The organism is Paenibacillus paridis, assembly GCF_006345825.1.
Taxonomy (GTDB): Bacteria; Bacillota; Bacilli; order Paenibacillales; family Paenibacillaceae; genus Pristimantibacillus; species Pristimantibacillus paridis.
The window spans coordinates 1-57,671 of the sequence record NZ_VCIX01000069.1; the positions used below are offsets into that span (position 1 = coordinate 1).

The window sequence follows — 57,671 nt, forward strand, 5'->3', positions numbered from 1 at the left end:
GAAACTTGAAAGTTTGTGAATTATTGAACAAACTTAGATACCTACAAGACTAGGACAGGTTTAATGCAACGCTAGTGGAGGAATTCCATCTAATTTGTAACAATTCAAATGGATTTCCAGAAAATCACCACACTTGTCCTTACCAGCTATCAGCCTGTCATTACTAACAACACAAAAAAGGCAGCGATTATTCGCTGCCCTTCCTCATTCCCTTGCTGCCTTTACCCTGATCTTGCTTTTATACAGAAGCCGGTAAGGTGGGCTCCATAGTGTCGTTTTTCATTTTGCGATGAGATAGAGTGAAGTAAATATAGGACAAGAATGCGAACAATAGCGCAATTCCCGCCAGAGTTGCGTAATAACCGCCCATCGAGCTGTAATCGCCGCTTGAAATAATGTCCCTGAAGCCAGCCACCGAGTAAGTCATCGGCATAAATGGCGATATTTTTTGCATCCAGCCTGGGACAAGCTCAATCGGGAACGTACCTGCGGAGCTCGTAAGCTGCAGAATCAATAGAATGATCGCTATAAAGCGGCCAGGGTTGTTCAGCGTCGCCACAAGAAACTGAATGATCATCATAAAGGTGATGCTCGTAAGAATCGTAAAGGTGATAAACAAGCCCATGCTCTGAACTTCAAGTTTGAGCAAGAATAACAACGCCGCATCGGCGATTAGCGCTTGAATTGTACCGATCATCACCAGCGTTAGCGCCTTGCTCCAGAACCAGCTCCAGCCATTCACCGGGCGTACCGCCGGCTCGCGCACAGAGTACACGATAGTCAGCATCATCGCGCCGACATATAGGCCCAGTGACAGGAAGTACGGCGCAAGTCCCGTTCCGTAATTCGTTACCTCAGACACCTTCTCCACGTCAAGCTTGACCGGATCGGCGAACATATCCACCATGCTATCCGTCAGCTTAAGGTCAGCCGTTTTGTCCGAAGCGTCACTCAGCTTGCCAGACAGTTCCTGCGTGCCATCCTCCAGCTTCAATAGCCCGGAAGCAACCTGTTGCGCGCCATCCTCCAACTTAACTGAACCATCTACAAAAGGCGTTACGCTGGACGAAAGCTGCGAAAGACCCGCAGTGAGCGTTGCTGCGCCGTTATTGAGCTGCTTCGCTCCTGTTGCCAGCTTTGCCCCGCCTGTACTTGCCTCGGCCAGCTTCTTGCCAAACTCGGACATGCCGTTAGTGAATTTCTCCGCGCCCGCTACAACTTGAGCCCCGCCAGCGCCAAGCTCTTTGCCGCCAGCCGCCGCTTCCTCAACCTTCTTATCGAAGGTGCCCAGACCATCAGCAACTTTAACAAGGCCTTCGTTCAGCTTCGTCGCCCCTTCACTCAGCTGCGTCTGCCCAGCCGATGACTTCTCCAAACCAGCCGCCAACTCGCGGCTTGCGCTCAGCAGTGCTGCAAAGTCCTCGCTCTCCGCCAGCTGCGGATTCGCCTGGCCCAGCTTCGCCAGCCCGTTCGCCAGCTGCGCGGCTCCTGCTTTCAGCTGCTCTTCGCCTGCAGCTGACTCCTTAAGACCGCCCGCAAGCTGCCCCGCAGCCTGCTGCGCGTCAGAGGCGCCTTCCGCCAGCTGTCCGCTCGCTCCGGCCAATTGCCCCAAGCCGTCGCTCAGCTTCACCGCTCCGGCTCCAAGCGAGCCCGCGCCTTTGCCTAGCGATGCGGCTCCCGCGCCAAGCTGCTGCTGCGCCGCCTGAAGCTGCGCCAGGCCGCTGGCCAAGCTTGACGTGCCTGCGCTAAGCTCGGCACTGCCTTTTCCAAGCTCCGCTCCGCCATTGCTAAGCTTCGTAACGCCTTCCTGCAGCGTCATCGATCCGCTAACGAGCTTCGCCAAATTTTGCTCGATGAGCACCGCTCCATCCTTAGCCTTCGTCGTGCCGTCGGCAATTTCGCCGGCACCGTCGCTGGCTTGGCCGATGCCGTCAACAAGCTCCTCCATCTGTTCGAAAACGGTGCGAGTATACGCTGCCGTCACCTCTTTATTCAGCTCCATCTTCATCGTATCGACAGCTTTGCTGCCGATTTGGGAAGCCAGAAAGTTGTAGCTTTCATTCGCCAAATACGTCAGCTGGGCCGGCGTCGGCTCATCAGAGGTCAATGAGGTCGTTTTCTCAGAAAAGTCGGCTGGGATTTCGATGGCTAAGTAATAGCTATGATCCTCGATCCCTGCCTGTGCTTCTTCCTTGCTAACAAAATGCCACTCGAACTTTTCATTTTCCTTTAACTGTTCCTCAAAATCATCGCCGATATGCATCATCTCATCGTTATACTTGTAACCCGTATCCGCATTGACGACCGCCACCGGCATCTTATCCAGATTTCCGTACGGGTCCCAAAATGCTCCCAGAAACATCGAAGAATACATAACCGGAATCATCATGACGCCAATCACCGAAATCAACAGCATTTTGTTGCGGGCGATCCCGGACAATTCCTGACCAAATTGCTTAAATCCACTAAACTTCAAATTGTCCACGCTCCCCGTCACTCATTGACCATTTTTGTCATTTGGTCATTTTTTAGTGTAAAAAAAGGCATCCAGCTTATTCCGGAGCCAATCCTACTTGCATATAGAATCGCAATTGCTCCGCTACCTGTTTCTTATCCAGCGGTTCATGCGTCTTCTTCCACTCTACCGTAAGCGCCATGTATAAGCGCAGCATAACGAATGCCGTCATCTCGGGATTGCAAGGTTTAATCTCGCCTTTGTCCATAGCTAATTGCACCTGCTGCTGGATGTAGCCGACAACCGCACCCTCAATCTGCTGCATGCCTTCGACCGCCATCGGCGTGCCAATCTCGCGCACCTCATGCGATAGCTGAAGCGCAAGCTCATGCTGCTCACGGAATTCAAGCAATTGCTCTAGCACCGCATTCAAATTATCGAAAAACGTTCGGTTCGGATCAACCACCCGCTCCGCCACCTGCTTCATTTCAATAATCAGCTTCTTCATAATTTCGTGGAATAACTCTTCCTTATTCGTAAAGAACGTATAAATCGTCCCTTTGCCCACGTTCGCAATCTTAGCTACCTGATCCATCGTCGTCGCCTTGTATCCAAAAAGCGCAAAAGACTTGCCTGCCGCTTCTACAATCTGCTGCCGCCGATCAATCGCCATTCCATCACCTCCGACCCTATAAATGACCAGAAAACCAAAACGGTCATTTCGACAAAAGTAATCATATCACGCGCCATTTTCAAATGCAATACCTGAACCGAATCCATTATCAAGTCGTTTTCATCAGGCAGACAGCAACCCAATCTGAATCCAAGCCCACGCACAACCTACGCCACACGTATAAAGATGACATCACTCGCCAAAAAGAGCTATAATACACTTAGAGCTGTAACAATCATCTGCACAGCAGAATAAAAAGGAGTGTTTCCCTATGTCGTACAAAGAAATTACTACCATTGAAGAATGGAACAACGTTTACGAAGCTTCCGCCACTCGCCCGCTCGTCGTTTTCAAGCACAGCACTACTTGTCCGGTTAGCGCGAACGCTCACCAAGAATTCAGCCAATACCTTGATGGTACACCAAGAGAAGATGTTGACTACGTACTTGTCAAAGTCATCGAGTCCCGTCCCGTATCGAATCAGATCGCTGAAGATACGTCCGTGAAGCATGAATCTCCACAAATCATGTACATCGATAAAAAAGAAAAAGTATGGTCAGCTACTCACTGGTCCATTACGAAAGCTCATATCACAGCTGTTCTTGACTAACTCACTTCACCGACTATACCTTTCCAAAGGTTAATCATAGCTCTCAGCCTAGCGCCTCGTGCGTGAGGCTGAGAGCTTTTTAGTAGGCTTGTTTCTGTAAAAAAAGATATAAATGAGGATTACCGTAGATTAATATTATGCTCCGTTTTGTTCGTTATTGTTCTCTACTAATCGTTTCGAATCTATTCCTCTGCTACCTCGTTAACGCAGGTTACTGCGTTTTACGTTAAACTACTGCTAATCATATCCATTTTATTTTACATCCAAAATACCCCTCTGTTATCGCGCTCGGCTCCGTTTACAATTGTATTTTCTCCAAATTCTAAACCACCCCTGCTTAAAGGCTCACAGCATTTAGAACTAGATGAAGACACATTGTTGCATCATTTAGCCCATTCTCAATAACGCATAAATGTGGTTATCTAGAGAATGTCGGAATATATCGATTAATCTATCGCTTAGATCCGCAATCGCTTGTAATAGGGGGATATTTTTTATGAAGCGCTTTGCCATTATCGCAATCGCAGCCACGTTTCTGTGGGCAGGATTATCCAGTCCGCTAGCCAATTCGCTGGCAACGGCCGCTGCCTCTGCGCCGGTTTTTAAAGATATAAAGGGTCATTGGGCGGAAAAAACCATCACCGATATGGTAAAACAAGGGATATTAGATGGATATCCCGATGGGACCTTTCGACCACAAGAGCCTGTGAAAGTCGATCAATTCATCAAAATGCTCGTTCTTTCGTACACGGACCTGCACCAAAACGGAGCACGCAGCTGGAATACCCAATTCCTCCAGTCGCTGAGCGAAGAGAATCAAGCAATTTTAAAGCAAGATTACCGCTATTTCGACTTCAAGCCAAACGCGGCCGGATACTGGGCGAAGCAGTTTATCGATGTCGCGAGCGATCTTCATTTTTTGAACAAAAGCAGGTACAGTGATTTCCAAGCTGACTTGAACCGCGAGAACGTTGCGGAAATCGTCTATTACACCCTGCAGGAAACGGAGTTTCTGGAGGATGGCTTATTCGGCCAAAAAATGGCCCAAGCTTACGGCGATCTCATGGGCGCTTCCGAGCGCGAGCAAAAATTCATTGCCGAGACGCTGGTCAAAGGCATTATGCAGGGATACCCGAACGGCTTCTTCGGCGTCGGCGATACTGTGACCCGCGCGGAATCGCTTGTCATCCTAAACCGCCTCACAGACAAGTCGAAGCGCCTTGCCATCGCCGTATCTCCCGACAAGCTCGAACGTGTGGTCCCAACCGCTGGCGGCGGCAAAAAAATTATCATTTTCCCAGATAAACGAATGTGGGATGCCTACGAAACGCTGATCGCTGCCGGGCAGCTGCGCGGCTCCAACCACGATTTGTACGAGACGACGCTTCGCCTATTCAAAGACCAAGCCGAGAAGGACAGCGTATTAAACCGCCCATCAGGATCATCTACTATTAACGAGGAAGCAGCGGTATGGCTGGACCCGCAATACAACACATACGGCATCACCATACGGCTTCGTGAGGGCACTCTTGCCCGCAATAAGGAAGTGGTCGAGCAGTTCGCCAATCAGCTGTTTGGCTACAACGCCTCTTTGTTCAAAGAGCTGTTCAACGACATTAGCAAGCGTGTGGAGGCCGGAACGAAAGTAGCCGCCCAGCAGAAGCTGATCGGAACCGATAACGTCAACATCCAAGTTGACGCCGCGAGCAAAACCGTTATCTTCTCTATCGCTACCAAAAAATAGGCGTTTTTGTTTAGAACAGCTGCTCAGTGGTTAATAGCCAACAAGCAGCTGTTTTTTTCGGCCAAGTCGATATTAAGTCACTTTTACACTTTTAAACCATGCAATAATCAGCCCGTTATCACAAAGGAGGACTACCTATGAAACGAATGAAACCAGCTTTAAAGGCTCACCCTAACATGCCAAAAAAGATCGCCGCGCTCGTCACTGCCGCATTGCTAGTTGTTTCGACTCCCGCGGTGGGAGGGATTGCCGGAGGCGTTGCTGCAGCAGCGGAATCGCAGCAGTTGAACGTCACTTCTCAGCCTTATAATATTAACGGCGTGCTGTCTAATGTGCCCTCTGCCAATGTGGAAGGAAACACGTACATCGGCATTCGCGTGCTGAATGAAACGCTTGGGCTTGGCACGAGCTGGGATCCCAAAACAAGGTCGGTCACAGTAACGGGACGAGACCGTACGTTTGTCGCTTCCCCGGATGATGGCAGCTATACGTTGAACGGCCAAGTCATCTATGGCAATCCTGCCATTATCGAGAATGACACGGCCTATCTCCCTCTTCGTTTTGTGTTGGAGAGAATGGGCTACGGCATTTCCTATGATCATGGCAGCAAGACGGTAGGCATCGATACTATTCAGGAGAACGCCTTATCCATCGAAACGAGCACTATCAACAAAGTTACGCAGGAGCAATCCTTGATCATTCATTATCCCGTAATTAGCGGGTATGAGAATGCCGAGTCGCAAACCAAGGTTAATGACTTTTTGAAAAAAGAAGCAGAAGCTTATGCCGTGACCGGCCAACAAGCGCTATCCCAAGCTCAAAAGGATGTTAGCGAGCTGGAAGACGCTAATCCGGATTTGGCAATGCCACCCCTTTCTTTCGAAGGAACGTATACGATTACGTATAACGAAGATAACCGCTTAAGCCTCTACGTCGATTATTATACTTACTTAGGCGGTGCGCATGGCATGACGGAGCGCGTTTCCTATACGTTTGATCTTAAAACAGGCGAACAGCTGTCCTTAAGAGAAGCCGCGAATAACCACGAGAATTATCTCAACATTATTAACGCGTCCATTCGTGAGCAAATCAAAGAACGAAAATTGTTATTGCTCAATCCGTTTGAAGGCATCGCATCCGACCGACCATTCTACCTCAAGCATGGCGCGGTCGTTATCTCCTTCGGTCAATATGAATATACCGCTTACGCCGAAGGCATGCCGGAGTTTTTGACTTCGTTCCTTGCTTTTAGCGAATAACGTTGTTGACCTGCCTATGCGGAATATGTAGGATTAACTATAGACGAAGAACGTCCATCTGCCATTAGGCATGTGGGCGTTTTTTTGCGTGGACATAAAGGAGGAGATTAGGCATTGGATACATTTGAACGAGCTCATACCGTCTTTATTGAGAAGCATTTAGATGCCAGAAGCGGCGAAAGAAGGGCACGACTGCTGAGAGGCCATGGGTTTGGGGAGAAATTATTACTAGAAAACGTATGGTGGCCCGTCTTCGGTCATTTCGACCATCTCCATCCCGAATTCGAAGTGTACGATCGCAATCGCAAATCATATTTTTTAGACATCGCCTATACTCCGCCTTTTGGGTTATTCAATGTGGAATGCCATGGTTATCAATCTCATATCAAGGACATGGATCGCGAGAAGTTTAGCTATTCGCTAAATCGGGACACCTTTCTTACAGCCATAGGCTGGAAAATGCTCCATTTTTCCTTCGACGACATCAAGGACCGTCCCGAGATTTGCCGCTCGCTGCTCAAACTCGCCCTTGGCCCCTACCTATTGCGCAAAGACGATAGGCATTCATTAACCAAAGCGGAAAAAGACTTATTGCTGCTCGCATGGAGACTCGGCAGGCCGATCCGCCCTATCGACCTTTGCGAAGCCTGGAAGCTGAATTTCCGCACAGCCCGCAAGCTATTAACAGGCATGGTTCTTAAAGGCTTGCTCCAGCCTATCTCGAGGGGAACGACCATAAGGTACTATGAGTTAAAAAAAGAAACGCTCGACTTATTGTTCTAGCCTTAATCTAAGGCAATTTACTTCCACTAAGGGAAAACAGTGTGGGCATAGGAAAAATCAACTCCCCCACCGCCAACCTATATTGTACGCTCGCAGGATAGAGGCCGTTTTTCCGGTAGAAGCAGCTTCTTTCCTGAACTCCATACAACATAGACACCTATTCGGCTCAGCTCAGCCTCATAATCGGCGCATTCTACTGCATACGTGCAGGATAGGCTCACCTTTCACACTAATCTGGGGTTAGTTACTGCATACGTGCAACATAGCGACGTTTGTGGGCTACTAGAGGCTAAGCTTATATAGTTACGAACAACACCCAGAGACCGGACGCGACTTCGAGCGTGCAGCACACCTCGGAGCAACAATTCACTCCCCCACCGCCAACCTATATTGTACGCTCGCAGGAAAGAGGCCGCTTTTCCGGTAGAAGCGGCTTCTATCCTGCACTCCATACAACATAGACCCCTATTCGCCCCCGCTCAGGCTCATAATCAGCGCATTCTACTGCATACGTACAGGATAGACTCGCTTTTCACACTAATCTGGGGTTAGTTACTGCATACGTGCAACATAGCGACGTTTGTGGGCTACTAGAGGCTAAGCTTATATAGTTACGAACAACACGCAGGGACAGGACGCGACTTCGAGCGTGTAGCACACCTCAGAGCAACAATTCGCTCCCACCGCCAACCTATATTGTACGCTCGCAGGATAGAGGCCGCTTTTCCGGTAGAAGCGACCTCTATCCTGCACTCCATACAACTTAGCCCCCCTATTCGGCCCACCTCAGGCTCATAATTGGCGCATTCTACTGCATACGTGCAGGATAGACTCGCCTTTCACACTAATCTGGGGTTAGTTACTGCATACGTGCAACATAGCGACGTTTGTGGGCTACTAGAGGTTAGAGGTTAATTACTGCATATGCGCAATGCAGTGTCGCTGTACCTACATCCCATAAGCCGCCATAGCTGCTTGGAGCGCGCACCCCGCTTTCAGCTCATGGCCGTGGCGAAGAAGCACAGCTTCAAGCGCGCCTAGCGTGAGCAGTACGTTGCGTTTGCTGCAGCTGTAGCCCATCGTGCCGATACGCCATATTTTGCCCTTCAGCGGGCCGAAGGAGCTGGCGATCTCAATGCCAAAATGGTCGAGAAGCATCGACCGGACTGATTCCCCATCTATGCCATCAGGAATTTCGACGCAAGTGACAACCGTCATCTTGCAGGCAGGGTCGCCGTACAGCTGTAATCCCATCGCTTCCAATCCCGCCACGAGCGCTGCCTCGTGCTCGCGGTGCCTAGCAAAGCGCGCGTCAAGCCCCTCCTCCAGCACAAGCCGAAGCCCTTCCCGCAGCGCATACAGCATCGAGGTCGCTTCCGTATGATGGTTCAGCCGTGCCGGGCTCCAGTAGTCCTGCAGCTGGCTTAAATCCAAATAGTTGCTCTGAATCGGACGCAGCAGCGGGTCCTCCTCACTATCAGCCATGAGCAAGCCTCGTTCAATCTTTTTACGGCTTTGCAGCTTGGATTCCGCTCGCTTATTGTACGTAATAGGCGCCATTCCAGCCGGTACCGATAGGCATTTTTGCGTCCCGCCGATCACCGCGTCGATGAGCAGCCGATCGGTCGCCACCTCGATTCCGCCAATGGTGGCGACCGCATCGACCACGAATAACGCGCCCGTCTCGCGACATGCCTGACCAATGCCTTCGAGCGGCTGCATCCGTCCCGTCGACGTTTCCCCGTGAACCAGAGCCACGAGTGCAGGCTTATGCTGCCGGATTACAGCGGCGATTTCCTCCGTTCCGAATACGCTGCCCCATTCCTTCTCCAAAGTTACCACTTCCGCGCCGCAGCGCTTGGAAATCTCAGTTAGCAAATGGCCGAAGCGCCCATAGATCGGCACCAATACTTTATCGCCAGGCTCGATCAAGCCGACGAGCACCGCCTCGATGCCGGATCGCGAAGTGCCATCCACCGGGAATGCCCATTCATTTTCTGTCTTGAACAGCTGCCTAAGCATTCCCATCGTCTCATTCATCAAAGCTGTGAACTCAGGGTCGAATTGCCCTAGTATCGGATACGACATGGCCCGCAGCACGCGCGGATCAACCTCCACCGGACCCGGCGTCATGATCGTTCGCGGCGATGGCGCCAAATCTTTATATGCCTTCATAACTCTTCCCCCTCATACCCTAATCGATAAAGCAGCTCCGTTAGCACAAGCACGCCTACCGCGAGATCGCGCGGCTCCGTATATTCTTCCGGAGAATGCGATATCCCCCGCCTGCTCGGAACAAACAGCATGGCAGTCGGGCAAATATGTTCGAACATCTGGGCATCATGCCCCGCTCCGCTGATCATTCTTTTCGAAGTAATCGCCATACTGCCGCAAACCTCGTCCATATGCCGCTTAAGCCCCTCATTCATCGGCACCGGCTCCTCCCGAAACCACTCCGACCCCTGAATACCAAGCTGCCGTTCATCCGCAAGCGCGGTAAACTCCTTCATCACCCAGCGGCAAAAGCGGTCGAGCGCCTGTTCATCGGCATGACGCGCATCCACCGTAAAAACCACCTTGCCCGGCACCACATTCGGCACATTTGGCTGCACCTGCAATCTGCCCACCGTGGCTACGAGGGGAGCACCGACTCGGATCGCTTCCTGCCGCAGCGCTTGAATCATCACGCTTACGCCCTCCAAAGCATCCCTGCGCATGTGCATTGGTGTCGTTCCCGCATGATTCGATTCGCCGATCACTTCGAATTTCAGCCTCCGCTGGCCTGCAATCGTCTCAACAATGCCAATCGCAACGCCTTCCTTCTCAAGCACCGCTCCTTGCTCGATATGAACCTCTATAAACGCTCCAATATCGCTGCGCCTGCTGTCTCTCGCCAGTCCCTCGCCAAAGCCGCACCGGTGCATCGCATCCGCGAAAAACACCTCCTGTGAATCCTGCAAATGAACAATTTGCTCAAAGTTCCGCTTGCCGACGATACTTCCCGATCCCCAGTAAGCCATCGGGAATCGGCTTCCTTCTTCCTCGCACAGAGACACAATTTCCAGCGTCCGCTTCGGCTTGCCATACTGCTGCTGCAAATATTCCAGCGCGAGCAAGCCTGCCGCAATTCCATAAGCCCCATCATAAATGCCGCCTTGCACGACCGTATCGATATGAGAGCCCGTTATAATGGATGGAGCGTCCACATTCTCGCCCAAAAGCTTTCCAAATAAATTGCCCACGTTGTCAAACTCCGTCAATAAACCGTTGCTTGCCATCTTAGCCTGGAGCGCCTGCTGCGTCTCCAGCCACCCCTCGGTATAAAGCAGCCGCGTTATGCCGCCTTCTTCATCCGGACTAAACGTGGCCAGCCAGTTTAATACCTGCATCACCTGCGTCTCAAAATACGATAATAGCCGTTCCCTCTCTTGCGGATGAGGAAGTACGCTTCGCTCCATAACTGCTCCTCCTGTCTCCTTGGCAAAATAAAGCTATCTAACCCATGCGCCCCTCTTGCTCTCGCTTAATCCTGCAGCTTCCTCATATACCCTTTGGCCCCGCAAATAAGTCGCATTGATTTGGCAAACCATTTCCTCTCCGATATAAGGGCTGTGCTTATGCTTCTGATAGAGACGCTCTTCCCCTAGAACATATCGTTTGTTCAAATCAACGATCGCGAAATCCGCATCTAAGCCGATCCGTATCTCGCCTTTAATGTCCTGCAAGCCAAACCGCCTTGCCGGACCGCCTGCCAACAGCTCGCTAAGCTGCGTTAACGGCAGCCCCCGCTTGACATGCCCTTCTCCAATAACCAGCTCCACCGAGCTTTGAGCTCCGGCAATGCCTCCCCAAGCATCAAAAAAATGGGCCGCTTCTTTCATCGAAGCCGGGCAAGGCGAATGATCCGAAGAGATCATATCGAACAGCCCTTGCTCAATCGCCGCCCACAGCTTTTCTCGCTCTGCTGCGTCCCGCAGCGGCGGGGAACACTTAGCGACCGCCCCCTTGATATCCAGATCCGCAGCCGTCAGAGTCAAATAATGAGGACAAGTCTCTACCGTAACATCCATTCCTCGCTCAGCAGCCTGTCTAATTGCATGAACCCCAGCCTCGCTGCTAATATGGACAAAATGAAGCGCACACCCCGTCTGCTCCGCATAAAAGAGAGCCCGGTTAATCGCTTCAAGCTCGGCAATAATGGGCCGTGAAGCGACATAATCACTTGGCGTCAAACGCCCTTCCGACCGCGCGGCCTGCCCCAGCTTAGCAACAATCGGCTCGCTCTCTGCATGGAGCGCGAGCACCCTGCCGAGGCTCGCAATAATCTTCATCCCCTCAAGCAGCGTATAGTCGTCTACCTCCCGAAAAGCATCTTCGCTCGGATCACCGGGCGAGGACATAAACGCTTTGAAGCCGACAACTCCCGCCTCATGAAGCCGCTTAAGCTCATGCAGCTTGCCCGGCACCAGCCCGCCCCATAGCGCATAATCCACATAGGAGCGGCCTTTTGCGGCAGCCAGCTTCAATTCCATCGCGCTAAGCGTAACCGTAGGCGGAATGCCGTTCAGCGGCATATCCACATAAGTGGTGCAGCCTCCTGCCGCGAGCGCAGCCGATCCCGTCTCGAAGCCCTCCCAATCGCCGAGGCCAGGCTCGTTCAGATGCACATGGACATCAATCATCCCCGGCATGACCGTCAGTCCAGCCGCATCCACTACTTCGGCCGCAAAAGCACTGTTCAGCGCCTCTCCTAGCTGCACAATTTTTCCCGCTTTAACTCCTATATCAAGCACGCGCACTTCGTTGCGCAATACGACGCTTCCGTTTTTGATGAGCAAATCCAGCTTATCTTGTTCAGCCATCCCGTTCTCCGCCTTTCCTTGTGTAGGTGATGCAACGTTTTATTCACCTGTATGCTCTGATGCATTCTATGAGATTGTCAGCTATATAAGTTAAAATTTTTTTTCATTTGGTCGCTACGCGAGCAGCTCTTTCTTTCTAAGCGTTTATTCAGCAGCAACCACCTTCCAAGCCGCTCCCCCAGTTAAACAAGCAGGCCGCGGACAACGAGGTCCGCGGCCCGATTAAGCTTCTAACTTTCCTTCATTCGACTTCACTTGCCTGGCCGTCCTTTACTCTTCGCTGTTATTTAAGCTCCGTTACGATCAAGCTAGCATCTACTTCCTTAAGCAGGCTTAGATCATGGTAGGAGGCTGGTGCCGGAATCGACTTGATGTTGCCGACCGATTTTAGATACTCACCAACCGCAGGGCCATTGCTGCCATTCACATAAGTATCGCCAACCTCCATGGAGTACACATTGCGGGACATGATTTGCGTCAGCTCTTCCTCGGTCAAATGCAGCTCGGGAGCCAGCGTCTTGATCGCTTCCTCACGGTTGTCGTTGATATAATTCGTTGCTTTCTTCAGAGCGCGAAGCACCGCTTTGAGGGTATTCGGATTTTTCTCCAGGAACGAATCCGATACTTGAATCGTCGTATGCACGCTCATCCAGTCCACGTCGCCAACCTTGTCAGGCAGTTCGCTCTTCGTGCCGCTGAATAGAAACTTGCCGCCGCCTTGAATCGCCTTTGTAATGAATGGCTCCCATGCCGCAAGCGCATCGATATCACCTTTCTCTAATGCCACTACTGCGTCGCTCGGCGCAAGGTTGACGTATTTGATTTTGCTTGCATCAACGCCAAGCTCTTTCGCCATGTTGTTGATTGCAATCGTCACGTCAGCGCCGCTCGGAATACCGATCGTTTTGCCTTCCAGATCCTTCGCGCTCTTCAGCTCCAGCTTGCTTGACCCTACTACCGCTTGCGTACCCGCAATTTGAGCGAGCGGCGCAATGATTTTGACCGGAATGTCCGTCGATTTCAAAATAATATCCATAAAGTTCGTTTGAATGCTCACCGGCGCGCTGCCGCCCGCTACCATCGGACCGATATCCGGGCCGCTCTCGATGAGCTGGCTCGTCACGTTAAGCCCTTCTTCCTTGAAGTAGCCAAGCTTGTCGGCAATGATTTGCTGCGAGGAAATTTGAGCGTCACGCACGCCTACCAGCGTCAGGTCGACGGTTTCCAGCTTCGTTGAAGCTTCAGTGGATGCCGGCGTATTCGATGCGGAGCCGCCATTCGTTGCCGCAGGCGCATTATTGTTGCCCCCACATGCTGCAAGCACAAAAGTTAGTGTCGTAAGTACAAGTGCCGATTTCAACCAATTCCCTGTTTTTTTCATCGATATTCCCTCCACTTTTCTCTTTGTAATGGTGCTGCGCCTTGCTCTCTTCACCTTCGCTTGCTTCCTATGCCTTCGCGCACGGCGTTACTTCTCGATAGCATCGCGAAGCCCGCCCTTGCGCCAAACCATAACCCTCTTCTCAACCAATTTCAGCAAATAAGAGAACAAGCTATATTCGAGGCCAATCAGGATGATGGCAATGAACATATTGGATATTTTAAAATAATTCCTTGCGTCTACTATGATGTAGCCGAGCCCCGACTTTGCGCCCATCATCTCGGAGACGATCAGAGCGGAGAAGGACAAACCCAGACTCACCTGCGCGCCAACCAAAAAATTCGGAATCGCCGATGGCAGCATCACTCTCGTAAAAATCTGACGCTCCGTCGCACCCAAGCTAAGCGCCGAACGAATAAGGGTGGACGGTACCGACTTAAAGCCATCGAGCGTATACACCAGCACCGGAATAAACGTCGTCCACGCTATTAGCAGCACCTTCGGAAACTCGCCGATTCCGAACCAAATGATGAACAACGGAAGAAGCGCCAGCGTCGGGATCGGTCCGACCAGATTAAGGATCGGTGAAAACCAACGCTCTACCGTCTTGAACTTACTCATAATGACGCCTAGCCCTACCGCAAATACGCTTCCGATCACGAAACCAAGTGCAATCCGAATCGTGCTTGAGATCAAGCTGTCCGTAATAATCCCCGTCTTCGCAAGCTCCCAGCCCTCCTGCAGCAGCACGGTTGGAGCCGGAAGAAAGTTAGGATTAAAGAACTTCGCCGTCTCGTTTACTCTGGAGAACAACTCCCAGAAGACGAAGAACAGGATAGAAGGCAAGATATTGTATTTTTGAAAAAAGCGGCTTACCGCAGAGGGACTTTTGCCCCTCACCTGCTTGTTCATGACGGGCGATCCCACCTGAGTCGATGCGCATGAACCGCCGTCCTTTACCGCTGTTATTTTTGCTCCGTTCATTACGACCCCACCTTTGCTTGCGCTAGCTCCAAGTGCTCCTCATCCATTAGAACCCTTTCAATGCGGCTCATCATCTCGCCAAACCCAGCGGAGTGCGAGGAACGCGGATGCTTAATGCCCACCTCGAAAATTTCCGCAATCTCGCCATGCTTCATGACCACTACACGATCAGCCAGATAAACGGCTTCGCTAATGCTGTGAGTCACGAACAAGATCGTCGGTTTCAGCTGGCTGCAAATCTTTTGCAGCTCGACCCGCATCGTCTCTCGCGTCAGTACATCCAGCGCGCCAAACGGCTCATCCATGAGCAAAATATCCGGCTTGCTTGCAAGCGCCCTTGCAATGCCAACCCGCTGCTTCATTCCGCCTGACAGCTCGCCCGGATAATGGGAAGCGTATGGCTCCAGCCCAACCAGCTTCAGAAACTCCATGGCTATCTCTTTCGCTTGGGCCTTCGGCACTTTCTGAACCTCCGGTCCGAAAGCAATGTTGTCCTTGATCGTCATCCAAGGGAAGAGCGCATGATCCTGGAACACCATCCCCCGCGATTTGGAAGGCCCTTTAATCTCATCCCCGTCTACGGTGATGGAACCCTCATCGGGAAGCAGGTAACCTGCAATCATATTCAAGAGCGTCGATTTGCCGCATCCGCTATGGCCAAGTATGCATATAAACTCGTGTGAGTGGACTGTGAGATCTACGTTTTTCAAAATCGTTCTGCTTCCAAAGCTTTTGCCGACTTGATTCACTACTAATTTCATTTTCCCAACCCCAATCCATTTTGTTGTAAGCTTTTATAACATGTATCGGTGATGTGTAGCTACATCATAATCCGAATTCGGCCTGCTGTCATTGTGCACATTAACCAAAAATAGACGATATTCATTGAATAACCTATACAATCATACATTTACAGTACGCTGCATAGCTGATATATTTATGTAATATTATCTGACATTAAACGGATTGGTGGTGCCTTTATGCTGCTTAAAGAGCTGGTTTCTCTGCCTATTTATGCGAATGCCAAAGTGGTTGCCGGCATGGACGGCATGACAAATAGCGTCCAGTCGGTCAATATCATGGACGCTCCCGATATAATTCATTATTTAAAGCCGCAGGAGCTGCTCCTGACGACCGGGTACGCGATGAAGGATCATCCCGAAGCGCTGCTTTCGCTTGTTACCCACATGGCCAAGGTCGGCTGCGCCGGGCTTGCGATTAAGACCAAGCGCTTCCTCCAGGAAGTGCCTGCCGATGTGCTGCAATGCGCGGAGAAGCTTCAATTCCCGATCATTGAGCTGTCGCTGGAGCAATCGCTAGGCGATATTGCGAACTATTCGCTTAGCCATATTTTGGAGAAACGTACGGATGAGCTGAACTACGCGCTGACTACCCATAAGCAGTTCTCGCAAATGATTATGCAGGGCAAGAGCACGGAGGATGTGATCGAGGCGCTGTCCACACTTATCGCTTCACCCGTAATGCTTATGAATCAGCATGCCGGCCTGCTCTTTCGCTCCAGCTCGATGACGGAGTCGCTCTACGGTGCACTTCCTCCTGAGCTGTATGCAAAGGCTGCTGCCGTGTCGCCGCATGGCTCCTTTACAATGGAGCTTCCGCAAGCTTTTGCAGCGAGCACCTCTTATTTCACCGCCGAGCTTCACCCTATCGTTACCTTTCAACTGGAAGGCTATTTGCTAGCCTTGACGAGCGACAGCGACCAACAGCTCAGCAACCTCACTAAACATGCGATGGAGCAAGCCGTTAATGTAATCGGGCTTGAACTCATGAAGAGGCAAGCGGTCAAGGAGCGGTCAAGGAGGTATAAGAACGAATTTTTTTCCGACTTCGTCGATGGATTGATTACTTCCGAGCAGGAGCTGCTTCACCGCAGCAAAAACTACGATCTGCTTAATCATCCGGTCTATGTCAGCGTTGTGGCTAAGCGCGATACCTCATTCGACCTACTGCGTCCCTCCAGCGCGCTCGAAACGGACGGACGCTTCATATCCGAGCGTGACCGCCATTACAACCTGCTCAAAAGCGAGTTTTCAAAGCTCGATCTGAGGTTTGTCCTTTTCACCAAAAACGATTATTTCTGTTTTCTCATTGCGCTCCATGCCAGTCAAGATGTTGCTGAAGGCAAAGAAAGCAAGTTTCTGGAGCAGTTGAAGCAAATGGTTAGCAGCCTAAGCGCGGTGCACCATATTCCGATCTCCATCGGAATCGGCAATCCCGTTTCCAAGCTATCCGATGTACCCTTGTCCTATAAGGAAGCCATTGAAGCATTGCAAACCGGCTACGATGCACGCAAGAAACAATTTGTTCAACCCTACCACGCCAAAAACTTCAGTAATTTACTGCGGATGATCCCGAAGGAAGAGCTGAAGGAGTATTACGAGGAGACGTTCAAAGATTTGCTGAGCATTGAAGGAAAAGAGCGAAGCGACCTACTGAAGACGCTTAGCACCTTTTACGATACCCACTGCCAGCTGGCCGAGACTGCCAAGCAGCTGTTCGTTCATCGCAACACGGTCACCTATCGTCTCGACAAATGTGAAAGGCTCACCGGCCGCGATCTACGCGATCCCGTCGAGAGCCTCCGTTTCCGCACCGCCTTCTCCATGGAATCGCTATTCGCAGCGGAGTGAAGTAATAGGCTGTAAGCATCTTACGCGCTTACAGCCTACTTTCGAGCTAACTCCACCGCCAAATTCGCTCCATAAGAACCTATACGTTCCTACACTCCACTAACCTAGGTTACTTAGACGTTGTAAGAGCTTATTTGCGCTTACAGCCTCGTTTCAAGCTAACTCCACCGCCGATTTCGCTCCGTAAGAACCTATACGTTCTTACAAGCCTCTAACCAAGGTTACTTGGGCGCTGTAAGAGCATATTTGCACTTACAGCCTTCTTCCGAGCTAACTCCACCGTTGATTTCGCTCCGTAAGAACCTATATGTTCTTACAAGCCACTAACCGAGGTTACTTAGGCGCTGTAAGAGCATATTTGTTCTTACAGCCCTCTTTCGAGCTAGCTCCACCACCGATTTCGCTCCGTAAGAACCTATACGTTCTTACAAGCCACTAACCGAGGTTACTTAGGCGCTGTAAGAGCATATTTGCGCTTACAGCCCTGTTTGGAGCTACCTGCACCGATTGTAGTCCGCGCTTCGCTTTTTTACAATTGAGCGCATACGTTCTGCCGTAGCGTTTGCCATAACGAATGATTTTACGGAGCATGGACTGGTCCTCAAGGAGCGTAAACGGACAAGGGTCCGGCACTGTGTTTACCTCAAGAATCCACGGCTTCAACCGGCGGTCAATCGCCAGATCCAATCCGATCTCTTTGATGCCGGGATATGCCCGCTCCAGCTTCTTGGCGGAACGAACGCCCAGCTTATCCATGTAATCCAGCATGCTTTTGAGCTCAGCAGCCTTAGTATGCTTGCGCAGCAAATACGCCGTCGGATAGATCGTTCCGCCCTGGCTGCCATTGGTTACGATTTTAGCCGGATGAGCCACTCTGCCTAGAGTCCCGGTCGCTTCCCAGCCGCCGCGCGGCGCCCGCTGCACGACAACACGAATATCAAACGGACGACCCTGGTGCCGGAGCAGATGGATACCTTTTTGCACCAAATAATCTTCCCCTCTTGCAGCCTTTGCTATCGATCGATAAAACGCCTCATAAGTTCCGAAGGTCCGCTTTGCCGTTCCCAACTGATACGTATAGCGGTGACTCGATTTCGCCAAAGCCTCTCCTGTATGAAGCTCCGCCCGCATCACGCCATAGCCCTGCGCCCCTCTTCTAGGCTTCACATAGACCATGCCCCATTGCCGCAGCATGCCAAGCAAGCTGTCCTTCGTCATTCTGCTTGTGGCAGGCAAATGATTTTTCAGCATGGCATCCTTTTGATACAACTGCGTTTTGGCCCACTTATCCGCCACACTCCGAACACGTTTCGATGCAGCCCCTCTTTTCTTCCTCATGAATATCCCTCCGTTCCCGATCTCCTCTCCTTAGCATACGAACCTTTTGCAAATTGGATGTAGGCAGCTGTCCCCATAACTCGAACCTGTATCCAGCAGCAACATATGCTTTAGTAACCCAGATTACCGAGATATTTGTCCGATAGGAGGTTGACATTCAAATGGCGCTATCCCTTCCGCTTCACTCTCTCATACGGCGTACTTGCCAGTTTCACCCTTGGTACAGCACGCTATTCCCCCAACAAGGAATCGCTCCCGACCTCTGTCAATCAACGATCCTGAGCGAGCTTCCGCTAATCACCTCCGAACGACTGGAGCAGCATTATTACGCTGAAGCGGCTAGAAACGAACCCGGGCTATCGATATATAAGACCTCCGGAACCTCCTCGGGAATTCGGAAGTCGATCTATTACTCCCCAGAGGATGACGAGCGATATATCGCAGCAAAAAAAGCCTCCTTTCAAGAATGGCTCGACGCCAAAACCACCGGGCAGCAAGCAGCTCCCCCCATCCGCAAAGCGCTGGCGGATATGGGGACCGGACACGCGGCAAGCACCGCGATGTCCATCTTTGCGAGCCTTGGCTATGAGGCGGATTCCTTGTCCTTCGCCCTCCCTATCGAGGAGCATGTCCGTAAGCTTTCCTCCTTCAAGCCGGATCTGTTCTACACGATGCCGTCGATTTTGGACGCAATTGCTTCTGCCGCGGATGATCCCCAACAATTTGGCATCCGAAAAATCATTCTCGTAGGCGAAATGGCTCCTCTGGATTGGCAAGCGAATATCGCCGCACGCTTCGGGATTGAGCCTACAAATATTTTGGATACCTATGGCTCCATTGAAATTGGAGCGATCGCTTCCTATTCCCACACCTATGGCCGGTACCTGTTCGCGGAAGGCATTTATGCGGAAGCCTTGCCGGCCGAGCAAATCGATCCACGCTTCGAACCGCTGCCGGCAAGCGAAAGCGTCCTCGTGCTGACTTCCTCCAATCGCACCCTGTTTCCGGCTTTGCGATACGTCACCTATGACGTCATTCGTGATTTCGAGACAATCTTGGTTGATGGACAGGAAAGGCAATCTTTCCGGTGCATTGTTAAGCGGATCGGCAGCGAACTCAAGCATGGGGAAAAAATCAGCCTGTACGACATCGAAAGCGTCGTGAACCGTTTTGTACCCGATGCCGAGCTGCGTGTTAGCCTGCGCAATAACAGGCTGTCCGTTCATATCCGCAGTAAAATGCTGGACGAAGAGCGACTGGCTGATATTCGGCATGCGATCGAGCATACCATTGGAGAAATTGGGCAAATGATTGAAAATCGTATGCTCGAGGGCATTACAGTGACACGTGCTGCGGATAACGAACAACTGGAACGCGGGGCGGTGAAATCCAAAAAAATTTATTTCTAAGGAGAATCGTCGATGGGAAGAAATATATTGTCTATCATTGGGAATACGCCGCTCGTCCAGCTCTCCAAGCTCTTTGCCAATGATCGCGGCATCTCCGTCCACGCCAAGCTGGAGCTACTTAACCCCGGAGGGAGCGCCAAGGATAGATCCGCCGCCCGAATCATTAACGCCGCTTGGGAGGAGGGATTGATTGGGCCCGGCTCAGTCATCATCGAATCCAGCTCTGGCAATATGGCAATTAGCCTTGCAGCCATCTGCTCCTATTTGGGCATGGGCTTCATTAGCGTCATTGATCCCAAAGCGACGCAGCAAAACATTCGCATCATGCAAGCCTATGGCGCACATATTGAACTGGTTCAAGAACCCGATCCGCAATCGGGTGAATTTCTGCCAGCAAGGCTGAGCCGGGTACGGCAATTATTAGAACGTATTCCGAATAGCTTTTGGCCGAATCAATATGCCAACAAGAACAACTATCTCTCCCATTATGAAGGAACCATGCGCGAAATTATGGAGGAGCTTGGCCAAGTCGATTACATAATCGGCGGAGTCAGCACCTGCGGAACCATGCTCGGCTGCGCCCACTATATTAAAGACCATAAGCTTGCGACGAAAGTGATCGCCGTGGATGCGGCGGGCAGCGTCATCTTTGGCGGGGCGAACGGCAACCGGCGTTTCCCCGGACTTGGAGCCGGCATCGTCCCTCCATTTGGCGAGAGGCCATTTACAGATCAAGAGATTAAAGTCACAGACGAAGACATGGTAGTTGGCTGCCGACTGCTGGTCAAGGAGGAGTCACTGCTTGCCGGACCTTCCTCCGGCGCCGTCATTCATGCCTTAAAATCGATGGAACAGGAGCTTCCCGACCATTCCGTCTGTGCTGTTATTTTGCATGATCGCGGAGAACGCTATATGGACACCGTGTACAACGATGAATGGGTGAAGCAGCAATTCGGCCAATCTTTTAACGCTTAAAGCGCATCAACAAAGGATGCTTTATCCTGCCATCGAAAGGAACATGTCTGTGTTATATCTCGGTGAAGAGCATATTCGCACGATCGGCCTGCACTGGAAAGAGCTCGTTGACAGCATGGAGGCTGCGGTACACATTCTGAATTCCGGTGATTTTGTGCAGCCTATTAAGCCTTACTTACGTTACGGCAATCCAGATAATCGAATTATCGCCATGCCTGCTTATGCGGGAGGCACTGTGCAGACAGCGGGCATCAAATGGATTGCGAGCTTTCCAGGCAATATTAATGCCGGCTTGCCGCGAGCACACAGTGTTACGCTGCTAAACCACGCCGATACCGGCATCCCATATGCCATAATCAACTCGGCGTTGCCAAGCGCGGCCCGCACAGCCGCCGTCAGCGGCTTGCTGCTTCGACATTATTTGAAGGCACAAGGAGAGAAAAGACGGCTGAGGCTCGGCATTATTGGGTTCGGACCGGTCGGACAGCTGCACTACGAAATGTGCGGCCAATTGTATAACGAACGAATCGATGAAGCATATATTTACGATTTAAGGGGATGCGAGCTGAGCCACCCGCAACTCGCGGCTGAGGACCAGCCTCTGCGTGCGCGTACTCGGGTGGCGGACAGCTGGCAGCAGTTATACGAAGCTTGCGATCTTATTATTACCTGTACGGTAAGCAATCAACGCTATATCGATCGCCCGCCTTCCCCAAGCAGCCTGCTGCTGGACGTGTCCTTGAGAGACTATGCAACCGCGGCAATCGACCGCATCCAAGCGATTGTCGTCGATGAATGGGAAGAGGTTTGCCGCGAGAATACCGACATTGAGCAGCTGCATCTGGAACGAGGCTTAACTAAAGCGTACACTCTTTCTTTGACCGACGTGGTGTGCAGGGGAGCGCTAGCCTCTTTTGCCGAAGATGAACCCGTCTTGTTTTGCCCGATGGGGATGGCTGTCTTCGATATGGCCGCTGCCCGTTATTTCGTTGAACGAGCCAGCGCTCTGGGCATTGGATTACAGGTCAAATAAGGCCGGATAGACTTCGCGCTTATGCTTTCTTCCTCACTGGTATCCATATTTCACTTTTGAAAGTTGCCGATCCGACATCCTTGCTCTCATTCCAAAGCATCTCGGGGCCTTCCATTTGTTCATAGTGCGAGGAAGGGAACCATTCCGAATAAATACGGCCCCATATATTTTGCAATGTTTCAGGGAATGGCCCGATGGCTTCAAAGACCGCCCACGTACCGCCAGGCACTTCCAGCGAGGTTAGGTTTTCCGGACATGGCTTGGATGTTGCAGCGCCTATATAATGATCCAGCTCCCCTTTCTCTTCCATTCTGCCCTCAGAGAAATTAGTCGATGCGCTAATAAGTCCCACCGGATCAACATCCGAAATCCCCTTCAGCTGAGCAATCATTTCTGCATTCAGGCTGCTCCACATGGCTGCAATATGCGGGTTAACCCCCTCAAAAATAATCGGAACTCGCTTGTGCAAGCCAACGACACGGAAGGCCTCCTTATCTACAATCCGATAGTTCATCTCGCTTCCTCCTTTGATCGATAATTGAAAGGTCATGCGCGGATAAGCTTTGACCGCATGACGGCCGCCCCTAACTTCAGAAGGGGTAATGCCATGCAAGCTTTGAAAAGCTCTTGCGAAAGAATCCGGCGAGCTATATCCGTATTGAATAGCGACATCAATGACCTTTACGGTACTGTCATTCAGGTCAAACGCTGCAAGCGTCAGGCGCCTGCGCCGGATATATTCGGACAATGGAATGCCTGCAAGGAACGAAAACATCCGGTTAAAATGGTACGGGGAGCATAAAGAGCGCCTCGCCACTTCCTTGGGATCGATTTCATTCGTCAGATTGTCCTCTATATAACTCATCGCTTCATTCATATTTTTGAGCATATCCACTTCGATGACCTCCTTCATTTACAGATTAACAGGAACCAAAGCGAGCGACCCGACAAATCCGGCACCTATTATGCGGGGTCTAATCATACAAAAAAGGATAACACCAGCACGCGCTGGCATCATCCTTTTTCTCATTGCTATTCTTACTATACGATCAGCTCCGCTAATCTTAAGCAGATTGGCCTAGCCGATTAACCGGAAATGAATATATATTCGATTTGTCTCCCGCTTGAGCGGCAGCAACCTCGCTTGCTTTTCGTGTGTTGGTCAGCTCCATAAACCAGGCCTCATCCCAAGTATCCAGTGCCAAGTTGATTGAGTTTTGAAAAAGCTGGCCATCATCTACAGCAATGTCGGATACGTTTTTGAGCCAGGATGAGCGAACAGCAACGATTTTGCCAATCACTTCCTCGTTATCCGACTTCACAACATTCACAGTTACAAAGCCCTGTAAAATATCGATTGTTTCGACAAATCCGTGAATAAGCTCGCCATCTTTTGTTTTCCCTTGTACCCAGTCGCTTATGTTGAATTTCATCTTCCAACACCACCTATCCCTAATAGTTAGACTAGCCCCTTAACTTAACTGTAACTCTTTTCATTACACTTACTGTAAAAAAGTAGACGCTGCACATTCGATTTCTCAAGTGACGTCTTATGTTGAACTTCCATACTGTAAGTTTAATAGTTACAGTTATCTTTGTCAAGCCGTTATGCTAAAATGGACGATACACGCTGGTGCCCGTTTTTTTGCCTAAAATGCCATGCTTGCCGCTAAAGGGTTAACTCCAGCCCCAGAAAAACCCGTCTCTCTCCCAGGCTGCTTTCCCTTTATGCAGCTTGCGAAAAACTTTCTTTACTTCTTTATCGATGGAAGCATTGCCGTGTTCATTTATATAGATGAACGATTCGCCAAATTGGCTTTTAATATGCTCCACGGCAGCACTTTGATGTAAAATTCCTTTTTCTTTTAATTCATTCAACATCCATTCTGCGACTTCATTCGCGGTATGCGACATCCTTCTCACTCCTTCATGAATAAACGCTGTAACTATAGCATAGATTACGGTCTCTCTTCAATGAGAAGGCGCCTTGCGCCCGCATTGACAGCTTAGTGCCGCTTCCACTATATTGTATTTATAACAATTTAATTTTACTAAATTTAGATACAGGGTACAATACCTAGCAAGCGAGTATTCTAATCGTTCAACAAATTCACCTTCCTATGGAGGACCACAACATGGACAGCAATGAGATTTTAAAATTAGACAACCAGATCTGCTTCGCCTTTTATGCTTGTTCTCGGGAGATTACGAAGCTGTACCGCCCGATGCTGGAAAAGATTGATTTGACCTATACGCAGTATGTAACGATGCTGGCGTTATGGGAGCAGGACCATGTGACGGTCACTGCGCTTGGCCATAAGCTTTTTCTCGATTCCGGCACCCTGACTCCGTTGCTCAAGAAGCTGGAAGCCGCCGGCCACATTACGCGAACGCGTGACCGGAATGACGAGCGCAGCGTTCTTGTTGAGCTGACGGAGCAAGGAAAGGCATTGAAGGAGCAAGCGCTTGGGTTTCCCGAGCAATTAGCCTGTATGCTTGATGCCAAACCAGAAGAAGGCGCTGAGCTGCTGGGACAAATGCATCAATTCCTGCAACGGATCCAACAGAACGCAGCCAAAGAATCGTAAGAGAACTCCAACCATCCATCATCTGATCAGGAGGTACCAACCGTGACTCCAAGCTTTCTTCGTCCCTTTGGCCCTACGAGCCTGCAGCTATCCCCACTGGGCCTTGGCTGCTGGCAATTCAGCAACGGCACTGGGCTTGTCGGCAAGTTCTGGCCCGTTCTTCAAAGCGATATGATTAATGAGATTGTCCGCACGAGCTATGAAGGCGGCATCAATTGGTTCGATACGGCCGAGATCTATGGCAATGGCCAATCCGAGCAACTGCTCGCGCGCGCGCTCCGCGAAGCGCTTCCTGCTGACAGCAACACGTATATAGCCACTAAGTGGTGGCCGCTGATGCGAACTGCAAGCAGTATAGGCAAAACCATTGAGGAGCGTATTCGTTTGCTCGAAGGACGTACCATCCATCTGCACCAGGTCCATCAGCCTTTCTCCTTATCCTCGGTAAGCAGCGAAATGAAGGAGATGGCCAAGCTTGCAGCCGCGGGTAAAATTCAACATATTGGCGTAAGCAATTTTTCGGCCAAACAAATGCGTGAAGCTGACCGCGTATTAAGAGAGCATGGCTTGCGGCTGGCCTCCAATCAGGTCAAATACAGCCTGCTGGATCGCCGCATTGAGCAAAACGGAATACTGGACACTGCCAAAGAACTCGGCATTGCAATTATTGCGTATTCTCCCCTCGAGCAGGGCATATTAAGCGGAAAGTTCCATCATAACCCTGAGCTTGTCAAAGCGATCAGCGGACCCCGAAAATTCAGTACGCCTTTCCGTGCCGAGGGACTTCGGCGCTCGCGGCCGCTCATTGATACGTTGGAGCTGGTTGCCGCCAGACATCAGGCAACAGCTACGCAGACGGCACTGAACTGGCTAATTCATGCACATGGGGAAACGGTATTTGCCATACCCGGCGCGTCCAAGATCCATCACGCCGAGCAAAACGTGAAGGCCATGCGCTTTCAGTTAACTGCGGATGAAATCGAGGAAATAAGCAAGGTGTCATTGTTTGCTTGCCGATAGAAGCCTTCGATTCAAACCTCGCAAACTAGGGTATATGAGAATGTAACCTCATATTTGCTTAATAGCGAGAGGAGGGCTCACCATGAAGGTGACCATCGGTATTTTTGAAAAAGAAGAAGGCGTATTGGAAGCAATTCAAGCTTTTCAATCTACAACTACAGGCAACCACAACTTGCGAATTTTTGTTAAAAATAATGAAGCTGCCCCTATCCTTGCAGCACAGTCTGACGTACCCGTTGAAGAGGTATATGAGATTCGAGATGCGCAAGGGCAGCGCGGCGAACGAATCGTACCAGCGATCGGTGCAGCGCCAATTGCCACAGGAGGCTATGTTGCCGGAGGACTTGGCGTCGGAGCAAGTCCCGGCGTCGTTATTGGATCGACGGATCCAGATGTGGATGAGCGTGCCCGTACTCAGGATGTGCTGCATGATATTGGCATACCAGGCAGGCTTGTCGAAGTATGCGGCGATGCCATTGAGCAGGGAAAGATTCTTCTCTTAACCGAAACGGAGACCGAAGCCGAAGCAGACGTCTTGCTGCGACGTGCCGGAGCATCCAATATCATCCTTGAATAAACGGTACTATTCGTACAAAACTAAACGATAATCACCAACTTCTGCCACAGCGGCAGTCGTAACCGATAGAAGAGAGAGGGTGTTCCTTTGGAAGGAGGACAGCCTCTCTCTTCTTTTCGTTTGACATTTCTTTTTATATTGCGTAAAATTAAATTATACAAAATATAAAATGAATTCGTGGAGGTTTTTCTTATGTCCATATACGATATTGAAGTAAAGACGATTAAAGGCGAATCCCAAACGCTTGCTCCATACAAAGGAAAGGTCATGCTGATCGTGAACACGGCTACCAAATGCGGCCTTGCTCCGCAGTTCAAGGGACTGCAGAAGCTCCACGACAGCTATAGCCAGCAGGGTTTTGCCGTTCTCGGCTTCCCTTCCTCCCAATTTGCCAATCAGGAGCTAAGCGATAACAGTAAAGTAGCAGAAGCCTGCGAGATCAACTTCGGCGTTTCCTTCCCTCTGTACGCGAAGATCGATGTTAACGGCAGCACCGCACATCCTTTGTTCCAGCGCTTGACGAATGAAGCACGCGGTTTCCTTGGCACCAAATCCATCAAATGGAACTTCACGAAATTTCTCGTCGACCAGAATGGCAAAGTGGTGAAGCGCTTCAGTCCGAAGGATACACCCGAGCAAATCGAAAGCCACATTCAGAAATTGGTGAAAGCTCCTACGCACGTTTGATTCATAAAAAGGGAAACCCTGCAGCAATCATTTGCTGCAGGGTTTCCCTTTTGTCTGTTAAATGACAATCAATATATGTCCAGATTCCCAGTCTGCTGCCATGCTCTCGATTTAGCATCAATTAAACACTCGGACTGTCTCTGAAAAATATCATCCGACATATTTGTCCGCAATCCGGTAGAGCAGCTCATCCATGCTCATGTCCCGCTCCACCCACTCCTCCATATCCTTAAGGCGCACCATGCCAGCCTTCCATTCGGTCTCGCCAACCAGCACCGCATAACGGATGCCGCTGTTGGCAAGGGAGGCCAAAATATTTTTCAGCTTGCGCCCGCTCGTATCCAGTCTTACCCGAAGGCCTGCGGCACGCAGCTCTGCTGCCGTTTGCAGCAGCTCTACGGCACTCACGCCAACCGGAATCAGCACAACCGGAGCTGGAACGGCCTCGTAAGCTCGTTCTTCAAGGAGCGCCATGATCGACTCTATACCGAAAGAGAGCCCCACTGCGCTATATTCCGATTCCGTATCATCCTTGCCGACAAGCTTGCCAATAATGGCATCATACCGCCCGCCGCCACCTAAGCTGGAGGCATATCCGCCCGTTGCATCAAAGATTTCGTATACGGTGCCCGTGTAGAAAGAAAGGCCTCGAGAGAGAAATAGATCGAAGACGCATGTCTTCTCTAGACCAAGCTCCCTCAAAATATTTCGTACCGCGAGCACTTCGAGCGCTCCCTCACTGCCTTGAAGCCCGTATTTTAAAACAATAGCCTCCAAGCTTACATCCTCGAGCTCAAGCAATCCCATAACGCCACGCGTGGCGTTATCGCTGAACCCTTTTTCCAGCAGTTCCTCCTTCACGCCGATAACCCCGATTTTGGCAAGCTTATCCAAGGTCAGCATAACCGATGACGTATCCTCAGCCTGAACACTGACCGCCTCCAGCACTTCCGCCAAAAAACGCCGATTGTTCCATTTCAGCACCACGGCAATATCTAGCGCACCGAATACATCTACCGCCAGCTGCATCAGCTCGACTTCAGCCTCTGGTCCCCTTACACCTACCATATCGACATCGCATTGCAAAAACTCCCGCAGCCGTCCCCGCTTAACCGGCCCATCGCGAAATACTTTGCCCATCTCATAACGCTTGAACGGCAGCTCGATGCCCGGGTTTAAGGCGATCACCTTCGCGAAGGGGATCGTTAGGTCATAGCGCAAGCCTAATCGTCGCTTCCGTTGATCGGTCAGCTGGTACATTTCCTTCACAATTTCATCGCCGCCTGCATATTTGGAGGTGAGGAAGTCAAGCTCCGTCAGCTCGGTCGTGACCATCTCGTCAAAATCATATAGCTCAAATTTATTACGAAGGATGTTCTGGATTTGTCTTCTTCTCGCTTGTTCCCTGCCAAAATAATCATAAGTCCCCTTCACATTTTGCATCACGATCATCCTCTCCCGTTAAATTGGAATAAAAAAAACGCGCAGGACCTCTTGGTCCTGCGCGCATCGTATGCTGCAGGGAGGCCAACGCGAGAAGCGCTAGCCCGCCCTGAGAAAAGTTCAGGGGTGCTAACGCTTAATGAAATGATGAAGCTGATTCAATTGGAATGTGTACATGATACCCAATCCCTTCGACTGAATTAATGTGATTATAGCGAATCACCGCTTGTTTAGCAACCCCACTCCAAGAAGAGAATTGTTCACTCTCACAAGATCATTTTTTTTCACATAAGTTTGTTATGTTCACTTGTAAGCGTTTACAATATTCGTTACATTCTGGATGAGATCCAGATTCGCAAGCTGCCCAGACTTTTTTTCCTCAGGACAAGATAACGGCAAATGCTTTTATCTTATTGATGAAGGATCATCCATCGTTTACGGGAGGGAATTAAAGTATGCGTATTACCCGAAAAAGATTGTCCACGTTCATCACCATGTGCTTACTTATGGTTTTAGTGTATGCAGGAGCAAAGCTTGAACACGCGGAAGCAGCGAATGTTAGCATTACGAATGGCACCGAGTGGCTGGATACGGCAGGCAACCCCATTGACGCCCATAGCGGCAATATTTTAAAGGTGGGGTCCACCTACTACATGTATGGCGAGAAAGCCGTAAACTGGACGTTTGACAGGGTTAACGTATACACCTCCACCGATTTGAAAAATTGGACGCTCGGCAACAGCATTTTAACAAAAAGCTCTGCTCCCGAGCTGAACTCCAGCAAGATTGAACGGCCAAAGGTCATCTATAATGCCGCCACGAACAAGTACGTGCTATGGATGCATTACGAGAACGGCACCGATTATTCCCTGGGCCGCGTCTCTGTTGCCACAAGCAGCACGCCAGACGGAAATTTCACTTACCAAGGCAGCTTCCGTCCGCTCAATTATGAATCTCGCGACATGACGGTTTTCGTCGACACGAACGGCACCGGCTACTTAGTGACTGCATCGAAGAAAAACGGCGGTACGAACGACACCATGGCGATCTTCCAGCTGAATGCCAGCTACACCGACGTCTCCTCCTTTGTCGGCTGGGTATTCGAGAATGGATACCGCGAGGCTCCTGCCGTCGTAAAGAAAAACAATACCTATTACTTGTTTACCTCACAGGCCTCCGGCTGGTATCCAAACCAAGGCGGCTATGCTACGGCAAGCTCCATGACAGGCACATGGTCCTCCTTGTCCCCCTTTGGTGATCCTGCAGCCTATGGGTCGCAGATCCATAGCATCGCAACGATTACTGGCAGCAGCACGACCTCCTATATTTATATGGGCGATCGCTGGAATCCGCTCAACCTAAGCGACCATCATTACATCTGGCTGCCCCTTACGTTAAATGATTCGACTGCTACCGCTTCGCTGAATTGGTACAGCTCCTGGAGCATCGATGCCGCTACCGGGACCGTCAGCCTGCCTTCGCTTGTGAACCATGCGCAAGGAAAAACAGCGACCGCGAGCTCTACGGGCTCATCCTCCTCTGCAAGCAATGCGAATGACGGCAATGCCCAGACCAGTTGGGCCGCTTCCAGCAGCTCCTGGCCCGCTTGGTGGCAGGTTGACTTCGGCACTCCGAAAACGATTACAGAAGTGGACATCTCTTGGTTCATGTACAAGGGCTCCGAGGCTTACTACAAATATAAAATCGAAGTAAGCAACGATGGGATCAACTATGCAGCCATCGATCGAACCAGCAATACGAGCTATGGCTTTACGACGGATACAGTCCGCTTTACGGCTCGTTATGTGCGCATTAACCTGGTGAATGCCGTACTCTTCAACAACCCAAGCAATTGGTATACGCCGACGGTGCATGAAGTGCGGTTGCTCGGGCCTGCAACTGCCGACGCGACTGGCTATAGCCGGCTTGAATCGCATAATTACTCTACCCGTTATGTTCGCCATTATAATTATACGGCCCGTATCGACGAGAACGTCTCGCCCGCCTTGGACTCTCAATTCCGCATCGTACCAGGACTTGCCGGCTCATCTGCCGTCTCGTTCGAATCGATGAACCTGCCCGGCTACTACTTGGCACGCAACGCCAGCAACCAAATCGTACTGCAGCAATATAGCGGAACGAGTGCGTTTAAAAATGATGCCACCTTCAATCAGGTTGCAGGCTGGGCCGATAGTACAAAAGCATCCTACGAATCCTACAGCCAGCCCGGCTATTTCATCCGGCATTATAACTACGTGCTGCAGCTCGCTGCCGTCAATTCAGCCAGCGCAACAACCCTAAAGAGTGATGCAACGTTCAAGCGCTTTAACTACTAGCAATTAATATAATTCCGCAGGGGAGATGGGCCTATGCCTATCTTCCCTTTTTTTGGGGGTATGCGCCTTCCTTTTCCCCCTCCAAAATCCCACTTGTACCGAATCGATAACGCTTATGTTAAGATAGTGCTGTTCTCGCTCTCGCTGTGCAAAGGTGGGCAGGCGGAACGATTATCGCCGCATAGGAGGCTTCTAGCGTATGGAATCTGTCCATCGCTTTTCATTAATTAGCTCGCTCAAAGGCAGGCTCGCTGTCATCTTGGCGATCGCCACGATTATTCCTATTTTATTGACTGGCTATATCTCGTATCGTTGGATATATATCGTTCAGACCGAAAAAATCGAAGCGGAGTGGCTCGACAAAGTTCAGCGTGAGCGCGACGAGCTTGACCGGAAACTTGACGAGCTTGGACGCGTGTCGCAGCTTATGGATATCGAGGGCGGCATAGGCCGGGACGTCGTGAACTTCATCACGAGCAGCAATTCTTTTGAGCGCGCGATTTTATACCGCAACATTAACCAATCTGTCGCCAATGTCAACTTTTCCAACCCTAATCTGGGCGTCATGTTTTATTATGCTCCCGAGCAGGCAGAGCCCCTGCTGTTCCCAAATGCCAACGTGAAGCTCCAGTTCCAACCCGAAGATTTGCATGCCTTCTTCAAGCAAAAGCTGTTTACCTATTACGGGCCGCATGAATCGCTGGACGTTGCCAATCAGGCCGAGCCCGTATTCTCCTTGCTCCGCAAGCTGAATTATGGACAAGGACGCTCCCTTTATGCTTACATCGAGACCAAAGTCGTTGGTCTCGATGCGATGTTTGCTAAGGCGAGTACGGCAGCAGCCAGCCATGCGGAATCACCGGTCTATCACGTTTTAACCACGCCTGCCAAGCAGATTGCCTATACGAATATGCCAACCGGCCCGGATAACCAGCACACTGCCTTCGAACCGCCTGATCACGCTTACAAAGTTTTTGAGGCAACCGGGCAGCAAGGCTGGACCTTATATCAACTCATTCCGAAGGATGATTATAACCGCGAATTAAACAAATGGCTTTCGCAGTTCATCTTGTTTGCTTCGCTTTCCTTCGGACTGGGCATCATTCTCGCCTGGCTAATCTGGCGGATGGTTTATCGCCCCATTCGGATCATCAACCGAGAGATTACCCGGTTCAGTTACAATCCATCTCTTACTCAGGTGCCCGCTACAGGGCTGACAGAGTTCAACCACATCATGAACAATTTCCATCAAATGAGCCGGCGCATATCCGAGCTGATTACCGACGTAGAGGACAAGGAGAAACGGCGTGGACAGCTGGAGGTAGAGAAGCTGCTTGTCCAAATTAATCCGCATTTCCTGCATAACACCCTGAATACCATCCAGTGGCTGGCCCGCATCGAAGGCCATACCAATATCGCCCGGCTGGTCTCGATTTTCACAAGGGTGCTGCATTATAATCTGGGCAAGAAAAACATTATCGTAACAGTACGCGAAGAGGTCGATGCCGTTCGAGATTATATCGATTTGCAAAATATAAGATACGATCATTCTTTTAACGTTAAGCTGAGCATTGGGCCGGAATGCTTAGACGTTCCGATTCCGCGCTTTATTCTTCAGCCATTAGTCGAAAACGCGCTGTACCACGGCTTCGATGACGATGACCGAGGGGAAATCGAGGTGGCGATTACGCGCGCTGACAGTTCCTTGTACCTTCGCGTAAAGGATAATGGCAAGGGCATCCCGGAGGACAAGCTCCTCGCGATGCTGGAGGAGGAGGACGATCAGCTCCGCAAGTCGGGGCTCGGAATCGGGCTGCGCTACGTCAAAAAAATGCTGGACGTTTATTATGGCACAGAAGCACAATTAACGATGGAAAGCGGGACAGGGATCGGTACAACGATCGCCATTCGTCTCCCGGATACCATAAAAGGAGTGGAAGCCCTTGATTCAGGCCCTCATCGTGGATGACGAAAGCTTGGTACGCAAAGGGATGCGGCTCATGTTCCCTTGGAGCAAGTTTGGCGTAGAAATTGCAGGAGAAGCCGCAACTGGCGAGCGGGCCATGGAGTTTTTGCGATCGCACCCCGTTCAGCTATTGATGACGGATATTACGATGCCCGGCATGTCTGGCTTGGAGCTGATGAAGAAAGCACAGGAGCATGATCCCGCGCTGAAAGTCGTTATCCTCACCTGTCATCAGGACTTTGAATTCATTCAAGAGGCGCTTCGCCTTGGGGCAATTGATTATATCGTCAAAACACAGCTGGAGGAATTAGATCTCGATGTGACCATGGAGCGGATACTGAAGGCCGTCCGGCAGGATACATCGAGCAACCATTCGGCCAAGGAGAAGCTTGCCCTCGCCCGCAAAGCGGCTGCCGAAGCAAGCTCAGATCTGCAGTGGGTCATGGAAGACGACAGGTTCAGCCTACTATCCCAGGCGATGAATGAGCTGGAGCAAGCCGGCGGCAGCGAAGCCCATTCCATTCTGTCCGTTACTGCGGAGCGCTGGAAACGCAGCTTTCCGATGTTTGACTGGGAGCGGTGCCCCTCCCTGCCTAGTAGCGGCGGCGCCGCCAGCTGGCTGCAAAGCATACGATCGGAACTCGCCGCATGGCTGAGAAGCTCCGCCTATTCGGAGGATGTCATCCGAGCGGTCGTCAAAGCCGTCGATCTGATTGCAGAGCACCCCGGCCAGCATCTGAAGCAAAGCGAAATCTGCCAGCTCGTTAATCTGAGCAAAAGCTATTTCAGCACCAGCTTCCGGGATATAATGCGGCTGACGTTCAGCCACTTCCTTCAGACCGCAAGCCTCCACGCCGCGAAGGAGCTTCTCCTGTCCACCAATCATCCGGTCTATCTTATCGCCGAAAAATGCGGTTTTATGGATCAGCGTTATTTCAGCAAGCTGTTCAAGGAACAAACCGGCATGCTGCCAAGCGAATTCAGGCAGCTGCATACGGAGCGTCCCTAAACCGAAGAGGCCCGAAAGCGGCTAGCGGCATCATCCGCTGCGCGCGTTCGGGCTTCTTACCGTCTACCGAAGCAGCAACCTGGAGAAAATATTCCTCATATGGTGCGAGGGAAATTTTCTGATGGCTCAGCAAAGCGGAAAATATTCTAACTACCTTCAAAATTGAACCACTCACAGCCTAGCGCAAGCGTTTGCTATACTTACGCTGCAAAGGATTACAGATAGCAGAAAGGGGATGTCTGCACGATGAAAGGAAAAAAGGGAATAGCGCTTTTACTGTCTTCATTTCTCGTTCTTTCGCTGGCTGCATGCAGCAGCGGCAACAGCAATAACGGAGGCACTACACCTGAAGAAAGCGCGGCTGGCAGCAACACGCCCAAGGACACCGCTTCGATAACGCCCTTGGGGAAATACGATCCTCCGATTGAAGTAACGGCCGTTCGGGGAATTACCGAGGGCACCAAGTACAGCGAAGGAGAATCCATTGACAACAACGTGTGGTCGAAGGCCTACGAGAGCGAGCTTGGTGTGAAGGTGAAGTATTTATGGACAACGCCGACCGCCCAATACGATCAGAAGCTTAACATCGCCATCGCTTCCGATGATCTGCCTGATATTACGCCGGTCAGCGCTTCCCAGCTGAAACGGCTGGTCGAGGATGACGCTCTTGAGGATCTCACCTCTCTCTACGAGAAGTACGGCTCGGAGCTGACCAAAGGCATTATGTCGCAAGACGGAGGCAATGCCATTAAATCCGCTACCTTCGACGGCAAGCTGTACGGTCTGCCGAATATGACCTCCGGGCTTGGACAAACCCATGTCCTCTGGGTACGTACGGACTGGCTTCAGAAGCTCGGGCTGCCTGAGCCCAAAACGATGGACGACGTGATCAAAACCGCCGAAGCTTTCGTTAAGCAGGACCCGGACGGCAACAATAAAGCCGACACATACGGCCTTGGCATTAATAAAGATATCTTCGGCTTCTACGCCGGCATGCAAGGCTTCTTTAACGGCTTTCATGCCTATCCAAACACATGGGTGAAGGATGCCTCAGGAAAACTGGGCTACGGCAGCGTACAGCCGGAAACCAAAGCAGCATTGCTGAAGCTGCAGGAGCTTTATAAACAAGGCCTGCTTGACAAGGAGTTCGGAACCAAGGACGCGACCAAGGTAAGCGAAGCTGCCAACGGCGGCAAGCTGGGTTTGTTCTATGGCTTCTTCTGGAATGCAGGCTGGCTGCAGGACGGAAAAAATGCGGACCCTGCGATGGAATGGAAACCGATCTCGATCGTCTCCATCGACGACCAGCCTGCCAAAGCACAAGTGCCTTTTGCCATCAACACGTATTATGTGGTCAAAAAAGGAGCGAAAAACCCGGAAGCGGCCGTTAAGGTGCTGAACTTCGACTTCGAGAAGCTTTGGGGCGAAACAGCCCAGCCGGATGTTTATAGCGTCAACAACAATACCGCCATTTTCGAATACGCGCTCCTCTATGGCGAAGCGCCGCGCAAAAATCTCGACGCCTATCTCAACGTAGTCAAGGCATTGGAAGCGAAGGATTCTTCCAGCTTAAATACAGAGGAGAAAGGTTATTATGACAATATTTTGGCCTTCCGTGCTGGAGACCATAAGCTGTGGGGCAATGAACAGATGTACGGGCCAGCCGGCTCCTTATCGGTCATTGACGGCTACTCCAAAAACGCGCAGCTTGTCGATGACGCTTACTTCGGCGCCCCTACGCAAGGGATGACCGATAACAATGCTACGCTTCAAAAGCTGCAGTTAGAGGTATTCACCCGCATTATCATGGGCGGTTCGATCGACGAATTCGATCAATTCGTAACTCAGTGGAATGATCTTGGCGGCAATACGATTACCGGAGAAGTGAACGCTTGGCAGGCTTCCCAATAAGGGATGCCTCTCCGGCAAGAAAGAGGCGAATAACCAATGAAACGTAAGACCATCCGTGAGCTGCCCTTTCATCTGATGATTCTGCCGGGCTTTCTCCTGGTATTCATTTACAGCTACGTGCCGATGGCTGGCATCATCATGGCGTTCGAGAGACTGGTTCCGTCCAAGGGGATGTTTCGGTCCCCCTGGGTCGGATGGAAGAACTTTGAGTATATGCTGCATCTGCCCGGGACGCTTAGCGTCCTCGGCAACACCTTCTTCATCGCAGGCATGAAGATGGCCGCCGGCATTGTCGTCCCCGTCCTGTTCGCGCTGCTGCTGAATGAAGCGCGCAATCGGCTGTTCAAGCGCAGCATCCAGACGATCATTTATTTTCCGCATTTTTTGTCCTGGATCATATTAAGCGGCATTCTTATCGATATTCTCTCACCGTCTACGGGTCTTGTGAATGGATTGCTCGGCTCGTTAGGCATTCCGTCTATTTATTTTCTCGGCGATCCCGACTGGTTCCCGTTCACGCTCGTATTGACGGACACCTGGAAAGAGTTTGGCTACGGAACCATCGTTTATCTTGCTGCTTTGACCAGCATCAATCCGGCTTTATACGAGGCGGCTTCCATGGACGGAGCAGGCAGAATGAGGCAGACGCTGAACGTCACGCTGCCCGCCTTGCTGCCCATGATCGTCCTGATGTCGGTGCTAAGCCTAGGCAATGTACTCAACGCTGGCTTCGAGCAGGTGTTTAACCTGTATAGCCCCCAAGTGTACAAGACCGGTGACATTATCGATACGCTAGTATTCCGCATCGGGCTTGAAAATGCCAATTATGGCGTCGCTACTGCCGTCGGGTTGTTTAAATCAGTTGTTTCCTTCGTCATGATCGGCGTTTCCTATATGCTTGCTTACCGGCTGACAAACTATCGGATTTTTTAGGAAAAGTGGGTTGACCATGAATAAACACGCTTCGATAAGCAGACGGACGTTTCTCGCGTTCAACTATTTGTTCTTAGCCGCCGTAGCCATTGCCTGCCTCTTCCCCTTGCTGAATGTGCTGGCGATATCGTTCAGCTCCAGCGCTGCCGTAAGCGCGGGGAAAGTAAGCCTTTGGCCCGTCGACTTCAATCTTAAATCTTATTCCTTCGTGCTGAGCAAGCCTGAGTTCGGGCGGGCGTTCCTGATTTCCTTGGGACGGGTGGCCGTTGGCGTTCCGCTTAATATGCTGCTGACCATCTTGATTGCCTACCCGTTGTCCAAACGAAGCCATGAATTCCGCTTCCGCAACGCTTACGCCTGGTATTTCGTCGTGACGATGCTATTCAGCGGAGGCCTGATTCCTTGGTACATGACCATCAAGATGACCGGCATTATCGACACGTTCTGGGCCATGATTTTGCCTGGCGCCGTACCGATCTTCAACGTTATTCTGCTGCTCAACTTCTTCAAATCGCTGCCTGATGAAATTGATCAGGCCGCCCAGATCGACGGGGCTAGCCGGTGGCAAACGCTGTGGCAGATCGCCGTGCCCCTTTCCGCTCCGGCAGTCGCTACGCTGACATTGTTCTGCATTGTAACACACTGGAATTCGTGGTTCGACGGATTAATTCTAATGAATAGGCCGGACAACTACCCGCTGCAAAGCTATCTTCAAACCGTCATCGTCAATCGGGACTTGTCGCTTATGGCAGCCCAGGACATATTGAAGTGGGCAGAGGTATCCGATCGCACGTCCAAAGCAGCTCAAGTGTTTGTAGCCGTGCTCCCCGTGCTGTTCGTCTATCCATTCCTGCAAAAATATTTTGCGGAAGGCATCGTCATGGGCAGCGTTAAAGGCTAACTGCGAGACATCATTCATTTCATCATCTAACAGAGGAGTAGAGAGAAACTATGGCAAAAATCGCATTCATCGGTGCAGGAAGCACCATTTTCGTCAAAAACGTACTTGGCGACTGTATACTCACGCCAGCGCTTGCCGATGCGCACATCGCTTTGCATGATATTGATTTGGAGCGCTTGAAGGAATCGGAGAAGATGCTGATCAACTTAAATCAGAATCTGGGCGGCAAAGCAACCATCAAGGCCTATGCAGACCGCAGGGAAGCTCTTAAGGGCGCAGATTATGTCATCAATGCCATCTCCGTCGGAGCCTTCGAGCCCGTCATTCGCAGCGATCACGAAATGCCGCGCAAATACGGCCTGAAACAAACCTACGCCGATACGCTGGGCATGGGCGGCTTGTTCCGGGGGCTTCGGACGATCGACGTCATGCTGGAGTTCGCACGGGATATGGAGGAGCTCTGCCCTGACGCTTGGTTCCTGAACTATACGAATCCGATGGCCATCCTGACAGGAGCGATTTTGCGGGAAACAGGCGTCAAAGCAGTAGGCTTGTGCCATAGCGTTCAGGTTTGCGCGAAGGAGCTGCTGGAGGGCCTCGGCATGAGCGCGGAGGATGTGCGCTGGCGCATTGCCGGCATTAATCACCAAGCCTGGCTGCTCGATATTACACGCGGCGGCGAAGATCTGTATCCAGAAATCAAACGGCGGGCAGCAGCGCGCAAAGGACCGCATGATGACATGGTCCGTTACGAAATTATGAACACCTTCGGCTATTATGTAACCGAATCCAGCATGCACGGGGCCGAATACGTCCCTTATTTCATCAAGAACGCCTATCCGGAACTTCTGGAGCAGTACAATATCCCAACGGAAAATTACAAGGGCTGGGGCGACAGCAACAAGCTTTATTGGGAGCAGGCGATGAACGGATTAGTTAACAATGCTTCCGTCACACACACGCGTACTCATGAATATGCCTCTTACATCATGGAAGCGATGGAGACGAATATCCCGTATAAAATTGCAGGCAACGTGCTCAATACCGGCGGCCTTATCTCGAATTTGCCGGAAGAGGCTTGCGTAGAGGTATCCTGCATCGTAGACAGCGAAGGCGTGACGCCTACCCGCTTCGGCGCGCTTCCTCCGCAGCTCGCGGCGCTTAACCGCACGAACATCAATATGCAGCTGCTCACGATTGAAGCAGCGATTACTCGCAAGCGCGAGCATATTTACCACGCGGCGCTGCTAGACCCGCACACAGGCGCAGAGCTGCCTATCGACAATATTAAAGCGCTGGTGGACGAAATGCTTGATGCCAATCAATATTTGCTTCCAAACTATCGCTAATGCATGAATCAAAAAAGCAGCTATCGTGCCAATTACGATAGCTGCTTATTTTATTTGTTTAGGCGCATACGCTCGTTCGTTTCCATTCGCATTTAAATCGTCCAATATGCTATTATACAAGTTGGACAAACATTAGCGGCTATCGTCATTTTCTGGTCGAAGCAGCTCGTTTTTTGCTGAAATATAAGAATGACATTACGTTATAACGATGAATTCATTCTTATAGTTAAACCAAGTTGAACGTTAGGCTCTCCGAATACTGAGGAGCCGCGATTGCGTTCGCCATTTTGAGGAGGATATTGGAATGTTATTCAAAAACAAACGTCTGGGAATGATGCTTCTTCTTACACTCACGCTGCTTGTCGTATTATCAGGCTGCGGCGGCGGCAGCAAAGGAACGGGCGGCAGTAACAACCAAGGCTCAGCTGGCGGGAACACAGCCACTACGCCGCCTACGGAAACGCCTACAGAAGCGCCTGTAGCGGAAGATGGTCCTGAACTGCTAGGTTCGGACAAGCACCCCGTGGTTACGATTGAGCTTAGCAATGACCAAATCATCAAGCTGGAGCTTTATCCAGAGGTCGCTGCCAACACGGTTAACAACTTCATCTCGCTTGTGAACAAAGGATTTTACGACGGCGTTATCTTTCACCGGGTCATCCCGGGCTTCATGATTCAAGGCGGCGATCCGGACGGCACCGGCATGGGCGGTCCCGGCTACAGCATTCCAGGCGAGTTCAGCAGCAATGGCTTCGAAAATAAGCTGAAGCATACGCGAGGCGTGCTTTCCATGGCTCGCACGAATGTACCGGATTCCGGAGGCTCGCAGTTCTTCATCATGGTAGCTGACGCTCCATCTCTAGATAATGAATACGCAGCATTCGGCAAAGTAACTGAAGGAATAGAAGCCGTTGATGAGATCGTAAACCAGACCACAGGCGCAAATGATCGCCCTACGGACCCGATCTCAATGAAAAAAGTTACCGTAGACACGCTGGGCATGACTTTTGAAGAGCCCAAAAAGGTAGAGTAACACTGCAAAACCAATCATCCTTCGCACTGGTTCTCCTATTCGTGTGAGCTCATGCAGTAGCAAGGTATAAAAAAGCGTTCAAATTCACTGTAAAAGTGGATTTGAACGCTTTTTTCATCTGAGTATCTACCTTCCCTAGCCTTATTGCCATTCTAGAATATTCAATTATAGCTCACGGAAACCTATGCCAAATCATCCGACTTCTAAAAAAATCGATGGCCATGTTGATGCGGCTCAACCTTTCTGGTAAGAAGGTCGTTTCCGGGTCACCTTTTTTTTCTAAGCCTGTTCCTGCTCAACGAGATGCGCCTTACGGAAATGATGTTCGCTCGGACGTTCCAAGCCCAGATGCTCACGGAGGGTATTGCCCGTATAATCCTTGCGGAACAATCCGCGGTCCTGAAGAATCGGCACAACTAAATTGACAAAATCATCAAGTCCACCGGGCAGTACAGGCGCCATGATATTAAAGCCGTCGCAGCCGTATTCCTCGAACCATAGCTGGATTAGGTCCGCCAGCTGTTCGGGCGTGCCCACAAATTGCAGATGCCCCCGCGCTCCGAGTATTCGCCTGCCCAAATCACGCATAGATAGCTGCTCCCTACGCGCCAGATCCATGATTAGCTGTACGCGGCTTTTCATGCCGTTGGACGCTCCGACGGGATCGGGAATGTCCGGCAGCTGCTCGTCAAGCGAGTAGCCGCTAATATCAAAGCTGAGGAAGGCCGATAGAAAACCGATAATCGCCGATTCCGGGATAAGCTCCTGCAGCTCCTGGAAGCGCTGATTCGCCTCTTCCTCCGTTGCTCCAAGGATAGGCGACAGGCCCGGCATAATCTTCAGGCTTCCGCGTTCTCTACCATAATCGCCCAGCTTACTATTCACACTTTCATAGAACGCCTTGGCCGACTCCAGCGATTGCTGCGCCGTAAAAATCACCTCGCCCGTACTCGCGGCAAAATCTTTCCCCGGCTCGGACGAGCCCGCTTGGATGAGCACCGGATAGCCTTGCGGCGACCTCGGCACGTTGAGCGGCCCCTTTGTTGAATACCATTGTCCGCTATAGTCCACAGGCTTCACTTTTGCTTCATCAGCAAATTGGTTTGACTGGCGATCAAGCACAAGCGCCCCATCCTCCCAGCTATCCCATAGCCGCGTAACGACATCCACGAACTCGCGCGCCATCTCGTAACGAAGCCCATGCTCCGGATGCTCCGGCCGGCCATAATTATGAGCCTCAATATCCAGCTGCGAGGTAACGATATTCCAGCCTGCGCGCCCGCCGCTAATATGGTCAAGCGAAGAAAACTTACGCGCTACGTTAAACGGCTCGTTGTACGTCGTCGAGACGGTTGCCGTCAAGCCAATTTTCTCGGTAGCTGCAGACAACGCGGATAACAGCGTAATTGGCTCCAGCATGCCGGCGACCGCTTGGCCCACATTCGTGGCATACAATAAATCCGCGAAAAAAATCATATCCAGCTTGCCGTGTTCGGCAGTTTGTGCCAGCTCCCGATAAAACTTCACGTCGAACATGCCCTCGACGCCTGAATCCGGATGCCGCCAGCCCGCATGGTGATGCCCCGCATAATAAATGAACGCTCCCAGATGGAGTTGCTCGTGCCGTTTCCCCATAATTGATTACCTGCCTCTCCCAACCATCGATGTCCTTACCCTTTATACGTATCGCGCCAGCGAAGCCACCGGGTTTCCAGCAGGCGAACCGCTGAATCCGACAGCTTGCCGACAACGGCAAAAATGATAATGCCAACAAAAACAATTTCCGTCTCCGAGTAGGCTCTTGCATCCTGAATCATATAACCAATGCCCGCGCTCGTGCCCATCATTTCCGCTACGACCAGCAGCAGCCAGGAAACGCCAAGCGATAGCCTTACGCCAAGCAAAATATTAGGAAGAGCGGCAGGAATGATGAGCTTCGTCACCTGCTGTAACTTCGTGTATTGAAAAATCCGGGACACCTCGTACAGCTTCGCATCGGTGCTCCGTATGCCTAAAAATGTATTCACGTAAACCGGGAAGAAAGCCCCCAGCCCGATAAGCAGCACCTTGGAAAACTCACCGATCCCAAACCACAATATAAATAGCGGAATAACGGAGAGCAAAGGCACGGTGCGCAGCATTTGCAGCGATGGGTCAAGCGTCTTCTCCACGACCTTGCCAAGACCCGAGGACAAGCCGAGCAGCAAACCCAGCGTGCCTCCCAGAAAAAAGCCCATGCCGGCGCGGTAAATGCTGATGCCCAAATGCTCAAACAATTCTCCGCTGGCGCCAAGGGCCGCAAAGCTCTTTAGAATGGCAAGGGGAGAGGGCAATATGGTCTCCGAAAGCAATCCCATGCCGGTGGACGCCTGCCACAGAGCAACGACCACAAGCGGCACAATCCAGCCATGCAAGGGCTTAGGGATACGGCTGAGCCAGTCTCCTCCTGCCGCACGATCGGCTGTCTTCTTCTCCACCACTTGCCCACTCATGATGCGTCTCCCCCTTTGTAGCTATCCTGCCATCTCAGCAGTCTTCTTTCCAGCAGCTTAACCAGCGAATCCGTCAGCTTTCCGACCAGTGCGAATACAATGATGCCTACGAACACGACCGATGTAATCGAGAAATAACGCGCATCGTTAATCAAGAAACCGATCCCTGAGCTTGAGCCCATCATTTCCGCCACGACCAGACCGAGCCAGGCGACACCGATGGACAGCCTCATGCCGAGAAAAATATTCGGGAGTGAAGCCGGCAGCACCAGCTTGCTGATCATCTGCCAGCGGCTGAACTGCAGCACGCGTGCGACATCGAACAGCTTGCCGTCTACTGAACGGATGCCAAGAAACGTATTCACGTAAAGCGGGAAAAACGATCCTTTGGCGATCAACAGAATTTTGGATGTCTCGTCAAATCCGAACCACAAAATAAACAATGGCGCCACCGCCAGATGCGGCAGTGTGCGGAGCATTTGCAGCGATGGATCAATGAGCCGCTCCGTCTTGTAGGAGAAGCCCACCCAAAGGCCTGCTGCAAGACCGAGCCCGCCGCCGAGCAAGAATCCTAGCAAGGCGCGCCAGGTCGATACGCCAAGATGACGAAGCAGTTCTCCAGAGGCCACCAAGCTGACAAACTCCTGTACGATCACGCCTGGCGTAGGCAGCAGCGTCGGGTTGAGTTTGCCCATCCATCCCGCAATTTGCCACACAGCAAGCAGGATGACGGGCAGCAGTACGCCTAGCAATAGATTGACCGACTGTATGGAGAAGCGGCTCGGTTGCCTGTGCTTCTCCGCGCGAATGCGCCCGGGCAGTACCCTTTTCGTTTCTGCTTGCTGCATAACAAACGCCTCGTTTCTTTATCTTTTTCAGACTGCTTACTTCTGTGCTTCTTCAATAAAACGGTTGTCAAAAACCTCGGATACGTCAATTTTCTTGCGAATCGATTTGATCTCATATTGGAAATCGGCCGTTTTCTGCTGCTCGGCAATGATTTCATCCGAAACTGGAATGCTGATTGATTTCGAACGAACGAAGATTGCCTCAATCAGTGCTTTGGGAACGCTGCGTTCCGCCGCATAACGGTCAAGCGCTTCATCCCAGTTGTCATTTTCCCATTTCAGCGTTTTATCCAACACTTTCAGATATAGGGTTACCAGCTCAGGATACTCATCCGCAAATTGTTTTCTGGCAATGTAGAACGATGGCGACAATACGCCAAGCTGCTCGCCGTCGGCCAGCACTCTTGCTTTGTCTTGCAGCGTGTTCAACGTAATATTCGGGTCCCACGTTGCCCATGCGTCAATCTTGCCTGATTCAAATGCCGGCTGCGCTTCATCCGGCTGCAATGGAATAATTTCCAAATCCGAAGACTTCAGTCCTGCGCCTTCCAAGCCGCGATACAAGAAATTGTAGGCGTTGCTGCCTTTGGCTACCGAAACCTTCTTGCCCTTCAAATCCGCAATCGTTTGAATTGCACTATCTTTCGGTACAATAATCGCCACATTGTTTTTGCCTTCCAGCGCTTGCGAAATGACGGTGAATTTAATGTCGGCCGCTTGTGCCGCAATAATTGGCATATTGCCCAATCCCGCAAAATCAAGTCGGTTGGAAGCCATCGCCTCCGTCATCGGCGGCCCGCTTTGGAATTCAGCGAACTCGACCTTCACGCCCAGCTTGTCGAATTCCTCCTCGAACCATTTTTCCTCAATGGCTTTACCGAACAAACCGCCGCTGCCTTGATAACCAATCGTTACCGTCAAGCCTTTATACTTATCGGAACCAGCCTCTTCATTAGAAGACTTCTCATTGCCTGCTTTGTTGCCGCTTGCGTTATTGCCGCCGGACTTGTCATTTCCGTTCGCCGCGCAGCCGCTGATAAACACCGCCATAATAATCATTGCTGCCGTAAGCCACCGTAATTGCCTCTTCATTCTCCATCTCTCCCCATCGCCTCTATATAGTGAAAAAACGAATAAACCGATTAAATGCCCGCGCCTTCATCAATGTCGGGCCCCTCTACCTTCTCAAACTCACTCAGCACCTTATGGCGCAGCTCTTGAAACGCACTTCCCGACCTTTTCCTTGGATAAGGCAGATCAATCGGCAAAATATTTCGGATATGACCTGGCCGCGGATTCATAATAACAACCCGTTCGCCCAAAAATACCGCTTCATCCAAATCATGCGTGACGAACAGCATCGTCGTCCGGTTCTTCTGCCAAATATCAAGCAGCACTTCCTGCATATGCGACCTAGTGAAAGCATCCAACGCGCCGAACGGCTCATCCAGCAGCAAAATATCAGGACTGCGCAGCAGCGCCCTTGCAATCGCCACGCGCTGGGCCATCCCGCCGGACAGCTCACGCGGATACGATTGCTCAAAGCCCTTCAGCCGAACGAGCTCAATGAGCTCATCCACACGCTGCCTCACCTCTGGCTTGCGGAGTGAAAGGTTTGCCGCAATGTTCTTCTCTACCGTCAGCCAAGGGAACAGCCGAGGCTCCTGAAAAATAAATCCCTTCTCGATGCTCGGACCGTCAATCGGCTTTCCATTCAGCAGCACCGTCCCTTCATAACGCGTATCGAGTCCGGCTACAATCTTAAGCAAAGTGCTCTTGCCGCAGCCGCTTGGACCGATAATCGTAATAAATTCTCCTTGCTTCACCTGAAGCCCGATTCGATTCAAGGCAATGACATCGCCCGATGGTGTCGCAAACGTCTTGTTCAGCTCCTGCACGACAAGCATCTCTGCAGCCATAGGAAAACTCCTCTCCAACATACAATATTATTCGCACCCGTTTACTTGGTTTTATGTTAAAATAAAAAGACTTAACGTCTCGTTTGCGAATGGGGCTGTATCCGTCTCCTATTGGCAACGGCAGCCGTTTCGCGAAGATCAAGAAGCACTGCATATAGGCAGAGGCCTATCCTGTGTCCAATCTCCAAAAGGAACGTTAAATCTCCAGCGGTCTGGTCGATTTGTCCATACATATGCGGTTTTCACAAATTGAATATTAATTCGGTTTGTTATGTTGCTTATTTTGCCGCACCCCTCATGCTTTGTCAACTCTTTTTTTCGCTATCGGTCTGCGGCCTTCTTTCACCTCGAATAACCGGATCATCGCGTCGACATTCATATCGACAGGAACCTCATAATCAGGCGGCCTTTGCAGCGTCAAGCCTTGGATTAAGCTGACAAAATAAAAGGCCAGCTGAAGCGGGTCCTCATCGACAATGACACCCTTCTCTATGCCCTCCCGCATAATAGCCGCCACGGGATTCAAGTTTGTTGTAAACCGCTCCGTGATTGCTTTTTTGATATCCGGTGGCGTTGCTTCCGACAATCTTGCCGTATGCATCAGAATCGTAAACGCCCAGTTGGTTCGAATTGATAGCCATGACGACATAATGACCCGCAGCTTCGAAATTGCATCTATATCCATCGCCGCTATCTCGGATACATACTTGCCGTAGGTCGTCTGTCCCGAACGCAGCACTTCGCTAAATATTTCTTCCTTCGATGTAAAATAATGATAAACGTTGCCGACGCTGACATTCGCTTCCTTTGCAATATCCTGAATGCTCGTCAATTGGAAGCCGTTTATCGCCATGACTTTCAGCGCACAATCCAAAATATGCTGCATCCGCTTCTCGCGCATGAGCTTGTCTTTCTCCACGTTTCTTGGCGACATGCTGCTTCCCCTCGTTTCCCATCGCTTTTTTTGTTTTCACGGCCTGCCATTTTGCCATTATACCGAAGCATGCCCACATTCATCTACAGCTTTATCAATGGAAATGACGATTTCCATCCTCCAAGGCAACTGTAACAAACGGATACAGCTATGTTATGGTATGCTAAAATAGTCCCCAAATTAGTCTCAACCTTTATGAAGGAGCCTTCCTATGTTTTTGAAAAAAAGCACCGTAACCAAAAATGGAAAAACCTATAGCTACTACAAAATCGTCGCCGCTTATAAAGCTGAAGATGGAAAAAATAAGCATCGCCTAATCAAACATGTGGGCCGCTTATCCGATCAAGAGGCAGAGGCTATGCGGCTCGTCCTGAAGGAGCAGCAGCGCCAAAGTAAGGCAACTTCGGGCCTCAATGAAAAAATAAGCCGCGAGCTGCTGGAGTCCTCCCTATTTGTACCAAAGGAAATCCAATCGCTCATCTACGCTCCGTACTCGCAGAAAGAGTGGAACGTTGCCGATTCAGACACGCTGATTATGGTACGCCAAGGCAGCGGCATGCTCTATATGAACGGGCGCAAGCATGAGCTGAAGCAGGATACAGCCTTATTCTGCCATGCAGGCAGCGGCATGCATTTATTTAACGAAAATAACCAAACGCTTGAGCTCGATAAAATCACTTTTGACGTCGTCGGCGAGACGGCAACCTTAAGCACAGAGCGGCAGTACTTTCGAAAGAAACTGGATTGGCCACAATTCGGAGAAATCCGGTTATCTTCCGCCTACCGTGCACACCAGCTTGTAAAACAGCTGAAGAAAGCGGCCACAGGCGAGCCGTATCGCCATTTGTTTCAAGCACAGCTGCTTTTCTACGAGCTGCTTCACCTTATTTTCCAAGAGGAGAGCTCCTCGCACCCGTTCGACAGCAAATCAACGATCGAGCACGCTGTTGCCTATATGCGAGAGCATTACCGGGAAGAGCTGTCTAGGGAACTTCTGGCGAGAATGCACAGGGTTAGTCCCTCCTACTTCTCCCGCATGTTCAAGAAAGAGAAAGGCACAAGCTTCGTCGAATATCTCACCCGTCTCCGCATTGAGAAGGCTAGAGAGCTGCTTCAGCTATCGAACGCCACAATCAGCAGCATCTCCAAGGAGGTTGGCATCAAGAACGAGTACTATTTCAGCCGCAAGTTCAAACAGCTCATTGGCGAGTCTCCTTCCGCCTACGCTAAGCGCCCTAAACAGTTTGTATCGCTTATCCCGAACGCGACCTCCTGTTTACTCACGCTTGGAATCGTACCTAGGCTCGGCCATATCGATCCTTGGATGCTTGAGCATTACGGAAAAAAACTTTCGTTATCCGAGTTTCAACGCATCGACTGGTGGAGCCAGGAAAGCGAGGAACTTGTCTCTCACGCAAAACCCGATCTTATTTTGTGCTACATGGAGTCCCAAGGACTGGAATCGCTCCGGGAAATCGCTCCAGTTCTTCCCTTGGCATACGATCAGATGAATTGGCGCGAGCAGTTTCGAATGATTGCCGACGCTGTGGGGAAACGCGAGTCGTGCGAGGGATGGCTTGCGCAATTCGATAGGCAGCTCGAAGATGCCCGCAAACAATTGGCTAAGCGAATCGGCGACTCTGAGACAGTAACCATTTTAAAGATTGTATCCGAAAAAATATACGTATACGGGGATTTGCGAAGCATGGGCGGACCGCTCATCTATCAAGGGCTGCAGCTTAAAGCGCCATCCATCGTGCAGGCGAATATCATTAATCAACGCAAGCTGAACGAATGGATTCCGCTTCAGGACTTGCCCGAATATGCCGGCGATCATATTATTTTGCATCATTATCCTTCGCACTGGGTGGAGCCCTCCGAACAGTTAGCCCATTCCAGCGTTTGGAAGTCGCTTCCTGCCGTCCAAAACAACCGGGTGTACGAAACAAACGCGGATATTTTCTACGGCTTCGACCCGCTCTCCCTATCCCTGCAGCTCAAGCTGCTTTTGGAGCACTTCACGTCACATTCATCGTGAATATCCGCCAGTATTGTGCATGGACGATGGGAAGCCTAGGTTGATACTATTCTCGTTGAGAATGATTATTAATCACAGGGAGGATCATCATGCTTCATTTAAAAAGAACAGTTTCCGCGAGTCTTATCCTTATCTTAATTCTTGCCGCACTAGCCGCTTGCAGCAGCAATTCTGACAATAACGAGGGAACCACCCCGTCAGCTTCGCCAACCGGGACCGTTAACGAAAGCACAAATAATGAGGAAGCTGCCGCTCCCTCCGATACACGCATCGTCCAAACAGACAAAGGGGACATCACTGTTCCTGCCAATCCGCAGCGGATCGTCTCCGCTTATTATCACGGCACCTTGCTTGCTCTTGGCTTACAGCCAGTCGGCGCGAATAAGGAATGGTGGATGGGCAGTCCTTTTCTTGTAGAACAGGAGAAAACGATTGAGGATATCGGAGCGCCAACCTCACTGGAGAAAGTGACCACTCTGGAGCCCGATCTCATTTTAATCAATGATTTTGACGTGGAAATATATGACCAGCTTGCCAAAATCGCTCCAACCGTGCATGTTCCTTACACCGCCTATAAAAATCCTAAAGAAGAAGTGAAGCTGTTCGGCGAGCTTCTGGGCAAGCAAGAGGAAGCTGCAAAATGGCTTTCAACCTATGAACAAACGGCTGAAGCCGGCCGGGAGAAAATCAAGGCAGCCGTAGCTCCGGGTGAAACGGCGGTACTGGTCAATGTGAGGGAAAAGAAACTTTCTATTCTTGGCGACAACTATGGCCGTGGAGGCTATGCGATTTACGATGCTCTACAGCTCAAAGCGCCAACTATCGTACAGGAAGAGGTCATAGACAGCGGGCTTCAAATTAAAGAAATTTCGCTAGAGGCTCTCCCGCAATATGCGGATGCCGACCATATCTTCATCTGCTTCAATGCAGGAACGGCACAGGAGGACATCGATAACATCCTGAATAACCCCGTTTGGCAAAATCTCCCTGCTGTTAAGAACGGAAATTTGCACATTCTGGATTACGACACCTATCTGCACTACGATCCGATCTCCATCGTTGGACAAATTGATTTAATAGCGGATATCCTCATCAAATAAAAGAAAAGGGCGATTCCTCTAGGTCTTTGCAGACCTCTTGGAATCGCCCTATCCTACTGTTGCTTGTTTATTTGCTATGAAGCAAGTTCATAATAACCGTAATCGCATCCGCTCTCGTAGCTGTTGCTTTTGGAGCAAAGACATTGCCGGTACGGCCTTGAATGATGCCTTTGTCACTCACAGCCTTAATCGCGCCCATCGCCCATGCAGGAATGTCCTTGTTATCGGCGAAGCCTGTCGTTGCATTTGGATCCAAAGTCAGACCCGCGCCGCTTGCAATCATCGATACCATTTCCATTCTCAAAATGTTGCTGCTTGGTCGGAAAGTGCCATCCGGATAACCGCTAATAATTTCTTCTTTAACCGCACGCGCAACGGCTTCCTTCGCCCAATCCGCGATTTTGGCATTATCGGTAAAGGCAAGCGCAGCACCCTCGCCTTCGGCCTTCAATGCGCCCATCAGCATGACAGAGAATTCTGCCCGCGTTACCGTGTTGTTCGGTTTGAACGTTCCGTCTACATATCCCTTCACGATACCTGCAGCTACCGCTTCTTTAATCGCGGCCTCTGCCCAGTGTCCTGAAATATCCGTAAACGAGATCGGATCAACCTTCTTCTCTACCGCGAATACCGCGAACTTCGTGAAGTGATCAGAGGTAACGGTAATGTGATTGCCGTTAACGGTACCACCCATCTCAACCCATTGCTTCTTCGTTTCATCGTAGTAGAATACGGAAGCCGTTTGGCCCTCCTTAATCAAGGTCGTATCGAACTTAAAGGTCAGCGTAGCCGGAACCAAGAAGTTCGCTGAAATCGTCTTGAGAATTTCGAAGATCGGCGATAACAGCAGGCTTGTCGAATCTACGATGCCGCCATTGCCTATCAATTTCTCAATGGAAAGCTCCATTTGCTCCTTCGTAGCACCAGCCGGTATGGATACCGTCACACTGTCATCAAGCCCCAATGTGCCGGAGTTTCCTGCCCCAATCGTCACTTTGCCAGGAGTTGATACGCTGCCTCCCGATCCGCCTGTCGGAGGCGTCGTAGGCGGTGTTGTCGGAGGCGTCGTTGGTGGCGTCTCTTCTGCATCAACCGTAATATCCTGTGTGCCTACCGTTTCAAACCAGCTCTTCACTTGATTGAAATCACTGGAGAATGCAAGCGATAGCATCAGCATAATGCGGGCATGCTGCGCGTTCAGGTTGTCGCCGGCAATAATGCCATTGCCGCCGCCCGTAATGGTGCCTGAACCCGTTCTTGTCGTGGAGACGAACGTTACGCCATGGTCTTTAATCGCCGCAGAGCGCGCAGCGCTCATTTGGGACGAAATTCCTGCCGCACCGGTTCCTGCAGTAACGATACCCTTAGCTCCATCTTCTACCGAGGCACGGATGGCTCCGCCGCCAGCTTCCTGATAGCTGTACACAATTTCAACTTTCGGAAGGCTGTCCTTGGAAATTGTCTTCAAGTTGAAAGGCGTTTTCCAGTCAGCTTGACCCGCTTTCAATGCACGAGCATTCAAGCGGTAAATACGCACTCCCGGATCATCCACATAACCGAGTGCTCCGAACATTGGCGTTTCAAATGTGTCCATACGGTGGGCATTTGATTTTGTCACTTCACGCGCTGCTTGAATAACATCATTCAGCATAACGACCGTGCCGTACCACTTTGTCTTGCCGCTGCCTGCAACCTTGATCGCTTGATAAAGGTTGGCTGGGCCATCTGTGCCGATTACATCCCAAGGTCTCATCGCACCTGTGACCACTACCGGCTTCTCGCTTTGCACCGTCAGATCCAAGAAGTAAGCAATCTCTTCCATCGTATCGGTACCCGTAGTAACAACAGCACTATCATAAATTTCAAGCGCTGCGTCAACCGCTAGAGATAAGTCGTAAAGCTCTTTCATCGAATAGCCGCCGGAGCCTTTGTTGCCGAATTGGAACGTGGATACGTCCGCAATTTTTTCTTTACCCGGCAATTGGGCTACCATGTCGGCCATCAAAAAAGTTCCTGCAGCATAGTTCTGAAAGTTCGTTTTATCATCGTTTCTAGCTTTGCCTGCAATCGTGCCTCCCGTTGCCACAACAATTACATTCGGCAGCGGTGAGGTCTTATGCTCTTCCGACAAGGCTGGAATATTGAAAGTAGGCAGCTCCGGTGCTGCTACCTCAGCGCGGACTGAGCTGGCATAGCCAGTCAGTATCGTGCTGAGGAGCGCCACTATGAGGAGAGGAATGAAAATTTTCTTTGTTGTATTTGAATGGCTTGTTTGGGTCATAACCGTACTCCTCTCAAAAATTATGGCGTCACCGGTGCTGTTTCAGGTGTTGGTTCTGTCGTCACAGGCTCTGTTACGACATCTGTTGCCGCTGGAACCTCTACTTCAGGAGTCGGCTCAGTTACAACAGGCTCAACAATCGGCTCTTCAACCGATGTGCTCAGTACTGTGTTTTCATCAACCGAAATTTCAACATCTTGCGTACCAAACGTTGTGAACCAGCTTCTGATCTTACTTACATCGTTAGTGAATGCAAGTGACAGCAACAGCATCATACGGGCATGTGCCGCATTCAAGTTGTCTCCGCCAATTACGCTGCCGCTTCCGCTATCATAGATAGAACCAGAGCCCGTTCTAGTCGTCGATACGAATACTACGCCTTTATCTCTGATTGCGGCTGTGCGAGCTGTACTTAGAGCTGACGAAATACCGCCTGCGCCTGTACCTGCTGTTACAATTCCTTTAGCGCCGTCTTCTACAAGTCCGCGAATAGCGCCGCCGCCTGCTTCTTGATAGCTATATACGATTTCGACCTTAGGAAGGCTGTCTTTAGAAATGGTTTTAAGATCGAATGGTGAAGCCCATGCTGCTGTACCTGCTTTAGCTGCTCTTGCAGGAGCACGGTAAATACGAACAGCTGGATCATCTACGTAACCAAGTGCACCAAACATTGGAGCATCAAAGGTATCATTGCGGTGAGCGTTTGTTTTGGTAACTTCACGAGCCGCATAAATCACGTCGTTAAGCATAACTACTGTGCCAAACCATTTTGTTTTCGCGCTGCCTGCTACTTTAATCGCTTGATAAAGGTTGGCAGGACCATCTGTACCGATAACATCCCATGGTCTCATCGCACCCGTAACTACGACTGGTTTTTCGCTGCGAACCGTAAGATCAAGGAAGTAAGCAATCTCTTCCATCGTATCTGTACCTGTTGTTACCACAGCGCTGTCGTAAATTTCAAGCGCAGCGTCAACAGCTAGCGACAGGTCGTAAAGCTCTTTCATTGTGTATCCGCCTGATCCTTTGTTTCCGAATTGGAAAGTCGAAACGTCGGCAATTTTATTTTTACCAGGCAGTTGGGCTACCATATCAGCCATAAGGAAAGTTCCCGCTGCGTAGTTTTGGAAATTTGTTTTATCATCATTTCTTGCTTTACCTGCAATTGTACCGCCAGTTGCAACTACGATAACATTAGGAAGAGCGGAAGTTTTTTGCTCATCTGTCAGAGCAGGAATGTTAAAGGTAGGTAATTGTGGCGCTTCCTCTGCGCGAACAAAATCCGTTCTCGCCAGCACTCCAACCATTGCTGCTAGCAGTGAGAGTACTAATAATGGAATAAGAACCTTTTTCGCCATCTCGCTTTTTACCATTTGTGTCATATTAACTTCTCCTCCTGTGTTATATATTTCTCTCTGTCTATTCCATAGTCTATTTTATGTTATATAAGTTAACAAGCTAAAAAACGGCGAATAAAGCGTTAACAATAGGTTTTATCTCTATAAATCTCTTTATAACACCCTCTCACTCTCTTTATTGCAGATTACAAATGTTAGTTTTATTTACACAAAACCTCTCTAAATCTAATATATTGTTTTCCATAATGATACCTAAACATAATAAATTTCCTGACCACAAACTGCAGTTACTCCTTTATTAAATCAGATATATATTTTAAAAATCCGATCAAAATACGAACGATTAAAACTAAAAGTATCGATTAATTAAAATATTTCAATTCTATTATTCATTTTTTTACATATAGAATAAAATCCTCTTCGTTACTCACGGATTATGACTGCTTATGTCCCTCCGCCAAAATCTAACATGGAAACTATCGCATATCCCCCTCGTGTAAACTTTCCACACAAACTCTTCCTTCGCTTAGCGCCATTCCAGCCAACTTGTACCACTTTTCATCACGCAAGCAAAAAGCTCCATTTCGCTTTATTTATGCCGCTGCGCGTCTTTTTTTGCATTCAAGCTTGGTTATGCAACTCCCGTAGTTGACACTCACAATTCCCAATGCTATGGTGGACGTGAAAAGGCATTCCGCTACTTTCGCGGGGTGCCTATCTGTCTATTTGGCAAGGGGGTGTGATCAGCATGATACAGGTAAAAGAGTTTATCGATACGGATACGGTATTTGCAGAAAAAAGGGCAAACGAGTTTCTGGCGGAGCTCAATGACGATCAAGTCATTAATATTTGCTACGGCTCCATGATCAAGACTGCAACATCCGGCAACACCTACCAACGCAGCACGATTCTGGTCGTTTATAAGCAAAACAAAGAATAGGATTAAAGAAAGCGGGTGATCCACCATTAAGCCCCGTCAGGACAATCTGGCACCACCTTCGAAGAAGGGGAATGAGGCAAAGGACATTCGAGGCACTAAAGTAGATAAGTGGGAAGTTTTCTTCCATGTTCTTTCATGTACGGCAACGATCGCTATTATTGCAGCAGCTATCGGATATACCGTTTACCTATTGGTTAAGCAATAAGAACAGCTGCGCATTGCAACCGTTATCACTTATTTAGCACGGAGGTTGATCATGAACCATTTTACTAACGATCGATTGTTTATGTTAAAGAGCGGAATATTCACAAAGCCATAGTCCTCCTCCCCCTGTCCCATCAGGAAATCAAAGAAGCAAGCAGCCTGCCGGGTAACGGCGTCAGCTACTTGCTTCTTTGCGTTATATCCTATAGTTGTCCTTGATTTCCATGCTACTTCACACCCAGACGCATGCGATAGCTAAACATAACCTCAAGTGTCCGTCCTGCAAAATAACGCTCAACACTGCTCTTAAAGGCTTGAAGCGTCGAATGAAGCTCTGACGATCCGAGCTTGAACACAGCCTGTATGCCGCCTTGGCTAAGCGCCAAACCAATATACCGCTCCGCATCGCATGTCTCCATATTGTGGAACACAATCTCTTTGGCAAACTGAAAATGTCCACTCTTCCTTATCTGCTCCAGATGTTGTTCCTTATCCCGCTTGCTTGCCCGATTTTTCTCAGGAATTCGCTTGGCGATAATTTCTTCAGTGTGGTTAATCAACTGCTGGTACTCCGCTTCCACGCTCCAATGCAGCGTTGGCGGCCAATCGCAATCGTAAGCGGCAAATACGCCTCCCGGCTGAAGAACCCGGGCAAACTCGCGTAGCGTGCTGACCGGCTCCATCCAATGAAAGGATTGGGAGCATGTAACAACGCTAACGCTTTCTCCGTCCAGAGGCAGCTTGTCCGAATATCCCTTAACAAAGGAGATATGCTCCGCTCCCGTTATCTCAGACAAACGAGAGATTGCCTTGCCTCTCATATCATCATTAGGTTCTATGCCAATGATACGCTCAGCATGCTCACGCCACACAAAGGAGGAGAGGCCCGTGCCACAGCCTACATCCGCAACGAGCTCAGGCGAGCGGCCCAAATAACTAGTAAGAATCGTTATAACGGCCGTCGGCGCTTTCGGTCGATGCTGATCATAATCATTTTCAAATCCGGAGAAACGATCAATATTATTTTGCGAATGGCTTCCTTGTGTCATTGCACAGCCTCCATCCAAAGGATATTGCTAAGCTTATTACTGCCCGCTGCCTATAATAATAGCATTGTATTCCGTATCCTGCACAAGCACTAATGAGGCGGCGTCCGCCAAATGGTTAGCCTCTATATAAAGGGCGCCCTTCACCAACACGACAGTTTGCTTCGCATTTGCTTTAAGCGCAAGCTTCCAGTCGCTTTTGGTCAATAGAACCTCCTTGGTTGCCGCGTTCCATTTGATTTCCGCTCCCCACGCTTCAAACACCGCACGAGCCGGAAGATAGGTCTTATCCCCGCTTTTGTAAGGCTTCTGCTCAGCAGCAAACTTAACTTGCTTGCCATTTAACCATACTTGCATATCCTTGCTAGCTGGCAAAAGCTCCGTGCCCGCAATCAAATCCTCTACAGTTTGAATAGGTTTAAGCGCCTTTGGATCAACCTCAAGCGTCTTGACGCCGTTGTTCAACGTATCGGAAACGTATAATTTCCCCGCCGTATAAAGCAGAGCAGAGGGCTGATTAAATTGAGCTATTTCCGCTGCGCCTACCTTATCTCCAGGCGCAGTCTGGCCTGCAATGGAGATAACCCCTCCGTCAGCTTGTACGGCGCGAATCCGGTTATTCAAGCTGTCTGCAACAAACAGCACGCCGCCCGCATAAGCCAGGCCGCGTGGCCGGTTGAATTTAGCATCCCCACTCTTGCCGTTTACATAGCCGCCCGCCATATAACCGGTCAATGCATCTACAGCCGTTGGTTTGCCGGCGATTGTCGTCACCTTGCCATCACGGATGTAACGAATCAAATGGTTGCCGCTATCCGCTACATATAATCCGCCCTTCTCGTCGAATACAAGGCCCGCAGGCTCGTTAAACAACGCTTCAGAGGCACAGCCGTCCTTATAGCCGCCAGCCGCATTTGCCACTCCCGCAAAAACTGTCGTCACGCCTTCAGGAGAGATGACGCGAATGACGTTATTCAGCGAATCAGCGACATAGACATTATCCTTCGCATCAACCGCCAGTCCAGCCGGTGCATTAAACTGCGCCTCTCCGAATTTCCCGTCCTTATTTCCTGCTTTGCCGTTACCAGCAGCCGTATACACCCGATCATTTACGATTCTGCGGACGACATGGTTATCTGTATCGCTGACATAAATAACGCCTTTACTGTTTACTGCCGAGTAAGAAGGATGGTTAAAGGTTGAATTCGCGGCCGTACCGTCAAAATATCCCTGCTTCGTCAGCGCCGTTACTGGCGTAAGCTTGCCATCTTGCCATTTATTGACTTGATTGCTGCCCGAACTGACAACAATAATGCCGCCATCCGCGGCAGCAGCCAGCCCCCAGGGCTGACTGACCTTCTCAATAACTCTCACAACCGCCGTTGCATCGACTGTATTAGCGGCAGTGGCAGTAGCTTCCGTTGCCGCTGCGTAGGCCGTAACATTAACCGCGACAAGCGCGGTAGCAAGCGCCGTGCTCACTGCTAGTAATCGCATTTTCTTCATGGGAGTGCTCCTTTCGGCTTCTCATATTTTATAGAGGCGGCGGACTAACCCAAACAATTAGGTAAATTCCATCAATTTGTTCACCGTTTTGCATAATAGGGATGTAGAGTTCATACCAACCAGGCCTAACATAAGGCTGATTAAAGTAAGAGCCTAACAGAGTCAGCTCGCGAGTTGCCCCATCGCCTGTCAATCGATAAACTTCATCCTCTAATCTATAAGGAGGCTCAAATCCTTCACAGGACCCAGCAAATCCATAGCAATACATTCTGATTTCTCCGATATCATATCCAAGCGTATGAATCGTGACTTTTTCGTCCGTTTGTTCCAGGCCATCATAAAGGAATTGAACGTAATAAGGTTGCAGAGTAGCCGCACTTCTTAAGTAAAAGTTGTGTTCTTCTTTCTGTACATCCATGGTTTCCGGATTTAGCCATGCCCACGGTTCAACTACAACCTTGATATTCGCTCCGTATTCCATAGGATTAGAAAGTACCACGATTAATTGATCGGCGCTCTCAGGGTCCACAGTTACGCTATCAACGCTAACATTTGTGCATGGCTGGTCACCTTCATTTTCGCCACCCTCGACTAGCGGAGGAGACTCTCCAAAGTCGCAAACCTTAACAGCCAAGCCGTCTCCAAGCACAGAACGCAACTTTACAAGCGGCGTAGTAAACGGCAGAACCAATGTTGAAGCATCACTCATATACGCGGATTCGCTCAACGGTTCCGGCGGAGCAGCCCTGCGTACATTTGCGTAGATATCGATCGTCCCTTCAACGGGATTATCATTTCTATCGACGGGATGAATGCTTATTTTATATAAACCAACATCCAAATCCTCGCTAGCAAAATAAGAACCAAATAACGTAACACTCAAAATCGTTTGGTAAGAGGGAGAAACGCTAGTGGAAACACTCATAATATCATTTAAATTATATACATATTCTGGCGGACATTCATCATCAGCAGAACAGATCCTAGTCACCTCAGCATACTGCATATCGTACTGGTAACCGAGAGAACTAAACGCTGCCATCCAATTTACCTGTGAATCAGGGTCCCCATGAATATAATCAAACTGGGTGTAAT

General features: G+C 50.3%; 47 protein-coding genes (1 of these 47 running past the window's edge). 23 read left to right on the forward strand and 24 right to left on the reverse strand.

Annotated elements, in window-relative coordinates; translation table 11 throughout:
* Positions 1-238: 238 nt before the first annotated feature.
* Entirely contained in the window at positions 239-2,476 is a 2,238-nt protein-coding gene (locus FJQ58_RS04140; RefSeq protein ID WP_139991170.1) for a YhgE/Pip domain-containing protein, read from the reverse strand.
* Between the two features lie 76 nt (positions 2,477-2,552).
* Entirely contained in the window at positions 2,553-3,128 is a 576-nt protein-coding gene (locus FJQ58_RS04145) for a TetR/AcrR family transcriptional regulator (protein ID WP_139991171.1), read from the reverse strand.
* A gap of 271 nt (positions 3,129-3,399) precedes the next feature.
* Here FJQ58_RS04145 and ytxJ point away from each other — a divergent pair, with 271 nt between their 5' ends.
* From ytxJ to FJQ58_RS04165, 4 genes are all read left to right on the forward strand, one after another.
* Positions 3,400-3,738, forward strand: a complete 339-nt coding sequence (ytxJ, locus tag FJQ58_RS04150) for a bacillithiol system redox-active protein YtxJ (protein WP_139991172.1) — start codon at positions 3,400-3,402, stop codon at positions 3,736-3,738.
* 496 nt (positions 3,739-4,234) lie between these two features.
* The gene (locus FJQ58_RS04155) at positions 4,235-5,482 is read left to right on the forward strand and encodes an S-layer homology domain-containing protein (protein ID WP_162341294.1); all 1,248 of its coding nucleotides are present in this window, start codon (positions 4,235-4,237) and stop codon (positions 5,480-5,482) included.
* A gap of 137 nt (positions 5,483-5,619) precedes the next feature.
* Entirely contained in the window at positions 5,620-6,741 is a 1,122-nt protein-coding gene (locus FJQ58_RS04160; RefSeq protein ID WP_139991174.1) for a PdaC/SigV domain-containing protein, read from the forward strand.
* Positions 6,742-6,855: 114 nt separating this feature from the next.
* Positions 6,856-7,524: a hypothetical protein gene (locus tag FJQ58_RS04165; RefSeq protein WP_139991175.1), complete on the forward strand. Its 669-nt coding sequence runs from the start codon at positions 6,856-6,858 to the stop codon at positions 7,522-7,524.
* A 948-nt stretch (positions 7,525-8,472) separates the two neighbouring features.
* On the opposite strand, the gene FJQ58_RS04170 is transcribed toward FJQ58_RS04165, so the two are convergent.
* From FJQ58_RS04170 to FJQ58_RS04195, 6 genes are all read right to left on the reverse strand, one after another.
* On the reverse strand, positions 8,473-9,699 hold the full coding sequence (locus FJQ58_RS04170) for a pyridoxal-phosphate-dependent aminotransferase family protein (protein ID WP_139991176.1): 1,227 nt from the start codon (positions 9,697-9,699) through the stop codon (positions 8,473-8,475).
* On the reverse strand, positions 9,696-10,982 hold the full coding sequence (allC, locus tag FJQ58_RS04175; RefSeq protein ID WP_139991177.1) for an allantoate deiminase: 1,287 nt from the start codon (positions 10,980-10,982) through the stop codon (positions 9,696-9,698). The genes FJQ58_RS04170 and allC overlap by 4 nt, the downstream gene beginning before the upstream one ends.
* Before the next feature lie 33 nt (positions 10,983-11,015).
* Positions 11,016-12,386 (reverse strand): allantoinase AllB, encoded by a 1,371-nt coding sequence (gene allB / locus FJQ58_RS04180; protein ID WP_139991178.1) that lies wholly within the window; start codon positions 12,384-12,386, stop codon positions 11,016-11,018.
* A 283-nt stretch (positions 12,387-12,669) separates the two neighbouring features.
* The gene (locus FJQ58_RS04185; protein ID WP_139991179.1) at positions 12,670-13,767 is read right to left on the reverse strand and encodes an ABC transporter substrate-binding protein; all 1,098 of its coding nucleotides are present in this window, start codon (positions 13,765-13,767) and stop codon (positions 12,670-12,672) included.
* Between the two features lie 87 nt (positions 13,768-13,854).
* Positions 13,855-14,679 carry an ABC transporter permease gene (locus tag FJQ58_RS04190; RefSeq protein ID WP_420799811.1) on the reverse strand — a complete coding sequence of 275 codons (825 nt, stop codon included), beginning with the start codon at positions 14,677-14,679 and terminating at the stop codon, positions 13,855-13,857.
* Positions 14,680-14,750: 71 nt separating this feature from the next.
* Complete coding sequence (locus tag FJQ58_RS04195) at positions 14,751-15,512, reverse strand: ABC transporter ATP-binding protein (protein WP_139991181.1); 762 nt, start codon at positions 15,510-15,512, stop codon at positions 14,751-14,753.
* A 219-nt stretch (positions 15,513-15,731) separates the two neighbouring features.
* Between FJQ58_RS04195 and FJQ58_RS04200 the strand changes: the two genes are divergently transcribed.
* The gene (locus FJQ58_RS04200) at positions 15,732-17,402 is read left to right on the forward strand and encodes a PucR family transcriptional regulator (protein WP_139991182.1); all 1,671 of its coding nucleotides are present in this window, start codon (positions 15,732-15,734) and stop codon (positions 17,400-17,402) included.
* 435 nt (positions 17,403-17,837) lie between these two features.
* On the opposite strand, the gene FJQ58_RS04205 is transcribed toward FJQ58_RS04200, so the two are convergent.
* Entirely contained in the window at positions 17,838-18,740 is a 903-nt protein-coding gene (locus FJQ58_RS04205; protein ID WP_139991183.1) for a YheC/YheD family protein, read from the reverse strand.
* Between the two features lie 161 nt (positions 18,741-18,901).
* Between FJQ58_RS04205 and FJQ58_RS04210 the strand changes: the two genes are divergently transcribed.
* The 3 genes from FJQ58_RS04210 to FJQ58_RS04220 are packed head-to-tail and all read left to right on the forward strand — an operon-like array spanning position 18,902 to position 22,157.
* Entirely contained in the window at positions 18,902-20,149 is a 1,248-nt protein-coding gene (locus FJQ58_RS04210; protein ID WP_139991184.1) for a phenylacetate--CoA ligase family protein, read from the forward strand.
* A gap of 12 nt (positions 20,150-20,161) precedes the next feature.
* A complete protein-coding gene (sbnA, locus tag FJQ58_RS04215; RefSeq protein WP_139991185.1) occupies positions 20,162-21,124 on the forward strand; it encodes a 2,3-diaminopropionate biosynthesis protein SbnA in 963 nt (320 codons plus the stop codon).
* A 43-nt stretch (positions 21,125-21,167) separates the two neighbouring features.
* The gene (locus FJQ58_RS04220; protein ID WP_139991186.1) at positions 21,168-22,157 is read left to right on the forward strand and encodes a 2,3-diaminopropionate biosynthesis protein SbnB; all 990 of its coding nucleotides are present in this window, start codon (positions 21,168-21,170) and stop codon (positions 22,155-22,157) included.
* 19 nt (positions 22,158-22,176) lie between these two features.
* Here FJQ58_RS04220 and FJQ58_RS04225 read toward each other — a convergent pair whose 3' ends face one another.
* The 3 genes from FJQ58_RS04225 to FJQ58_RS04235 form a co-directional block, all read right to left on the reverse strand.
* Positions 22,177-23,052 carry an AraC family transcriptional regulator gene (locus FJQ58_RS04225; RefSeq protein ID WP_139991187.1) on the reverse strand — a complete coding sequence of 292 codons (876 nt, stop codon included), beginning with the start codon at positions 23,050-23,052 and terminating at the stop codon, positions 22,177-22,179.
* 169 nt (positions 23,053-23,221) lie between these two features.
* Positions 23,222-23,590 carry a hypothetical protein gene (locus FJQ58_RS04230; protein ID WP_139991188.1) on the reverse strand — a complete coding sequence of 123 codons (369 nt, stop codon included), beginning with the start codon at positions 23,588-23,590 and terminating at the stop codon, positions 23,222-23,224.
* A gap of 244 nt (positions 23,591-23,834) precedes the next feature.
* Positions 23,835-24,071 (reverse strand): DUF6953 family protein, encoded by a 237-nt coding sequence (locus FJQ58_RS04235; protein ID WP_139991189.1) that lies wholly within the window; start codon positions 24,069-24,071, stop codon positions 23,835-23,837.
* Positions 24,072-24,292: 221 nt separating this feature from the next.
* Between FJQ58_RS04235 and FJQ58_RS04240 the strand changes: the two genes are divergently transcribed.
* From FJQ58_RS04240 to FJQ58_RS04255, 4 genes are all read left to right on the forward strand, one after another.
* A complete protein-coding gene (locus FJQ58_RS04240) occupies positions 24,293-24,745 on the forward strand; it encodes a MarR family winged helix-turn-helix transcriptional regulator (protein ID WP_139991190.1) in 453 nt (150 codons plus the stop codon).
* Positions 24,746-24,787: 42 nt separating this feature from the next.
* Complete coding sequence (locus FJQ58_RS04245) at positions 24,788-25,765, forward strand: aldo/keto reductase (protein ID WP_139991191.1); 978 nt, start codon at positions 24,788-24,790, stop codon at positions 25,763-25,765.
* Between the two features lie 82 nt (positions 25,766-25,847).
* Complete coding sequence (locus FJQ58_RS04250; protein ID WP_139991192.1) at positions 25,848-26,342, forward strand: hypothetical protein; 495 nt, start codon at positions 25,848-25,850, stop codon at positions 26,340-26,342.
* 192 nt (positions 26,343-26,534) lie between these two features.
* Entirely contained in the window at positions 26,535-27,029 is a 495-nt protein-coding gene (locus FJQ58_RS04255; RefSeq protein WP_139991193.1) for a glutathione peroxidase, read from the forward strand.
* A 150-nt stretch (positions 27,030-27,179) separates the two neighbouring features.
* Here FJQ58_RS04255 and hisS read toward each other — a convergent pair whose 3' ends face one another.
* Positions 27,180-28,472 carry a histidine--tRNA ligase gene (hisS, locus tag FJQ58_RS04260; protein WP_139991225.1) on the reverse strand — a complete coding sequence of 431 codons (1,293 nt, stop codon included), beginning with the start codon at positions 28,470-28,472 and terminating at the stop codon, positions 27,180-27,182.
* A gap of 506 nt (positions 28,473-28,978) precedes the next feature.
* Here hisS and FJQ58_RS04265 point away from each other — a divergent pair.
* The 8 genes from FJQ58_RS04265 to FJQ58_RS04300 all read left to right on the forward strand — a co-directional run bounded on the left by FJQ58_RS04265 (position 28,979) and on the right by FJQ58_RS04300 (position 39,910).
* Positions 28,979-30,808 carry an AbfB domain-containing protein gene (locus FJQ58_RS04265; RefSeq protein ID WP_420799812.1) on the forward strand — a complete coding sequence of 610 codons (1,830 nt, stop codon included), beginning with the start codon at positions 28,979-28,981 and terminating at the stop codon, positions 30,806-30,808.
* 199 nt (positions 30,809-31,007) lie between these two features.
* Complete coding sequence (locus tag FJQ58_RS04270; protein WP_139991195.1) at positions 31,008-32,777, forward strand: sensor histidine kinase; 1,770 nt, start codon at positions 31,008-31,010, stop codon at positions 32,775-32,777.
* Positions 32,752-33,783: a response regulator transcription factor gene (locus FJQ58_RS04275; protein ID WP_139991196.1), complete on the forward strand. Its 1,032-nt coding sequence runs from the start codon at positions 32,752-32,754 to the stop codon at positions 33,781-33,783. The genes FJQ58_RS04270 and FJQ58_RS04275 overlap by 26 nt, the downstream gene beginning before the upstream one ends.
* 246 nt (positions 33,784-34,029) lie before the next feature.
* Positions 34,030-35,694, forward strand: a complete 1,665-nt coding sequence (locus FJQ58_RS04280; protein WP_139991197.1) for an extracellular solute-binding protein — start codon at positions 34,030-34,032, stop codon at positions 35,692-35,694.
* Between the two features lie 36 nt (positions 35,695-35,730).
* Positions 35,731-36,627 (forward strand): ABC transporter permease, encoded by an 897-nt coding sequence (locus FJQ58_RS04285; RefSeq protein ID WP_139991198.1) that lies wholly within the window; start codon positions 35,731-35,733, stop codon positions 36,625-36,627.
* Between the two features lie 16 nt (positions 36,628-36,643).
* Entirely contained in the window at positions 36,644-37,528 is an 885-nt protein-coding gene (locus FJQ58_RS04290) for a carbohydrate ABC transporter permease (protein WP_139991199.1), read from the forward strand.
* A 50-nt stretch (positions 37,529-37,578) separates the two neighbouring features.
* The gene (gene melA, locus FJQ58_RS04295; protein ID WP_139991200.1) at positions 37,579-38,877 is read left to right on the forward strand and encodes an alpha-glucosidase/alpha-galactosidase; all 1,299 of its coding nucleotides are present in this window, start codon (positions 37,579-37,581) and stop codon (positions 38,875-38,877) included.
* A 304-nt stretch (positions 38,878-39,181) separates the two neighbouring features.
* Positions 39,182-39,910: a peptidylprolyl isomerase gene (locus FJQ58_RS04300; RefSeq protein ID WP_139991201.1), complete on the forward strand. Its 729-nt coding sequence runs from the start codon at positions 39,182-39,184 to the stop codon at positions 39,908-39,910.
* A 279-nt stretch (positions 39,911-40,189) separates the two neighbouring features.
* Here FJQ58_RS04300 and FJQ58_RS04305 read toward each other — a convergent pair whose 3' ends face one another.
* From FJQ58_RS04305 to FJQ58_RS04330, 6 genes are all read right to left on the reverse strand, one after another.
* On the reverse strand, positions 40,190-41,545 hold the full coding sequence (locus tag FJQ58_RS04305; RefSeq protein ID WP_139991202.1) for an LLM class flavin-dependent oxidoreductase: 1,356 nt from the start codon (positions 41,543-41,545) through the stop codon (positions 40,190-40,192).
* 35 nt (positions 41,546-41,580) lie between these two features.
* Entirely contained in the window at positions 41,581-42,402 is an 822-nt protein-coding gene (locus FJQ58_RS04310; protein WP_139991203.1) for an ABC transporter permease, read from the reverse strand.
* Positions 42,399-43,250, reverse strand: a complete 852-nt coding sequence (locus FJQ58_RS04315; protein WP_139991204.1) for an ABC transporter permease — start codon at positions 43,248-43,250, stop codon at positions 42,399-42,401. Before FJQ58_RS04315 ends, FJQ58_RS04310 begins: the two co-directional genes overlap by 4 nt.
* A gap of 36 nt (positions 43,251-43,286) precedes the next feature.
* Positions 43,287-44,342, reverse strand: coding sequence for an aliphatic sulfonate ABC transporter substrate-binding protein (locus FJQ58_RS04320; protein ID WP_238403788.1), 1,056 nt, complete (start codon positions 44,340-44,342; stop codon positions 43,287-43,289).
* 50 nt (positions 44,343-44,392) lie between these two features.
* Positions 44,393-45,169, reverse strand: a complete 777-nt coding sequence (locus tag FJQ58_RS04325) for an ABC transporter ATP-binding protein (protein ID WP_139991205.1) — start codon at positions 45,167-45,169, stop codon at positions 44,393-44,395.
* A 295-nt stretch (positions 45,170-45,464) separates the two neighbouring features.
* Positions 45,465-46,103, reverse strand: coding sequence for a TetR/AcrR family transcriptional regulator (locus FJQ58_RS04330; protein WP_139991206.1), 639 nt, complete (start codon positions 46,101-46,103; stop codon positions 45,465-45,467).
* A 211-nt stretch (positions 46,104-46,314) separates the two neighbouring features.
* Here FJQ58_RS04330 and FJQ58_RS04335 point away from each other — a divergent pair, with 211 nt between their 5' ends.
* Both FJQ58_RS04335 and FJQ58_RS04340 read left to right on the forward strand, forming a co-directional pair.
* The gene (locus FJQ58_RS04335) at positions 46,315-48,141 is read left to right on the forward strand and encodes a helix-turn-helix domain-containing protein (protein ID WP_139991207.1); all 1,827 of its coding nucleotides are present in this window, start codon (positions 46,315-46,317) and stop codon (positions 48,139-48,141) included.
* Positions 48,142-48,230: 89 nt separating this feature from the next.
* Complete coding sequence (locus tag FJQ58_RS04340) at positions 48,231-49,241, forward strand: ABC transporter substrate-binding protein (protein ID WP_139991208.1); 1,011 nt, start codon at positions 48,231-48,233, stop codon at positions 49,239-49,241.
* Positions 49,242-49,308: 67 nt separating this feature from the next.
* Here the strand turns inward: FJQ58_RS04340 and FJQ58_RS04345 are convergent, their stop codons facing one another.
* Positions 49,309-51,522, reverse strand: coding sequence for an asparaginase domain-containing protein (locus FJQ58_RS04345; RefSeq protein ID WP_139991209.1), 2,214 nt, complete (start codon positions 51,520-51,522; stop codon positions 49,309-49,311).
* A 20-nt stretch (positions 51,523-51,542) separates the two neighbouring features.
* Positions 51,543-52,904 carry an asparaginase gene (locus FJQ58_RS04350; protein WP_139991210.1) on the reverse strand — a complete coding sequence of 454 codons (1,362 nt, stop codon included), beginning with the start codon at positions 52,902-52,904 and terminating at the stop codon, positions 51,543-51,545.
* A gap of 724 nt (positions 52,905-53,628) precedes the next feature.
* Between FJQ58_RS04350 and FJQ58_RS04355 the strand changes: the two genes are divergently transcribed.
* Positions 53,629-53,820 carry a sporulation protein Cse60 gene (locus tag FJQ58_RS04355; protein ID WP_139991211.1) on the forward strand — a complete coding sequence of 64 codons (192 nt, stop codon included), beginning with the start codon at positions 53,629-53,631 and terminating at the stop codon, positions 53,818-53,820.
* Between the two features lie 431 nt (positions 53,821-54,251).
* Here the strand turns inward: FJQ58_RS04355 and FJQ58_RS04360 are convergent, their stop codons facing one another.
* The 3 genes in view from FJQ58_RS04360 to FJQ58_RS04370 are tightly spaced (at most 36 nt apart) and all read right to left on the reverse strand, a layout consistent with a single transcriptional unit that may run on beyond the window.
* Positions 54,252-55,073, reverse strand: a complete 822-nt coding sequence (locus FJQ58_RS04360) for a class I SAM-dependent methyltransferase (RefSeq protein ID WP_139991212.1) — start codon at positions 55,071-55,073, stop codon at positions 54,252-54,254.
* A 36-nt stretch (positions 55,074-55,109) separates the two neighbouring features.
* Positions 55,110-56,576, reverse strand: a complete 1,467-nt coding sequence (locus tag FJQ58_RS04365; RefSeq protein ID WP_139991213.1) for a stalk domain-containing protein — start codon at positions 56,574-56,576, stop codon at positions 55,110-55,112.
* A 28-nt stretch (positions 56,577-56,604) separates the two neighbouring features.
* On the reverse strand, positions 56,605-57,671 hold the final stretch of the coding sequence (locus tag FJQ58_RS04370; protein WP_139991214.1) for a FecR domain-containing protein. 1,396 nt of this gene lie beyond the right edge of the window; only the last 1,067 of its 2,463 coding nucleotides appear in the window; its start codon lies off the right edge, out of view; it ends in the stop codon at positions 56,605-56,607.

Excerpts from the sequence above, each read along its gene's own strand:
- FJQ58_RS04285 (WP_139991198.1), top strand. The coding sequence starts at position 35,731 with ATGAAACGTAAGACCATCCGTGAGCTGCCCTTTCATCTGATGATTCTG.
- FJQ58_RS04330 (WP_139991206.1), bottom strand. The coding sequence starts at position 46,103 with ATGTCGCCAAGAAACGTGGAGAAAGACAAGCTCATGCGCGAGAAGCGG.
- FJQ58_RS04345 (WP_139991209.1), bottom strand. The coding sequence starts at position 51,522 with ATGACCCAAACAAGCCATTCAAATACAACAAAGAAAATTTTCATTCCT.
- sbnA (WP_139991185.1), top strand. The coding sequence starts at position 20,162 with ATGGGAAGAAATATATTGTCTATCATTGGGAATACGCCGCTCGTCCAG.
- FJQ58_RS04155 (WP_162341294.1), top strand. The coding sequence starts at position 4,235 with ATGAAGCGCTTTGCCATTATCGCAATCGCAGCCACGTTTCTGTGGGCA.
- FJQ58_RS04185 (WP_139991179.1), bottom strand. The coding sequence starts at position 13,767 with ATGAAAAAAACAGGGAATTGGTTGAAATCGGCACTTGTACTTACGACA.
- FJQ58_RS04240 (WP_139991190.1), top strand. The coding sequence starts at position 24,293 with ATGGACAGCAATGAGATTTTAAAATTAGACAACCAGATCTGCTTCGCC.
- FJQ58_RS04190 (WP_420799811.1), bottom strand. The coding sequence starts at position 14,679 with ATGAACAAGCAGGTGAGGGGCAAAAGTCCCTCTGCGGTAAGCCGCTTT.
- allB (WP_139991178.1), bottom strand. The coding sequence starts at position 12,386 with ATGGCTGAACAAGATAAGCTGGATTTGCTCATCAAAAACGGAAGCGTC.
- FJQ58_RS04360 (WP_139991212.1), bottom strand. The coding sequence starts at position 55,073 with ATGACACAAGGAAGCCATTCGCAAAATAATATTGATCGTTTCTCCGGA.
- hisS (WP_139991225.1), bottom strand. The coding sequence starts at position 28,472 with ATGCAAAATGTGAAGGGGACTTATGATTATTTTGGCAGGGAACAAGCG.
- FJQ58_RS04200 (WP_139991182.1), top strand. The coding sequence starts at position 15,732 with ATGCTGCTTAAAGAGCTGGTTTCTCTGCCTATTTATGCGAATGCCAAA.
- FJQ58_RS04205 (WP_139991183.1), bottom strand. The coding sequence starts at position 18,740 with ATGAGGAAGAAAAGAGGGGCTGCATCGAAACGTGTTCGGAGTGTGGCG.
- FJQ58_RS04170 (WP_139991176.1), bottom strand. The coding sequence starts at position 9,699 with ATGAAGGCATATAAAGATTTGGCGCCATCGCCGCGAACGATCATGACG.
- ytxJ (WP_139991172.1), top strand. The coding sequence starts at position 3,400 with ATGTCGTACAAAGAAATTACTACCATTGAAGAATGGAACAACGTTTAC.
- FJQ58_RS04195 (WP_139991181.1), bottom strand. The coding sequence starts at position 15,512 with ATGAAATTAGTAGTGAATCAAGTCGGCAAAAGCTTTGGAAGCAGAACG.
- FJQ58_RS04270 (WP_139991195.1), top strand. The coding sequence starts at position 31,008 with ATGGAATCTGTCCATCGCTTTTCATTAATTAGCTCGCTCAAAGGCAGG.
- FJQ58_RS04250 (WP_139991192.1), top strand. The coding sequence starts at position 25,848 with ATGAAGGTGACCATCGGTATTTTTGAAAAAGAAGAAGGCGTATTGGAA.
- FJQ58_RS04355 (WP_139991211.1), top strand. The coding sequence starts at position 53,629 with ATGATACAGGTAAAAGAGTTTATCGATACGGATACGGTATTTGCAGAA.
- FJQ58_RS04300 (WP_139991201.1), top strand. The coding sequence starts at position 39,182 with ATGTTATTCAAAAACAAACGTCTGGGAATGATGCTTCTTCTTACACTC.
- allC (WP_139991177.1), bottom strand. The coding sequence starts at position 10,982 with ATGGAGCGAAGCGTACTTCCTCATCCGCAAGAGAGGGAACGGCTATTA.
- FJQ58_RS04145 (WP_139991171.1), bottom strand. The coding sequence starts at position 3,128 with ATGGCGATTGATCGGCGGCAGCAGATTGTAGAAGCGGCAGGCAAGTCT.
- FJQ58_RS04320 (WP_238403788.1), bottom strand. The coding sequence starts at position 44,342 with ATGAAGAGGCAATTACGGTGGCTTACGGCAGCAATGATTATTATGGCG.
- FJQ58_RS04365 (WP_139991213.1), bottom strand. The coding sequence starts at position 56,576 with ATGAAGAAAATGCGATTACTAGCAGTGAGCACGGCGCTTGCTACCGCG.
- FJQ58_RS04235 (WP_139991189.1), bottom strand. The coding sequence starts at position 24,071 with ATGTCGCATACCGCGAATGAAGTCGCAGAATGGATGTTGAATGAATTA.
- FJQ58_RS04350 (WP_139991210.1), bottom strand. The coding sequence starts at position 52,904 with ATGACACAAATGGTAAAAAGCGAGATGGCGAAAAAGGTTCTTATTCCA.
- FJQ58_RS04210 (WP_139991184.1), top strand. The coding sequence starts at position 18,902 with ATGGCGCTATCCCTTCCGCTTCACTCTCTCATACGGCGTACTTGCCAG.
- FJQ58_RS04325 (WP_139991205.1), bottom strand. The coding sequence starts at position 45,169 with ATGGCTGCAGAGATGCTTGTCGTGCAGGAGCTGAACAAGACGTTTGCG.
- FJQ58_RS04255 (WP_139991193.1), top strand. The coding sequence starts at position 26,535 with ATGTCCATATACGATATTGAAGTAAAGACGATTAAAGGCGAATCCCAA.
- FJQ58_RS04230 (WP_139991188.1), bottom strand. The coding sequence starts at position 23,590 with ATGAAATTCAACATAAGCGACTGGGTACAAGGGAAAACAAAAGATGGC.
- FJQ58_RS04310 (WP_139991203.1), bottom strand. The coding sequence starts at position 42,402 with ATGAGTGGGCAAGTGGTGGAGAAGAAGACAGCCGATCGTGCGGCAGGA.
- melA (WP_139991200.1), top strand. The coding sequence starts at position 37,579 with ATGGCAAAAATCGCATTCATCGGTGCAGGAAGCACCATTTTCGTCAAA.
- FJQ58_RS04315 (WP_139991204.1), bottom strand. The coding sequence starts at position 43,250 with ATGCAGCAAGCAGAAACGAAAAGGGTACTGCCCGGGCGCATTCGCGCG.
- FJQ58_RS04340 (WP_139991208.1), top strand. The coding sequence starts at position 48,231 with ATGCTTCATTTAAAAAGAACAGTTTCCGCGAGTCTTATCCTTATCTTA.
- FJQ58_RS04280 (WP_139991197.1), top strand. The coding sequence starts at position 34,030 with ATGAAAGGAAAAAAGGGAATAGCGCTTTTACTGTCTTCATTTCTCGTT.
- FJQ58_RS04290 (WP_139991199.1), top strand. The coding sequence starts at position 36,644 with ATGAATAAACACGCTTCGATAAGCAGACGGACGTTTCTCGCGTTCAAC.
- FJQ58_RS04305 (WP_139991202.1), bottom strand. The coding sequence starts at position 41,545 with ATGGGGAAACGGCACGAGCAACTCCATCTGGGAGCGTTCATTTATTAT.
- FJQ58_RS04265 (WP_420799812.1), top strand. The coding sequence starts at position 28,979 with ATGGTTTTAGTGTATGCAGGAGCAAAGCTTGAACACGCGGAAGCAGCG.
- FJQ58_RS04335 (WP_139991207.1), top strand. The coding sequence starts at position 46,315 with ATGTTTTTGAAAAAAAGCACCGTAACCAAAAATGGAAAAACCTATAGC.
- FJQ58_RS04160 (WP_139991174.1), top strand. The coding sequence starts at position 5,620 with ATGAAACGAATGAAACCAGCTTTAAAGGCTCACCCTAACATGCCAAAA.
- FJQ58_RS04220 (WP_139991186.1), top strand. The coding sequence starts at position 21,168 with ATGTCTGTGTTATATCTCGGTGAAGAGCATATTCGCACGATCGGCCTG.